Raw genomic sequence first — 53317 nt, 5'->3', positions numbered from 1 at the left:
ATTCTCCGCCTGCCAGGCCGGATCCGAGACCTTTTCGGCATGCTCCTCCAGCCACTTGCGCATGATCGCCTCGGCGATCGGCGCCGCCTGGACCCGCGTCGCGACCGAGGAGAGGTCGCGCAGCCAGGCGAAGCTCTGGAGATGCTCGCCGAACGCCGGCGACCAATTGGCCTTGGCGAAGTCGATCGCGGTGACCGCGCGCTCCTCGCCGCGGAACAGCACCACGCCGTCGAGCAGCGCATTGCCACGCTCGACGTCGCCGAGGAAGGGATCGTCGGCGACCGCGATCAGCTTGAGCGGGTGCCGCCCCTTCAGCCGCATCGTGTGGAGCGGCGTGCGCCAGGTCAGGCGGTGGAAGCGCTCGGACAGGCGCTCGGCGAGGCTCAGGCCACGGTCACCGCCGATGCGGATGAGCCGCTTGCCTTCCTCGACCCCGTCGGCGGCGGAGCCGGGGACTTCCGCGTTCAACCGCCTCTCAGCGCTGCGATGTTGTCGGCGTAGCGCTCGGGCCCGCCCTCGAAGGTCGCGGTGCCGGCGACGAGCACGTTGGCGCCCGCCGCGATCGCGCGCGGGGCGGTGGTCCGGTCGATCCCGCCGTCGACCTCGAGGTCGATCTCGCGCCCGCTCGCGTCGATGAGCCCGCGCAGGGCGGCGATCTTGGCGAGCTGCGACTCGATGAACTTCTGCCCGCCGAAGCCCGGGTTCACGCTCATCACCAGGATGAGGTCGAGCAGGTCCATGACATGCGCGACCGTGTCGACCGGCGTCGCCGGGTTGAGCACCACGCCGGCGCGCTTGCCCAGGCCCTTGATCGTCTGGAGCGTGCGGTGGAGGTGCGGCCCCGCTTCCGGGTGCACCGAGATGATGTCCGCGCCTGCGTCGGCGAAGCCCTGGAGGAAGGGATCGACCGGCGCGATCATGAGGTGGACGTCGAAGGGCTTGGTCGTATGCTTGCGCAGCGCCTTCACCACGCCGTGGCCGATCGTGATGTTGGGCACAAAATGCCCGTCCATCACGTCGACATGGATCCAGTCCGCCCCCGCGGCGTCGATCGCGCGTACTTCCTCGCCGAGCCGGGCGAAGTCGGCGGAAAGGATCGAGGGGGCGATGCGGACGGACGACATGGTGAATCCTTAGGGATAGCGCGAATCGCGCGCAACCGCCGGTGCGCCCCATCCACACCAATCGTCGCACATTGATCGTCACCCCGGCGAAAGCGGGGGCCCAGGGCAGCGGCGACGTCGCTCGTGGTCCTGGGTCCCGGCTTTCGCCGGGATGACGGCTATGGGGCGGAACGGCGCAATCGCGCGATGAAGAAGCCGTCGAGCCCGCCCTGCGCCTCGATCATGCCGGGGAGCGTGCGCAGCGTGCCGCCCGCGCGTGGCTCGACGCCGGGGGGGAGCTCCTCGGGCCGGATCGGGTCGACCGTATAGTCGGTACGCGCGTCGAGGAAGGCGGTGAGCTGCTCCTCGCCCTCGGCTGGCTCGAGCGAGCAGGTCGAATAGACCAGCGTGCCGCCGGGCTTCACCCAGTCCGCCGCGCGGGCGAGCAGCCGGGCCTGGAGCTCGGCCATCTCGGCGATGAGCCTGGGGCGGACGCGATGGAGCACGTCGGGGTGGCGTCGGAAGATGCCGGTGGCGCTGCACGGCGCGTCGAGCAGCACGGCGCCGGCAGGTTGGGCCGGCGCCCAATCGAGCAGGTCGGCGGCGGCGATGTCCGCGACCAACCGGGTGCGCTCGAGGTTCTCGCGGACGCGTGCGAGGCGACTTTCCGAAATGTCGACCGCAGTCACGTTCCAGCCGAAAGCCGCCAATTGCAGCGTCTTGCCTCCCGGCGCCGCGCAAAGGTCGAGCGCGGAGCCGCTGCCCAGCCCGATCAGCCGAGCGGGAAGCGAGGCGGCGAGATCCTGCACCCACCAATCGCCTTCGGCGTAGCCGGGCAGCTCGGGCACCGAGGTGCCGGCGGGCAGGCGGGCGTGGTGGGGGAGCAGGCTCACGGCGCCGTCGAACTCGGCCGGCGCCTGGAGCGTGAGGTCGAGCGGCGGCGGCGCGGCGATCGCCCTCGACGCGGCCTCAACCATGTTGTCGCCCCAGGCCGCCTGCCAGCGCATCGCGACGGCGTCGGGAAGGGCGGGGGTGTCGGGAAGCGCGGCATTCCTGCGCATCACTGTGCCGAACACGCCGTGGACGAGCTTGCGCGGGCCGCCGTCGACCAGCGGCAGCACGGTCGAGATCGCGGCATGCGGCGGCGTGCCCAGTGCGAGCGCCTGGACCAGCGCGATCCGGAGCGCGAAGCGTGCCTTGGCGTCGTCGGGCAGGCGCTGGCGGGTGGACGAGTCGATCAGCGCGTCGAGGTCGGGCAGGCGGCGCAGCGTCTCGGCGGCGATGGCGTGCGCGAGCCCGCGGTCGTTGGGCGCGAGGCCCTGCGCGGCGGCGTCGAGCGCCGCCTCGAGCGCGAGTCCGCGGCGCAGCACTGCATCGAGCAGCCGCAGCGCCGCGCGCCGGGCGGGGACGCCCGGGGCATCGGGGTTGTTCTTGACCGGAGGCCGGCTACGCACGATCTGGGACTCGCTCCATTCGAAAGAGAGTCCCCATGGGCCAACGCCCGAGCCATGTGAAGCCGCCGGCCTATCTCACGCCGAGCACGCCGGTGCCCGAGCCCCGGCCCGCGGTGCCGAGCGACGACGATCCGCTCGGCAAGGATCCCACGCGCTATGGCGATTGGGAACGCAAGGGAATCGCCGTCGACTTCTGAGCTAGTCGCCGGCCGCGACCAGCCCCAGAAGTTCGGCGTTTCGCTGTTCGCGCTGGAAACGGTGCAACCTCAGCCGCACGCGATGCCATTTGCCGAGTTCCTCCCACCGTGCTTCGGCTTCGGCGCGCTCGATTTCCTCGTCCAGCCTTGCGGTGCCGCCTGGCAGTTCGAGGAACCCGCGCGATAGGCCCGCAATCTCGTCGGACACGGAATACGCCCTCTCGCTACGCCCGCTGACATTTCAGCAGGCGAGGACAACGCGCCGATCCGACATTTGCTCCGCAAAAAACGCAGCGGGCCGAACTTTTCTCCGCAATTCGCCGCGCGCGTCGCACCAACAAGCGCTTTGCATGGGCACGGCACTTCCTCTAATCCCCGCGCTCTCATGAGCGACGCACCAGACTATAGAGACACGGTCTTCCTGCCGAAGACCGATTTCCCGATGAAGGCCGGCCTTGCGCAGAAGGAACCGGCGATCCTCGCGCGCTGGGCGCAGATCGGGCTCTACGAAAAGCTGCGCAAGGCCCGCGCCGGGCGCACGCGCTTCCTCCTCCATGATGGCCCGCCCTACGCCAACGGCGATATCCACATGGGCCATGCGATGAACAAGATCCTCAAGGACATCATCGTCCGCTCGCAGACGCTGATGGGCAAGGACGCGCCCTATATCCCCGGCTGGGACTGCCATGGCCTGCCGATCGAATGGAAGATCGAGGAAGCGTACCGCGCCAAGAAGCAATCGAAGGACGAGGTCCCCGCCGCCGAGTTCCGCGCCGAATGCCGCGCCTATGCCGCGCATTGGGTGGGCGTGCAGCGCGAGCAGTTCGAGCGGCTGGGGGTGATGGGCGACTGGGACCACCCCTATCTCACGATGGATTTCGACGCCGAGGCGACGATCGCCGGCGAGCTGCTGAAGTTCGCCGAGGAAGGCCAGCTGTACCGCGGCGCCAAGCCGGTGATGTGGTCGCCGGTCGAGAAGACCGCGCTCGCCGAGGCCGAGGTCGAGTATGAGGACATCGTCTCGACGCAGATCGACGTGGCGTTCGAGATCGTCGAGGCGCCGAACGCGCCCGAGCTGGTCGGCGCGCATGCCGTGATCTGGACGACCACGCCGTGGACGATCCCGGTGAACCAGGCTTTGGCCTATGGGCCGGAGGTTGAGTATGTTGTCGTTAGCGTAACAGACTACGGCAACGAACGTCGATTTGTGGTCGCGAAGGAACTCGCGCTCGCTTTTATGAAGCGCGCTGACTTGATGTCGATGATCGAAAAGACGGCGGAAGGCGCGCGACATCAATCGATCGTTGATCTTCCGAAGGGAGCCCTAGCCGGCGCCATCGCCCGCCACCCGATGCATGTGCTCGGCGGCTTCTTCGCCAAGCCGCGCCCGCTGCTGCCCGGCGACTTCGTCACCACCGACGCGGGCACCGGCCTCGTCCACATGTCGCCCGACCATGGCGAGGACGACTTCCTGCTCTGCAAGGCGCACGGCATCGACCCCGTCTTCGCGGTGATGGACGACGGCCGCTATCGCGACGACTGGGCATGGCTGGGCGGCAACCCGCTGTCGGTCATCAACAAGAAGCTCAACGCCGCCGAGGGTCCGATCTGCAGTGACCTGCGCGAGACCGGCGCGCTGCTCGCCGCGTCGGACGACTTCCAGCACAGCTATCCGCACAGCTGGCGCTCCAAGGCCAAGATCATCTTCCGCTGCACGCCGCAGTGGTTCATCCCGATGGACAAGCCCTCGGGCCAGGTCGCGGTCGACGTGCCGAGCCCGTTCGGTGGCGAGATCCCGATGCACACCGGCAATGGCCCGACGCTGCGCGAGCTCGCGCTCGACGCGATCCAGGTCACGCGCTGGGTGCCCGAGAAGAGCCGCAACCGCATCCATGCGATGGTGGAGGGCCGCCCCGACTGGGTGATCAGCCGCCAGCGCGCCTGGGGCGTGCCGATCCCGCTCTACGTCAACCGCAAGACCGGCGAGTATCTCAAGGACAAATGGGTCAACGCCCGCATCCTCGAGGCCTTCCGCCAGGGCGGCGCCGACGCCTGGTTCCAGGCCGACCACCAGGCGCTGCTCGGCGACAAATATGGCATCGATGAGTTCGAAGTGGTCAACGACATCCTCGACGTCTGGTTCGATTCGGGCTCGACCCATGTCTTCACCATCGAGAAGCGCTTCGGCGAGGAGGTCCGCGCCGACCTCTATCTCGAAGGGTCGGACCAGCATCGCGGCTGGTTCCAGTCGTCGCTGCTCGAATCGTGCGGCACGCGGGGCCACGCGCCGTACAAGGCCGTGCTCACCCATGGCTTCGCGCTCGACGGCACGGGGCGCAAGATGTCGAAGAGCCTCGGCAACGTCGTCGATCCGCTGAAGGTGCTCGGCGAGTCGGGCGCCGACATCCTGCGGCTGTGGGTCGCGCAGACCGATTATTTCGAGGATGTGCGGATCGGCAAGGAAGTGCTCGCAGGTACGTCGGACGCCTATCGCAAGCTCAGGAATACCTTCCGCTACCTGCTCGGCGCGCTCGACGGGTTCGAGGAGACCGAGACGCTGCCGGTCGCCGAGATGCCCGAGCTCGAGCGCTATATCGTCGGCAAGCTGGTCGCGCTCGACGCCGAGCTGCGTGCCGCCTCCGAAGCGTATGAGTTCAACCGCTACACGCGCGCGCTCACCGATTTCGCCAACGACGATCTCTCGGCCTTCTTCTTCGATATCCGCAAGGACTGCCTCTATTGCGAGGCGCCTACCGCAGCGAAGCGGCGCGCCTATCGCACCGTGCTCGACCTCCTGTTCCACGCGCTGGTCCGCTACGCCGCGCCGCTGATCCCGTTCACCGCGGAGGAAGTGTGGCAGGCGCGCTACCCGAGCGAGGACGAGTCGGTGCACCTGCTCGAATGGCCCGAGCTGCCCCCTGCCCCCGGCGTCACCGGCGACTGGGCCGCGGTCCGCGCGCTGCGCGAGAAGGTCACCGAAGCGATCGAGCCCTATCGCCGCGACAAGGCGATTCGCTCGAGCCTCGAAGCCGAAGTCACCGTGCCCGAGCTGCCGCTTTCCGCCGAGGAGCTCACCGAGCTCTTCATCGTCTCCAAGCTGTCCCAAGGCGGTGCGGAGGTCACGGTCGCGCCCACTCAGCGCCATAAATGCGGCCGGTGTTGGCGCCATCTTCCGGAAGTTGCGCACGACGGCACTCTGTGCGACCGCTGCGCCGGGGTGGTGAACGAATGAACGTGACTCGCGCGATCGGACTGCTCTCGGCAGTGCTGGTCTTCCTGATCGATCAGGGCCTGAAATATTATGTCACGGGACCGCTGGGGCTGAACTACCCTTATGCGGCGCTCACCGTGCTGCCGATCTTCGACCTGCGCTTCGTGCAGAACATCGGCGTGTCGCTCGGCATGTTCGCCGCGAACAGCGAGGCGATGCGCTGGATGCTCGTCGTGCTCACCGGCGCGATCGCCGCGGGCGTGCTCTGGTGGATGCTGCGCGAGCGCAAGCTGCCCGACGTCTGTGCGCTCGGCATGGTGCTGGGCGGCGCGGCGGGGAACATCCTCGATCGCATCCGCTTCGGCTATGTCGTCGACTTCGCTGACCTGCACTTCGGCGAGTGGCGCCCGTTTTTGGTCTTCAATGTTGCCGATGCCGCGATTACCATCGGAGTGCTGATCCTGTTGATCCGTGCCCTCCTCGTGCGTGACAAGTCCCGGAAAGCGCCGGATCCTGTGGAGAACAACGTCAATGCGTAAGTTGATCATGATCGCGGGCGGCCTCGCCCTTGCGGCGTCCCTCTCGGCGTGCGGGCACAAGGGCTATGACCGCGCCCGTCCCGACGAATTCGCCGTCGCGCGCCAGGCGCCGCTGGTGATCCCGCCCGATTTCGCGCTCGCTCCGCCCCAGCCCGGCGCGCCGCGCCCGCAGGACACGACGGCGGCTGCGCAGGGCCTCGACGCGCTGTTCGGCGGCTCGGCCGCGCGCAGCCCGGGCGAGAATGCCGTGCTCGATTCGGCCGGCCGCACCAGCGCCGACGGCGGCGCGCGCAGCTCGGCGGGCAGCCCCGACACCAATGTCGTCGACAAGGGCACCACCACCCGCGACATCATCGCCGCGCCGCAAGGCAACGGCCAGGACGCGCAGACCAGCACGCCGCAATAAGCGGCGGGCGGTCTCGGGCCGCCTTGCCCCGACTCGAAAGGCCGGCCGCCTCCGGGGCGAGCCGGCCTTTTCGTGTCCGCCCCTCCCGTGCTCGCGCCCCTCGCTTGCAGGACGGGGAGGAAGATCGAACCCCGGGCACAAAAAAAGGGGCGGCCGCGCGGGCCGCCCCCCTCTCCTTGTCCCGTGGCTCAGAAGCTGAGCGTGACGTAGCCGAGGATGCCCGGGTCGGCACCGACCGCGTCGTCCCAGCCCGCGCCGAAGCCCTTGATCGACGTGTCGACATATTGGACGCCGACCTTGGCGAACTTGTACGACGCCTCGGCGCCGAGCGACCAATCCCAATATTTGTCCGAGGTCAGCGCGAGCACGCCAAGCGCGCCGTCGGTGTGGCCGACGTGACCCAGGATGCTCACCGGCGTGCCCGGGATGGCCACCGTCACGTCGCCGCGCAGATAGAGGCTGTCGGTGTCGAAGATCGCCTTCTGGCTCCACGCGTAGTTGGCGCCGACCTTCGCGGTCACCGGCCCGATCGTGTAGCTGACCGAGGCATAGGGCTCGAAGAAGTCGGTCGCCAGGCCCTTGGCCTTGTCGATCGGGTAGAGATAGTAGAGCAGGCCGACATCGATGCCGACGCCGCCGGGGAGAGTCTTGGTGAAGCCAGCATAGAGATCGACCTCGGCCTTGCCGAAGCCGGCCACTGCCGGCGCATCGTCACCATCGATCATCGACGCCCAGAAGCCGGCGTAGAAGCCCGACTTGTCGTTGATGTTGATCGTACCCTGCAGCGCCGGGTCCTTGCCCGTCTGCGAGATGCCGCGGAAGCGATAGTCCGAGGTCAGCGACGCGCTGCCGGTGACCGTGATCTCGGGCGTGTCGGCGGGAGCGGCGTCGTCCTGCGCCATCGCGGGCGTGGCGGCGGCGAGCATCAGGCCGCCGAGAGTGATCATCGAGAAGCGCATCGTATCCCCTTCGTATTGAATATCGATCGTTCCCGCCTGCTGCCGGCGATGCCGCATCTCTGGGCGCGAGCCAAGGCTCGAGCCGGGGCGGCTAGCGTCGGCCCAGTAACAGTGCCGGATTGCGCTGCGGCGCACAACAACTTTGCCCGCCTGCGGCGAGGAATGCGAAACACTGTTGCGCACAGGCAACAGAGTTGAGCAACAATCGGACGCGACTCGCGCCTTGCCATGGCGGCAATCGGGGGAAGATCAGTCCGCGCCGCCGATCGCGATGATCGCGTCGATCTCGACCACCGCGCCGAGCGGCAGCGACGGAACGCCCACCGCGCTGCGCGCATGCTTGCCCGCTTCGCCGAATACCGATTCCATCAGGTTCGAGGCGCCGTTGGCAACCTTGGGCTGGTCGGTGAAGCTCGTCGCCGAGTTCACGAATACGCCGAGCTTCACGATCCGCTCCACCCGGTCGAGGGTGCCGAGCGCGCGCTTGACCTGCGCGAGGATCATCAGCGCACACCGCCGCGCCGCTTCCTCGCCATAGGCAAGGTCGCGATCCTCGCCGAGTCGCCCGGTCATCAGCGCGCCGTCCTGGAACGGCAGCTGGCCCGAGAGATGGAGCAGGCCGTTGGCCTCCACCGCGGGGATATAGGCCGCCACCGGGGCGGCGGCTTCGGGCAGTTCGAGCCCGAGCTGGGCGAGGCGCGCTTCGATCATGGCCGCTCCTCAATCACCGGCCGGCGCGGCGGTCAAGCCGGATGCGAAGCGTGCCGTGATCCAGCTGCGCGCCTCCAGCCAGTCGTCGATCCGCGCATGGGCGTGCGGCGCGGCCGGAATGAAGCTCGCGATGCCCGGCTCGGAGACCATGTGCAGCCGGTGGACGCCCGGCGCGTGTTTCGCCACCGATTCGTGATGCTTGGGCAGGTCGTCGACGAACACGGTCACCGGATTGCCGTGCGCCTCGACCAGTTCGGCCACTGGCCGGCCCTTGCCGCCCTGGTTGCACATCACGCGATGGACGATGCCGTGGCTTTCGAGCTGGAGGATGCGCGCGTCGTGCAGGTCGTCGAGCAGGTTGGTGAGGATCACCACGTCCGCGATCTCGGACAATGCCTCGAGCGATTCGCGGGCGTGCGGCACCAGCGTCTGGCGCCCCATCTCGGCAGGGAAGAAGCCGCCGAGATAGTCCCACATGTCGTCGGTCGAGACCTGGCTGCCGTCGGCGCGGCGCGTCATCGCATTGGCGAACTCGCCGCGCCGCATGTCGAGGTCGATGTCGTGCGCTTCGTCGAGCCACTGACCGAAGTGGCGGACCATGTGGAGCAGCACTTCGTCGCAATCGCAGATCAGCAGGGATTTCATCGGGTCTCCAGCGCCGCGCGCGCGGCGGTCAGGTCGGACGGCGGGATGCCGAGCGCGTCGGCGCAGGCGAGCAGATCGGGTTCATGCGCCTCGAGGAAGCCGAGCGCCGCGGCGAGCAGCGCGGGCTCGCCGGCGCGGGCGCGCAGCTCGGCGACGTCGAGCCCGCTCAGGTCGAGCAGCCGCTGCGCGCGCGCCGGGTCGCCCAGAGTCCAGGCCAGGGCGTTGAGCGCAACTGCCTCGGCATTTGTCTGTTGGGCCGGCATCGCCTAGGGATTCCTCATGGAAAGCTTCATCGAGCGCGTGGCAAAAAGGGTGCTGGTTGTCGAGGACAACGAGCTCAACCTGAAGCTGTTCTGCGACCTGCTGCGCGCGCACGGCTTCGAGACCGAGCCGGTGAGCGACGGGCGCGAGGCAGTCGACCGCGCGCGTGCCTTCACCCCCGACCTGGTGGTGACCGACATCCAGCTGCCGCACGTCAGCGGCGACGCGCTGATCCGCCAGATGAAGGCCGATCCGGGGCTGCAGGAAATCCCGATCATGGCAGTGACGGCCTATGCCGGCCGCGACGACGAGGAGCGCATCCGCGCCGCGGGCGCCAACGCCTATGTCTCCAAGCCGATCTCGCTCGCGCGCTTCATGGAAGAAGTGCGCGCACTGATTCCGGCCGAGTAACGGAAACTTATGCCCGGGTCCGCGTTGAGTCGCGGGTCTCTGGGAGACGGCTGGCATGTCGGACCAATCCGAGCGCCTGCGCTGCATGGCGGAATATGGCTATCACGCGGAGCGAGCGCGCCGCGAATGCGAGATGGCGGAAGCGGCGCCCGACCGCGTCAACCGGCGCATCCATGCCGAGTTGGCGGCGCTCCATGCGCGGGCAGCCGACGCGCTTGCCGCGGCGTGGAGCCCGCGCGCGACCGGCTTCGAGGACGACGGCCACCGCGAGCGCGAATCGTTCAGCCGGATCGAATCGATCCTGGGGTCGATCTGACCCCTGCCCGGTCCGACAGCGCCGTCCCGAGTCGCACCCGATTACTTGATCTTCGCTTCCTTGAACTCGACGTGCTTGCGCGCGACGGGATCGTACTTGCGGAAGGAGAGCTTCTCGGTCTTGGTGCGCGGATTCTTCTTGGTGACATAGAAGAAGCCCGTGTCCGCCGTGCTGACGAGCTTGATCTTGACGGTGGTCGGCTTGGCCATGACCTCGATACCTTCTGACAAACGGAAAACAGCGGCGCGCCGGGCACGCCGCTGACAGGCGGGCGCGGATGCGCCACTGGCGTGTAAAAGTCAAGGCGGATGGGCGTTGCCGGCAGGGTAGACGGCGCTTTAACGGCGATCCGCTACGCCGGGACGATGGAAGCCCTGGTTCCTGCCTTCATTGCCGCGCTGCTGGCGACTCTCGGTGATCGGCCGCCGCGGCTCGCGGCGATGCTGGCCGAACGGCACGGCGTGGCAATCGTCATGCTCGCGGCGGTGCTCGCGCTGGCGGCGGGTAATGCCGTGGCGGGGTTCGTCGCGATGGAGATCGCGCCGCGGCTCACGCCCAATGGGCAGGGGCTGCTGGTCGCGGTGGCGCTGCTCTTCGCGGCGGGCTCGGGGCTGTTCCCGGCGGGCAAGCTGCCGGATGGCTGCCCGCGGCTCGGCGGCTTCCTCGGCAGCCTGGTCGTGATCCTCTCGGCGAGCGGCGGCGACCGCAGCCAGTTCATCGCCTTCGCGCTCGGCAGCGCCGATGGCGACGCATGGTTCGCTGCGGCGGGCTCGGCGGCGGGCGCCGGGGCGGTGGTGTTCGTTGCGGCGGTGCTGGGTGACTCGGCGTGGTCGCGGCTTCCTCTCCGAGTGATTCGCATCGCCACGGCGTTCCTCTTCCTCGTCGCTGGCGCCGTGACTGGCCTGTCCGCGCTGCGGCTTGCCTGATCGGATCGGTCTATCACACTCATACCGTAATATACGGTGCGGAGCCCCGAGCCCCGACCTATATCCACCGGGCAATCTCGATTCGCCGGAGGAACAACATGACCGACACTGCGCTCCGCACCCCCACCGATCTCAAGGGCAACGCCGTCAAGAGCGTCGCAGAGGCGCTCAACGCGATCCTCGCCGACACCTTCGCGCTCTACATCAAGACGAAGAACTTCCACTGGCACGTGTCGGGGCCGCACTTCCGCGACTACCACCTGATGCTCGACGAGCAGGGCGCCGAGATCTTCGCGATCACCGACGACGTTGCCGAGCGCGTGCGCAAGATCGGCAAGACCACGCTGCGCTCGATCGGCGACATCGCGCGCCACCAGACGCTCAAGGACAATGACGCCGATTTCGTTGCCCCCGCCGACATGCTCGCCGAACTGCGCGACGACAATCTCAAGCTGGTCGAGAGCCTGCGCGAAGCCAAGGGCATCGCCGACGACGCCAAGGACAACGCCACCAGCGCGATGATCGACGAGTGGACCGACCAGGCCGAGCGCCGCGCCTGGTTCCTGTTCGAAGCCAGCCGGAACGTCTGAGCGAGCTGCCGAGGCGCCGCCGCCAACAAAAAGGGGCCGGGGAAGCTGCTTCCCCGGCCCCTTCTCATTTCGCTCGATCGCAGCGCTTACTTGATCGCGGCGAGATCCGCCTCGACCTTGGCGAGCAGCGCGTCGGTCAGCTTGTCCGGCGCGAAGGGCTGGACCTGGTGGAGGCTCATGCCCTTGAACTGCTCATAGGCCGGGTTCTGGGTGAGATCGGTCTGGAAATCGGCGTCGAGCACCGCCTTGGCCTTCGCGTCGGCCATCATCGTCTCGATCGGCGTGTCGAGGTTGAACTTGGCCGCAGCGGCCGGCGTCGCGTCCGGGGCCGGCGTGGCGGCCGGCGCAGGCGCGGTCTGTGCATAGGCAGCCGGCGCGATCAGCATCAGCGCAGCGGCAGACGAAAGCAGATACTTCATTCTGAGGGTCCCTCCTCCGGTTGGCGGCGCGCACCTAGCGCCCGATTTGTGGCGGCTGCAAGGCGCGGTTTCGGAACTCGGGCGCCCTCTCGCGCGATTGGTCCCACATCCTGAGAGGAGATCACGTCATGTTGCGTTGGGCATTGATTTTTCTGGTCGTCGGCCTGGTCGCCGCAGCGCTTGGCTTCGGCGGAATCGCGGGTGCCTCGATCGGCATCGCCAAGTTCCTGTTCTTCGTCGCGATCGCGCTGTTCCTCGTCTTCCTGGTGCTCGGCGTAACCGCCGGACGCGCGGTGAGGAACGCAGTCGACTAGGCGCCCTTGAGCGTCACGACCCAGAGGTCGGGCGGCGCATTGAAGCGGAGCGGCGGGCCGCTGGTGCCGATGCCGCCCGTGACGATGACGGTTCGCCCGGCCTCTCTTATGATCCCGCAGCGATAACGGTCGCCGAAATGCGTGACCGGCTGCACCGATCCCCAGCCGGGGACATAGGCCTGGCCGCAATGCGTGTGGCCCGCGAGCAGCAGCGGAAAATCGGCCGGCAGCTCGGGCGCGATGTCGGGCGAGTGGCTGAGCACCAGATGCGCGCCCCTCAGCTTGCGGGCCGCCGCCAGTGTCTCCCCCAGCCGCGCGTGGCGGGTATAGTCGTCGTCGATCCCCGCCAGCGCGAGCGGGCCCACCATCGCCGCCTGGTTCGAAAGCACGCGAATCCCGGCGTCCTCGAGCGCGATGCGCATCGCGTCGATCCCGACCCAGTGATCGTGGTTGCCCGGCACGGCGATCACCCCGAGCCGCGCGCGCAGCCCCGCCAGCGGCGTGAGCATTTCGATCACTCGCGGCGCCGCGATCGGTGCGTGCCCCGGGAGCAGGTCGCCGGCGATCAGCACGAGGTCGGGCTCCAGCGCGTTCACTTGCGTCACCACGCGCGCCAGCCGTTCGGGCGAGCCGGTGGCATTGCCGGCATGGATGTCGGCGATCAGCACGACGCGGAGCGGCGGCGTTCCGCTGGGCCAGCCGGGCAGCGCCATCACCGTCTCGCGCACGCGCGGGTCCGAGCGCGCCTCGATCGAGCCCCAGGCATAAAGCGTCAGCACCAGCAGGATCGCGCCCGCCAGCCCCCGAAGCACGAATCGTCCCACCCGGCGCATCGCCCGCGAGACTAGCCGGAGCCTTTGCCCTGCGCCATGGTTGAGCCGCCATGCGCGCCTTCGCCGATCTGCTCGACGGACTGGTCTACACCCGCTCCCGCAATGCCAAGCTGCGGCGGATCGGCGCCTATCTGCGTACCGCGCCCGACCCCGATCGCGGCTGGGCGATGGCGGCGCTGACGGGCGGGCTCGACCTGCCCGCGATCAAGCCCGCGCTGATCCGCGCGCTCATCGAGGAACGCGTCGACCCGGTGCTGTTCGCCTTGAGTCGCGACTTCGTGGGCGACACCGCCGAGACCGTCGCGCTGCTCTGGCCCGCGCCCGCGGACGGCGAGGGCGAGCCGCTCCGTCTCTCCGCGGTGGTCGAGACGCTCGCCGGCCTGTCGCGCTCGGATGCCCCCGCGGCGCTCGCGGCGATGCTCGACCGGCTCGACGCCGACGAGCGATTCGCGCTGCTCAAGCTCGCAACGGGGGCGCTCCGCGTCGGCATCTCCGCCCGGCTCGCCAAGACCGCCTTCGCTGAAGCGTTCGGGCTCGACGTCGAAGCGGTCGAGGAGGTGTGGCACGGGCTCCTGCCGCCCTATGCGCCGCTGTTCGCCTGGGGCCAGGGGCATGGCGTGCAGCCGACCGCGGAGAATGTCCCCGTCTTCCGCCCCTTCATGCTCGCGCATCCGCTCGAGGCCGAGAGCCTGAGCCTCGGCGACTATGCCGCCGAGTGGAAATGGGACGGGATCCGCGTCCAGCTCGTCCATGTCGCGGGCGAGACGCGCCTCTACAGCCGCGCGGGCGACGACATCACCCACAGCTTCCCCGAAGTCGCCGCCGCCTTCGTCGTGCCCGGCGTGCTCGACGGCGAGCTGCTGGTGAAGGGCGAGGCGCAGGGTGGTGCCGCGGGGAGCTTCAACGCGCTCCAGCAGCGGCTCGGCCGCAAGGTGGTCAGCGCGCGCACGCTTGCCGATTTCCCTGCCTTCGTCCGCCTCTACGACATCCTGTTCGACGGCGCGGAAGACCTGCGCCAGCTCGCCTGGTCCGAACGGCGCGCGCGGCTCGAGCGTTTCGCCGCCCGGCTCGACGCCGAGCGCTTCGACGTGTCGGCGCTGATCGAAGCGCCCGACTTTGCCGCGCTCGAGGAGATCCGCGCCGGCGCGCGCGACGCGGCGATCGAAGGCGTGATGCTCAAGCGCCGCGATTCGCCTTATGTCGCGGGCCGCCGCACCGGGCTCTGGTACAAATGGAAGCGCGATCCGCTCACCGCCGATTGCGTGCTGATGTATGCCCAGCGCGGCAGCGGCAAGCGGAGCTCCTTCTATTCGGACTATACCTTCGGCGCCTGGGCTCCGGGCGGCGAGCTGCTCCCCGTAGGCAAGGCCTATTTCGGCTTCACCGACGAGGAGCTGAAGTGGCTCGACCGGTTCGTGCGCGCGAACACGGTCAATCGCTTCGGTCCGGTGCGCGAGGTCGAGAAGAGCCTCGTCCTCGAAGTCGCCTTCGATTCGATCCACGAGTCGAAGCGCCACAAGTCGGGCCTCGCGATGCGCTTCCCCCGGATCAGCCGCATCCGCACCGACAAGCCGGCGAGCGAGGCCGATACGATCGAGGGGCTGCGTCGGCTGGCGACCTAGCCGTCCTTCGCCTGAACGCGTGGCGGGCCGTCGGCGTTGAGGAGCTCGAAGCCGGTCACTGCCCCGCCGGTCAGCGTGAAGCGGATCTGCGTGCCCGAATCGGCCTCCATCACGAAGCGGTCGGGGCCGAGCGGGAGCAGCGCCGTCGTCACCCCGCCGTCGCGGCGATAGACGAGCTTGCCGTCCTCGACGCTGATCGTGCGCGGCCCATAGCGCCCGGCATAGGCGGCGAGCGGGCGCGCGAGCGGTGCCGGCGCCACCCGCGCGCGCTGGGCGTCGGCCAGCCAGCCGAGCTCGGCCCGGCGCGGCCCCTGGGCCTTGGCGGCGAGCGTGTCGAGCGCCGCGATCTGCGCGCGGGCCAGCGCGTCAGGCGCGGAGGCAGCGATGTCGGGGGCCACGCCCTTGGCTTCCCAGTCGCTGCCGTCGGGCAGCTCGGGCCGGCCGATCGAGACGCTCAGCACGAAGCCCTGGGGAATGCCGATCAGCTCGTTGCGATAGCCCGCGCCCGCGCTCGTCTCGCCCACCAGCGTGCCGAATTTCTGGAGCTTCGCATGCGAGAGGAACTCCTCCGCCGCCGAGGCCGAGCGACCTGAGGCGAGGACATAGACCGGCACCCCGGCGATCCGCCCGCCGGGCACGTCCTTGTCGGTCGTCGACACGGTCGGCGGGTCGCTGCGCAAGTGGAAGGTTACCAGCTTGACACCCGCGGGGACGAAATAGCTCGCGATCCGGCGCACCGCATCGGGGCTGCCGCCGCCGTTGGTGCGCAGGTCGATGATGATCGCGTCGCCGCCGCGCAGGAACGCCATCGCCGAATCGATCGCCGCCTCGCTCTGCGCGCCGGTCCACAGGAAGCCGTCGTAGCGGAGATAGCGGACATTGCCGTCGAGCACCTTGAGTTCGGACACGCCGTGGTTGTGGGTGCGCGCGAATTCGTCGAACACGGGATTGTTCTCGGCATCGTCGCGGCCGCTGGCGCCGGCGAGCGCTGCGGACTGGCGCGGATCGAAGTTGAGCCCGAGATGCTTGTCGTGCGCCACCGCGAACAGGTCGTCGGTGATTCGCCGCGCCAGCTCGCCGGGGTCGGTCACGGCATAGCGGCCGTCGGCGAGCCCCTTGGCGAGCGCTGCGTCGAGCGCGGGGCGGCGCGCGGGGAGGACGTAGTTCGCGGCGATCGCCTTGCGCACCGCTTCGACCACGGGGCGGGCGTCGAGCGCCGCCGCCTGCGGCACCGGCCGGGCGAGCAGCGGCACCGCAGGGCTCGCCGCAACCAGCGCCAGCACGGCAAAAATCGTCTTGGTGCGGTTCATCCTTGCTCTCCCGTGAGTTGCTCGACTAATACAGTATTTGCTAGGAGCGGCGTGCACATTGGAGGCAAAGAATCGCGCGGCGACGCGTGATTCGCGCAAGAGGCGAGGGCAAGACGACAGAAGATGCGCATGTCTCCCGAAAAGCTCGATCGGCTCGACGTCCGGATCCTCGCGCGGCTGCAGCGCAACGCCCTGCTCACCGCCGACGAGCTCGCAGCCGAGCTGCCGCTTTCGCCCTCGGCGATCGCGCGGCGCGTGCGGCGGCTGCGCGAGACCGAGGTGATCGCGGCCGACGTCGCGGTGCTTTCGGACGAGATCGGGCCGCTGCTCTCGGCCTTCGTCCACATCCAGCTCGATCGTCACGCGCTGGCAGCGGTCGAGGCGCTGCGCCGGCGGCTGACCGCGAGCGAGCATGTCCAGCTGTTCATGGAGATCTCGGGCGCGTTCGACGTGGTGCTGCTCGTCGCGGTGCGCGACATGGACGCGTTCAACGACTTCGCCGACGCGATGCTCGCGGGCGATCCGGTGGTGCGCCGCTACGAGACGAGTTTCGTCAAGCGCCGGCGCAAGTTCAGCCTGGCCTTGCCGCTAGAGGCCGAGGCCGACTAGGGCCTGCGCATGACGGCTCCAACGACCGCGGCGTGGCTGGCGCCGGCGATGATGATCGCCTCGGGATCGATCCATGCGGTGGTCAACGCGATCCTCAAGGGCGGCAAGGACAAGCTCGCCGGGCGCGCGATCATCGACGGCTCGAGCGCGCTCTTCGTACTGCCGCTCTGCTTCTTCGTGCCGCTGCCGCACGGCGCGTGGGGCTGGCTGGCGGCGAGCGCGGTGCTGCATTGCTTCTACCTCTTCGCGCTGGTCCGCGCTTTCCAGGGAGCCGACCTGTCGGCCGCCTATCCGGTGCTGCGCGGCTCGGCGCCCTTGCTCACCGCGGCCCTGGCGATCGGGGTGTTCGGTGAGGCGGCGAGCGTGCGCGAGCTCGCCGGCATCGCGCTGATCGGCGGCGCCGTGCTGGTGATGGTGGCGGGGCGGCACATCGGGCTGGGCGCGGTCGGCTGGTCGCTGGCGACGGCGGTGACGATCTCGGCCTATACCGTGGTCGACGCGCAGGGGGTGCGCGCCGCGCCCGAGCCGCTGAGCTACATCGCCTGGGTGTTCCTGCTGATGGGGATCTGCGTGGTGGCGATGTTCGGCACCCTGTCGAAGGGCGCGATCTTCGCTGCGGCGCGCAGCCAGTGGCGCGCGGGCGCGGTGGCGGGGGCGCTGTCGATCGCCACGTACGGCCTCGCGCTCGAGGCGCTGGCGATCGGGCCGACCGCACCGCTCGCAGCACTTCGCGAGACGGGGATGGTGACCGCGCTGCTGATCTCGGCGGTCTTCCTGCGCGAGCAGGTCACCTGGCAGCGCGCGGCGAGCGTGCTGGGAATCTTCGGCGGTGCGGTGCTGATCCTAACGCGGTGATCTTCGATCCTCCGCCTCGCTTTCAGGAGAGGAACCGTTCGGAGCGGCTGAAGGCGGGACGCCCCGGAGATGGAGACCTGGGCCGCCAGGTGCTCAGGTGTGGTATTCGGGCAATACAGTTTACACGGTTGACACCGATAATGTGAAAAAACGCCGTTCGGCATGAACGAGCGAATGGCCCGCGGAAACGGGGGAATCGGCGTGAGTCGACGATGCGAAAGAGCAGCGCCGATGGTCGCGCGGGAAATCCTATTCCGCAAGGCCGGGGACGCGGATCGGACCCGCAATCTCCGAACCTCATCCCGGCTTTCGCCGGGATGGCGGAGACGCAACGTTCAGAACGGCACGTCGTCGTCGAGGTCGTCGGGGAAGCCGCCGCCGAAGTCGTTGCCGCCGCTGCCCGCACCGCCGGAACGGCCCGCGCCGCCGTTGTAGTTGCCGCCGCCACCGCCGCCGCGGCCCGACGACTGGCCGGCGAAGTCGCTGCCGCCGCCCCAATCGTCGCCGCCGCGGCTTCCGCCGGCTCCCGCGCCCGCGCCGCCGCCGGGGCCGTCGAGCAGCACCATCTGGGCGTTGAAGCCCTGGAGCACGATCTCGGTCGAATAGCGGTCGGCGCCCGACTGGTCCTGCCATTTGCGCGTGGTGAGCTGGCCCTCGAGATAGACCTTGCTGCCCTTGCGCAGATAGCGTTCGGCGACATTGGCGAGGCCTTCGGAGAAGATCTTGACCGTGTGCCACTCGGTCTTCTCGCGGCGCTCGCCGGTCGCGCGGTCCTTCCAATTCTCCGAAGTCGCGATGCGGAGCTCGACGACCTTGCCGCCGTTCTGGAAGGACCGGCTTTCGGGATCGCGCCCGAGATTGCCGACCAGGATCACCTTGTTGACGCTGCCCGCCATGGAAACTCCGCCTTGGATTCGATAGGATTGGAAGCGCACCGGCGCGCAGGCCGCGCACGATGCATGTTGGGTGAAGGGCTACTATTCTTGGCGGACGTCATCAACCTGAACCATGCCCGAAAGGCCCGCGCCCGCGCCGACAAGGCTGCGAAAGCCGTGGAAAACCGCGTGAAGCACGGCCGAACCAAGGCCGGGAAGGCGGCGGACCGGGCCCAGGCGGCGCGGGTCGATCGCGATCTCGACGGGGCGAAGCGCGAATAGGTCCGCTCGGAGCCGGGTTGGCGGTGCGGGCAGGCGACCTCCGAGGCGGTGCCGCCCTCCGCCGTGAGGCGCATTTCCAAACGGCCTTTCAGCAATCGACCTGCGGCAATTCGACCTCGTCGGGATCGACGGAGAGCTGCAGGGCCGGCCGCTTTCCGCGCCGCGCGATCGCTTCGATATAGATCGCCGCGCGCGTGGCCGTGACGAGCACCGAACCATCGCCTCGCCGCTCGAAACGGAGACCCTGCCGGAGAAGGACCTGGAAGCCTCGCTTGCCATATTCGACGGCGATCGGAATGGTGCGGACGCGCACCCCTCCCGATTCCACGATCAGATTCGGCGGCGCGATACGCAGCCGTGGCCCGTTTTCGATCTGATAGCAGCCGTTCATCGCCGAAAGCGGCGGTGCAGGGGGGAAGACGAGGTAGATCAAGCCAAAGACAAAGATCGCGCCCGGAACCAGCACGAGCGCGAGATGCTTTGCCAGCGCCGCCTGGAGCGCCTCGTCGGCCAGCTTGCGATCCGGAGTCACGGCGGGACCCCTAGCACGCCGGGCGAGCCGCGCTAAAGCCCGAACGCCACCGCGGTCCAATAGGTGATCCCCGCCGCGACATAGGCGAGGGTGAACAGATAGCCGATCATGAACGCCGGCCATCTCCACCCGTTGGTCTCGCGCCGGGTGACTGCGATCGTCGAGATGCACTGGGGCGCGAAGACGAACCACATCAGGAAGGCGAGCGCCGTCGCCAGGCTCCAGTTCCTGTGGATCTGCGCGCGGATCGCTGCGGTGCCCGCGTCGCCGTCGGGGTTGTCGATCGCATAGACGGTGCCGATCGCCGCAACCGCCACTTCGCGCGCCGACATCGCCGGCAGCAGCGCCAGCGAGATGTCGCGGTTGAAGCCGATCGGCTTGACCACGACTTCGATCGCGCTGCCGATCCGCCCGGCGATCGACCAGGTCACCTGGCTCTGCCCGTCGGGCGCCTTGGGGAAGCTCAGGAGCGCCCAGAGCACGATGTTGGTGAGCAGGATGATCGTGCCCGCTCGCTTGAGGAAGATCAGCGCGCGCTGCCACAGTCCCAGGCCGAGGTCGCCGAGGCGCGGCAGCTGATATTTCGGCATCTCCATCATGAAGCCGCTGGTCGAGCCCTTGGTCACGGTGCGGCGGAGCAGCAGTGCCGCGACGAAGGCGCCGACGATGCCCATGACGTAGAGGCCGAAGAGCACGAGGCCCTGCAAACCGATGCCCGGGAGCACGTTCCTGTCGGGAAACATCGCGGCGATGATGATCGTGTAGACCGGCAGCCGCGCCGAGCAGGTCGTCAGCGGCGCGATCAGGATCGTGGTCAGCCGCTCCTTGTCGTCGGCGATCGTGCGCGTCGCCATGATGCCGGGCACCGCGCAGGCGAAGCTCGACAAGAGCGGGATGAAGGCACGGCCCGACAGCCCGACGCTCGCCATCAGCCGGTCCATCAGGAAGGCGGCGCGGACCATATAGCCCGACGCCTCGAGCACGAGGATGAAGAGGAACAGGATCAGGATCTGCGGCAGGAACACCACCACCGACCCCACGCCCGCGATCGCACCGTCGACGATCGCCGAGCGAAGCACCCCCGCGGGCAGCTCGGACGAGGCGAAGTCGCCGAACGCCTTCATCCCGTCCTCGATCCAGCCCACCGGCACTTCGGACCAGGCGAACACCGCCTGGAACATCACGAACAGCAGCGCGAGCAGCACGACCGGCCCCGCCACCGGATGGAGCGCGACCGCGTCGAGCCGGTGCGTCCAGCGCCGCCCCGCGGTCTCGGAGAGCGTCGCCGCCACGGCGATCTGGCGGGCGCGGCGCTGGAGCACGACGAGATCGTGCTGGACGCCGTCGCCCGGGCGCACCCGCGCCGCGCCGCCGCCGCGCACCACCTCGCCGAGCCGTTCCTTGAGCGTGTCGAGCCCGCGCTTGCGCACCGCGACCGTGGGGATCACCGGCACGCCGAGCTCGCGCTCGAGACGCTCGGGGTCGAGCTTGAGCCCGTCGCGCTCGGCGAGGTCGATCATGTTGAGCGCCACCACGATCGGCAGCCCCAGCGCGATCAGCTGGAGCGTGAAGCGCAGGTGATTGTCGAGGTTGGCCGCATCGACCACGCAGAGGATCGCATCGGGCAGCCGCTCGCCGGCCTGCTTGCCGAACAGCACGTCGCGCGTGACTTCCTCGTCGGGGCTCAGCGGGTCGAGGCTGTAGGCGCCGGGCAAGTCGATGAGCTCGACCGGGCGGCCGTCGGGCAGCGCCATGCGGCCGGCGTGGCGCTCGACGGTGACGCCGGGATAGTTGCCGACCTTCTGGCGTGCGCCGGTCAGGGCATTGAACAGCGCGCTCTTGCCGGCATTGGGATTGCCGACCAGCGCGATCAGCGGAGCAGGGTTCATCGGCTCAATCGATCGGCAAGACGTGGATCGCCCGCGCGACGTGACGCCTGAGCGCCACCGTCATCCGTCCGATCCGGCACGCGACCGGCCCCCCCAGGATTCCCGAACGATGCAGCAGTTCGACTTCGACGCCCTCGTCGAGCCCCAGCTCGCGCAGCCGCCGCGCCTCCGGCGGTGCGAGATCGGCCCAGTCGACCGCCGCCACCGTGCCAGGCTGGTGCCGGTGGAGCTGGGCGAGTCGAATGGCCGCGGGAATCGACGTGGCGAGGTTCATCTGCGAGTGATTATCAATAACGGAAGCGGGGCGCTAGTCTCGGATTCACCGCATCACCTTCCCTCGCCCTCCCGGCGTTCGCCGGGACGACGGCCAAAAGGGACGGCGCACTTCGCTGCCGAACCGCCCGCGCGCGTCATGGCGCCCGCCTTCCGCCGCTTGCGCCCGAATTCAGGGATGCGTCGCGACCACGGCCTTCGCCACCGCCTGCATCAGCAGCTGGCGGTTCTGGATCGGCCCCGCATAGTCGCCGATCATGATGGCGAGCGCATAGGTCTTGCCGTCCGGCGCGGTGAGGATGCCGACATCGTTGAACCCCGCGGTGCGGCCGCCGAGATCCTGGCCGGTGCCGGTCTTGTGGGCATAGTCCCAGCCCGGCGGCACCGCGGCGTGGACGCGTGCGCGGCCGGTCCTGGCGCCCGCCATCGTGTCGATCAGCCACTTGGTCGATTCGGGCGAGAGCAGCTCGCCCTTCTTGAGCCGCGACAGCGCCATCGCGATCGCTTCGGGCGCGGCCCCGTCGGGCGGATCGCCGACATAGGCGTCGAACGCGGCGAGGCGCACCGCGGCGGGCAGCTTCGAGCGCGCGACCGCGAACGAATTGCCCATCGAATATTCGGGCTTCCAGCTGAGCCCCGCGGTCGCGGCCTGGAGCAGCTTCTCGCCGGGTCCGAAGCGGATCGCGCCGAGGCCCTTCCTGGCGATGAACGCGCGCACCGCCTGCGGCCCGCCGACGAGGCGCAGCAGCTTGTCGTTGCAGGTGTTGTCGCTCATCTGCATCGCGCGGCGGACGATCTCGCCGACGCTGGCGGTATAGCCGCTGTCGTCCTTGACCAGCGAGGCGACCGGCTGGTGGAACAGCGTGAAATCGGCCTTGGTGATGGTGATCGGATCGGTGAGGCGGATCTTGCCCTGGTCGACCTGGTCGAGCACCGTCATCGTCACCCAGAGCTTCGAGACGCTCTGCTGCGGCAGCTTGAGGCTGCCGTTGTGGCCGGCGATCCAATTGTCGTCGAGGCTGGTGACCGCGATGCCGACGGTGCCGCCGAAGCGCGCGGTGAGCGCGTCGAGCTCGGCAACGAGCGAGGCCGGCGGCGGGGCGCTGGGCAGCGGCGGCACGGGCGCGGCCACTTCCTCGGCGGCCTGGGCGCTGCCGGGGAGCGGGAAGGCGACATGGCTCGGGTCGTGCACAGCGGCGCCGACGAGCAGCGCGGGCGCGATGCCGGCGAGCGTGAGCGCGCGCTCGAGCTTGGTGAAGGGTTGCACGATCAGCGGACGCAGCTCGGGCCATGGCTGGCTGGCCAGCTGAGCGCGCAATTCGGCGAAACGCTTCGATACCGTCACAAAAACAGCCCCTTGCCTCAGGCGAATGTGAATCCGTCGACCCAATTCCAGCAAGCCCGGTTCATGCTGCATTGCGACGAATCCCGTCTTTGTAGCGATGAAGCGTGAACCTAATCCAAATGCAGCCTGCGAAAAGCCCCGATCGGCGCGCGAACCGTGCGGTTTTTGCGCCGGAGCGAGACAGGGTGGGGTTCATGAGGAGCGGGGCGTGGCTTCGCAACGTTCAATCCTCCCCTGGAAGGGGAGGTGGCAGCCCGAAGGGCTGACGGAGGGGAGCTCTCCACGAGCGGTGTCGCTTGCTGAACCTACCCCTCCACCACGCTTCGCGTGGTCCCCCTCCCCTTCCAGGGGAGGATTCAGGTAAGCGCCGGCTCAGGGCACCAGGATGGTGTCGATCGCCTCCGGCAGCGTCTCGGGATAGTCGAGCGTATAGTGCAGGCCCCGGCTTTCCTTGCGGTGCAGCGCCGAGCGGACGATCAGGTCGGCGCTCTCGAGCAGGTTGCGCAGCTCGATCAGGTCGGGGGTGACGCGGAAATGGCCGTAATAGTCGGCGACCTCGTCGCGCAGCACCTTGATCCGGTGCGCCGCGCGCTCGAGCCGCTTGGTGGTGCGCACGATGCCGACATAGTTCCACATGAAGCGGCGGATCTCGGTCCAGTTCTGCTTGATGACGACTTCCTCGTCCGAGTCGGTCACGCGGCTCTCGTCCCAGGGCTTGATCGCGGGCGGCGGCGCGAGGTCGCCCCAATGCGCCTTGATGTGGCTCGCCGCCGCTTCGCCGAACACGAAGCATTCGAGCAGCGAATTGGACGCGAGGCGATTGGCGCCGTGGAGCCCCGACTGGGTGCATTCGCCCGCGGCGTAGAGGTTGGGCAGGTCGGTCCGCCCGTCGCGGTCGATGACGATGCCGCCGCAGGTGTAATGCTGCGCGGGGACGACCGGGATCGGTTCCTTCGTCATGTCGATATCGAGGTCGAGCAGCCGCGAGTAGATCGTCGGGAAGTGGTGCTTCACGAACTCGGGGCCCATGTGGCTGATGTCGAGATGGACATAGTCGAGGCCGAGGCGCTTGATCTCATGGTCGATCGCGCGCGCGACGATGTCGCGGGGCGCAAGCTCCATCCGCGGGTCGAAGTCGGGCATGAAGCGATAGCCGGTGCCCGGGATCTTGAGCTGCCCGCCCTCGCCGCGCACCGCCTCGGTGATCAGGAAGTTCTTGACCTCGAGATTGTAGAGGCAGGTCGGGTGGAACTGCATGAACTCCATGTTCGAGACGCGCGCGCCGGCGCGCCACGCCATGGCGATGCCGTCCCCGGTCGCGCCGCGCGGTGCGGTGGAGAAGAGATAGGTCCGCCCCGCCCCGCCGGTGGCGAGGATCGTCGCGCGCGCGGTGAACAGCTCGACGCGGTTGGTGGTGCGGCTGAAGGCGTAGACGCCCCAGACGTTGCCTGCGCCCGAATAGCGCGTCTCGTGGCGGCTGGTGGCGAGGTCGATCACGACATGATCGGGCACCAGCCGGATGTTGGGATGCGCGCGCGCGGCGCGGAGAAGGGCCTGCTGCACCGCCCAGCCGGTGGCATCGTCGACATGGACGATGCGGCGGTGGCTGTGCCCGCCTTCGCGGGTGAGGTGGAGCGCATTGCCTTCGGTGTTGAAGGGGACGCCGAGCTGCTCGAGCCGCTCGATCGCGGCAGGGGCGTTCTCGACGACCATCTCGACGGTGGTGCGGTCGTTGAGCCCCGCGCCCGCGATCATCGTGTCCTCGATGTGGCTCTCGAAGCTGTCGCCGGGCTCGAGCACCGCGGCGATCCCGCCCTGCGCCCAGGCGGTCGACCCTTCGTCGAGCGCGCCCTTGGCGAGCACGGTGACCTGGAAGCGATCGGCGAGGTTGAGCGCGGCGGTGAGCCCCGCAGCGCCCGAGCCGATGATGAGGATGTCGGAGGTGTGGTTCATCTACTTTAGCCCCTCCCCTTCAGGCGCATCGGGTAAACAGCGCCCCGCGCTGTTTAGGCCATGCCGGGGGCATGGCCGACCCGATGCGCCTGAAGGGGAGGGGCTTATGGATCGTCTCAGCCATTCGCCGCCCGCGTGAGGTTCAGGAACACGTCCTCGAGGTCCGCCTCGCGCGTCGAGACGTCGACGATGCCGTAGCCGTCCTGCTGGACCGCGGCGAGGACTTCGCCGGCGTTCGCCTGGTCCTTGCGATAGGTGATCACCAGCGTGCGCTCGCCCTTGGCCTCGACCTTCTGGAAGCAATGATTGTCGGGCGTCGCGGCGATGTCGCGGTCGACCGTCACTTCGACCACCTTCTCCTGCGCCATGCCGACGAGTTCGCGCGTCGGCTGGTTGGCGATCACCTTGCCGTGGTTGATGATCGCGATCCGGTCGCAGAGCTGCTCGGCTTCCTCGAGATAATGCGTCGTCAGCACCACCGTGACCCCGCGCTGGTTGAGCTCGCGGACATAGGCCCAGAGCTGCTGGCGGAGCTCGACGTCGACGCCAGCGGTCGGCTCGTCGAGCACCAGCACCGGCGGCGAATGGACCATCGCCTTCGCCACCATCAGCCGCCGCTTCATCCCGCCCGAGAGCGTGCGCGAATAGGCGTCGGCCTTGTCCTCGAGGTGCACTGCCTTGAGCAGCGCCATCGCGTCGAACCTGTCCTTGGGCACGCCGTAGAGCCCGGCCTGGATCTCCAGCGTCTCCCTGGGGGTGAAGAAGGGATCGAAGATGATCTCCTGGTTGACGATGCCGATGCTCGCCTTGGCGTTGCGCGGATGCGCGTCGATGTCGAAGCCCCAGATCGTCGCGCGGCCGCTGGTCTTGTTGACCAGCCCCGCGAGGATGTTGATCAGCGTCGACTTGCCCGCGCCGTTGGGGCCGAGCAGCCCGAAGATCTGGCCGCGGGGCACGTCGAAGCTGACGCCGTCGAGCGCGCGCTTGCCGCCCTCATAGGTCTTGCAGAGCGTGTCGATCGCGATGGCGGCCTGAGTGTTGGCGCTTGTCATCGCGCTCGCATAGGACTGCGCGCGGGCGATTGCGAGCCGGTTTTGGCTTTGCTAACGCGGCACCATGATCCCGCCGCCCGAAGTCACTCGCGTCACCACCGCCCGCGTCGCCTGCGACGGCGCGCAGGCCGGCATCCCCGCCGCGCTCGGCCATCCGCGCGTGTTCCTCGAGATCGACGAGCACGGCTATGTCGACTGCGGCTATTGCGACCGGCGCTTCGTGCTGATCGGCGGACCGGCGGACGGGCCGGGCCTGAACGATAAGCCGGACATTCCTTCGGGCGCTTCGCCGCAATAACCCCTTCGATTGGCGCGCCCATGCGCCTATATCGGCGGGATGACGCTCCCCACCGATCCGCGCGGCTTCCTGTACCGCGATGCGCTGGACCCCGACATGGCGGCCCGGCTGACCGCAGAAGCGCTCGCGCGTGCCGAGGACGGCGAGCTCTATCTCCAGTACCGCAAGACCGAGGCCTTCGGCTTCGACGACGGGCGGCTGAAGACCGCGAGCTTCGACACGCAATCGGGCTTTGGCCTGCGCGCCGTCTCGGGCGAGACCACGGCGTTCGCGCATGCCAATGAGATCAGCGCCGAGGCGATCCGCCGCGCCGCCGAGACGATGACGCTGATCGATCCGGCGACGGGCGCCAAGGCCGCGCCGCCGCGCAGGAACAACCGGCATCTCTACACCGACGCCGATCCGCTCGACCTCGTCCCCTTCGCCGACAAGGTGAATCTCTGCCAGGCGATCGACGCCGCCGCGCGGGCGCGCGATCCGCGCGTCGCCCAGGTGTCGGTGAGCCTCACCGGCCAGTGGAGCGTGGTCGAGATCGTCCGCCCCGACGGCTTCGTCGCGACCGACGTCCGGCCGCTGGTGCGCCTCAACGTCTCGATCGTCGTCGAGGCGAACGGCCGGCGCGAGACGGGCAATTTCGGGCTCGGTGGGCGGCGGCTCTACGACACGCTGTTCGAGCCCGCGACCTGGAACCGCGCGATCGACGAGGCGCTCGCCCAGGCGTTGGTCAACCTCGACGCGATCGACGCGCCGGCGGGCGAGATGACCGTGCTCTGTGGCCCCGGCTGGCCGGGCGTGCTGCTCCACGAAGCGGTCGGCCACGGGCTCGAGGGCGACTTCAACCGCAAGGGCACCAGCGCCTTCTCCGGCCGGATCGGCGAGCGCGTCGCGGCGCCGGGCGTGACGGTGGTCGACGACGGCACGATCGGCGAGCGGCGCGGCTCGCTGTCGATCGACGACGAAGGCACGCCGACGCAGGAGAACATCCTGATCGAGGACGGCATCCTCAAGGGCTATATCCAGGACCGGCTCAACGCCCGGCTGATGGGCGTCGAGCCCACCGGCAACGGGCGCCGTGAATCCTTCCAGCACGCGCCGATGCCGCGGATGACCAACACCTTCATGAAGGGGGGATCCGACGATCCCGCCGAGCTGCTGTCGCGCGTGAAGAAGGGCATCTTCGCCAAGAGCTTCGGCGGCGGGCAGGTCGACATCGTCTCGGGCAAGTTCGTCTTCTCGTGCACCGAGGCCTATCTCGTCGAGAACGGCAAGCTGGGGGCGCCGGTGAAGGGCGCGACGCTGATCGGCGACGGGCCGACCGTGCTCACCAAGGTGCGCGGCATCGGCAACGACTTCGCGCTCGACGAAGGCGTGGGCATGTGCGGCAAGGGCGGCCAGAGCGTTCCCGCCGGCGTCGGCCAGCCCACGCTGCTGATCGAAGGACTGACGGTGGGCGGCACGGCGGCGTGACCGCTCAATAGCCGCTGATCAGCATGTCCAGTGCATTGGAGACCGTGAACTCCTGCCCCGCCGCGGATCCCGTCCGTCTGCCCAAGGCGTTGACGGGAATGCTCGACGCGAAATGGGTGAGCATCAGCATCTCCTGTCCGCCGATATCGAGCAGCGGGGTCAGGCGGCGGTCGACCATCACGGCATCGTCGGGATAGGCGAGCGGCACGACGAAGCGCGTGTTGAGATGGGCGAGGATATCGCTCTGGCAGTCGAGCAGCGTGGTGCCGTCCCCGGTCGCGTAGACGTCGAACCTGGCCATCAGAACATGCGGTACTTCGCGAGCGGCAGACCGTGCTTCTCGACCCAGGCGTTGTTCGCTTCGATCGCCTCGCGATTCTCTTCCTGCCACGCGCGCTCGCGTTCCTTGCGGCTCGCTTCGCGCAGCGCCGCCTCGCAGACCTGCGACAGATTGAGCCCCGCCGCTCGCGCCGCCTCGACCACGCCGGTGTCGAGCGAGAGATTGACTGGCTTGCGCTTGCCCGAACCAATAGAGTCGTGTCGCATGCGCAGAGATTATGCGCATGTTCCATGCACGTCAACGGAGGCGGCGGTGGCCGAGTTCTTCGAAACGATCAGCGACCCGCACCGCGCGTTCATCGCGCGCCAGCCGGTGTTCTTCGTCGCGACCGCGGCTGGGAACGCGCGGATCAACCTCAGCCCCAAGGGGATGGACTGCTTCCGCGTGCTCGGCGAGCGGCGCGTCGCGTATCTGGACGTCGCAGGCTCCGGCAACGAGACCAACGCGCACCTGCTCGCCGACGGGCGCATCACCATCATGTTCTGTGCCTTCGAGAGCCCCGCGCTGATCCTGCGCCTCTACGGCCGCGGCAGGCCGGTGCTGCCGCAGGACGCGGGCTGGGGCGAACTCGCCGGCAACTTCGCGCTGCTCCCCGGCACGCGCCAGATCTTCGATGTCGCGGTCGAGAGCGTGCAGAGCTCGTGCGGCTGGGGCGTGCCCCACATGCGCTACGACCGCGAGCGCGAGACGCTGAGCAAATACCACCTCAAGCACGGCGAGGCGGTGCGCTTCGCCAAATATCAGTCCCGCACCCACAGCATCGACGGGCTGCCGGTGCGCAACCCCAGCCAGGCGCCCGCCTGATGGCATTGGTCGAGCTGGGCCGCTTCAGCGCGCCGGAAGCGCATATCGTTGTTTCCAGGCTCGAAAGCGAAGGCATCCCCGCGATCGCCTTCGATGCCGGGGCGAGCATCGCCGACGGCAGTTTCCTGCTCATCCCCGTGCGGGTGATGGTCGACGAGGACGATCTTGCCGCAGCGCGGCGAATCCTGCCTGAAATTTAGGCACGCTTTCGCAACTGCACAAAATTTAACGTTCCGGTAACATTTGATTGCGTCCGGAATCGCGGATTCGTGGGAATCCTGCCTCTGGCACGCCCCTTGCTGATCCTCCTCGCGGGATAAAACCAGCAGAGGGGGCGAAATGAAGCTGATCATCGCCATCATCAAGCCGTTCAAGCTCGACGACGTTCGGGAAGCGCTGACGCAGGTCGGCGTGACCGGCATGACCGTGACCGAGGTCAAGGGCTTCGGCCGGCAGAAGGGCCAGACCGAAATCTATCGCGGCGCCGAGTACAGCACCAACATGGTGCCCAAGATCAAGATCGAGGTCGCGGTCGGCGCCGACCTGGTCGATCGCGCGGTGGAGGCCATCCAGGCCGCCGCGAGCACGGGCGCGATCGGCGACGGCAAGATCTTCGTCCTCGACCTGGGCCAGGCGGTGCGCATCCGTACCGGCGAGACCAACGAGACCGCGCTGTGAGCAAGGGGGTTGCAATGAAGCTAGGAGTTAAGACGGCCGGGCTCGCGCTCGGCGCCGCTGCGGTATTCGCGGCGATGCCTGCCTGGGCGGCGGACCTGATCAAGGCCCCGACCGTCGAGCAGCAGGCGCTGATGGTCAACAAGGGCGACACCACCTGGATGCTGATCTCGTCGGCACTGGTGCTGTTGATGTCGGTGCCCGCGCTGGCGCTGTTCTACGGCGGCCTCGTCCGCACCAAGAACATGCTGTCGGTGCTGATGCAGGTGTTCATGATCGTCTCGGTCGCCGCGCTGGTGTGGTGCTGCTGGGGCTATTCGATGGCCTTCACCTCGGGCGGCACCGGCCCGCTCGCGCCGTTCGTCGGCGGCTTCTCCAAGGTGCTCCTCAACGGCGTGACCGCCGGAACCTATGGCGCCACCTTCTCGAACAACGTGTACATCCCCGAATATGCCTTCGTCGTCTTCCAGATGACCTTCGCCTGCATCACGCCGGCGCTGATCGTGGGCGCCTTCGCGGAGCGCGTGAAGTTCACGCCGCTGATCCTCTTCGTGGTCGCGTGGCTGACGATCGTCTATTTCCCGATGGCGCACATGGTCTGGTACTGGGCCGGCCCGGACTTCCTGTCCGACACGCCGACCGACACCGGCTTCCTCTACGGCAAGGGCGCGCTGGACTTTGCCGGCGGCACCGTGGTGCACATCAACGCGGGCATCGCCGGCCTGATGGGCTGCCTCGTGATCGGTCCGCGCAAGGGCTACAAGTCCGAGCCGATGCCGCCGCACTCGCTGACCATGACCATGATCGGCGCCTCGCTGCTGTGGGTGGGCTGGTTCGGCTTCAACGCCGGCTCGAACCTCGAAGCCAACGGCCTCGCCGCGCTCGCCTTCATCAACACCTTCGTGGCGACTGCCGCGGCGGCGGTGAGCTGGGCAGTGATCGAGCAGATCGTGCACAAGAAGCCGTCGCTCCTCGGCGCCTGCTCGGGTGCGGTCGCCGGCCTCGTCGCGATCACCCCGGCGGCGGGCTTCGGCGCGCCGATGACCTCGATCGTGCTCGGCCTGGTCGTCTCGCCGGTGTGCTTCTTCTTCGTCACCACGGTGAAGAACCTGCTGAAGTATGACGACTCGCTCGACGTGTTCGGCGTCCACTGCATCGGCGGCATCGTCGGCGCGATCGGCACCGGCATCGTCGCCAACCCGGCGCTCGGTGGCCAGGGCTGGGTGGACTACACCAAGTTCCCCGCCGTGCCGGGCACCTTCGACCAGGTCGGCCAGATCATCAGCCAGCTGTGGGGCGTGGGCGTCACGCTCGCCCTCTCGGGCGGCGTCTCGCTGGTCCTGTTCCTGCTGCTGAAGTTCACCGTGGGCCTCCGCCCGAGCGAAGATGTCGAACTCGAGGGTCTCGACATCAACGCTCACGGCGAGCGCGCCTACAACTACTGACGAGCTCGGACGCCGCGCCAATCCTCTCCTCAACGGCGCGGCGTCCACCCCAGGTTCCTCCTGCGGAATGAACTGGGCCGGTGGTTTCGACCACCGGCCCGTTTTTTGTTTCGGCCGGCAATGGTCCGAAGCGGAAAATATTGATCGCGACATTCCTGCCCGAATGGATAGGTAGCTCGAGTCCCGACGGGGATGCGTTTGCGTGCCACGATGTCCTTGGGGGGATTGGGCATGGTCAGGAAAGTATCGACGCTGAAGTTCTGGACTGCCGTGGGCGCGGTCGGAACGGGGATCGGCGGGATTTCCGCGTTGGTGGAAACCGTCGGGAAGCTCATCAACAAATTTTGGATCTGGTTTCCGAACACCAACATCGGGATCTGGAACATCGTTGCCGCGGCCGGCATCGGCATCGGCGTGATCTCCGGCCTGATCGCGGTGCTCCTCGCCGCGAGACAGTCATCGCCTGAGCTTCATGAGCGCTATCCCGGCGAGCATGCCACGGGCGAGACCGGCGTATCGAAGCCGAACCGCCGCGCCCTTTATGCCGCGCTTACCGTGCTTCTGCTCGCAACGACGGTGGGCGCCGTCTTTCTGTATCTGGGCGGCTATGGCGAAGCCGCCGAAAAGATCGACGACCTGGCACGGAACGAGCCGAAGTCCAGGCCCAAGCCCAAGCTGCGCCAGGACGCGTCGCTCGACGAGGTCTGCTCGACAGCGCTCAGGAAATTCCACAAGCGCAGCCTCCGCCCCCAGCTGCCCGGCGCGGCCGGCCTGTGGACGGGATGGACAAGCTGGACGTCCGACGAAGAGCAATGGACGCTGCAGCGTGACGGCACGTTGCAGCTTACCCACGGCCAGCAGGGCGGCTGGCGCGAGGACCTGGGCAACAGGCCTGCCGAACTCACCATCGGCTTCCCGAAGGGGACTTGGTATCGGGCGAGGCTCTACGGCCAGCTGATCTGCGGCGTCCGCTTCACGCGGCGTCGCGACACCGTCCCCAGCGGCAACTTCCAGTTCGTGCTGCTCCAGCAATTCGAGCACGACGGGGCACCCTCGAACGATACCGTGGCCGGCAACTTCACCTAGAAGTCGCCCTAGCCGAGCGCCTCGCGCACGAAGGCGGCGGCGCGTTCGCCGATCATGATCGACGGCGCGTTGGTGTTGCCGCCGACGAGGCGCGGCATCACCGAGGCGTCGGCGATGTAGAGACCGTCCACCCCGCGCACCTTGAGCCGCGGATCGCATACCGACTCGGCGTCGCCGCCCATCCGGCACGTGCCGACCGGGTGGTAGACGGTGTCGGCGCGGTTGCGGATCAGCGCCTCGAGCGCCTCGTCGTCGGTGAGGTCGACCGGATAGCGGTCGCGGCCGTCGAAGCCGGTCATCGGCGGGGTCTCGAGGATGCGGTACATCGCGCGCACGCCGCGCTTCAGCGTCTCGACATCGCGTGGGTCGCTCAGGAACGCGGGGTCGATCGCCGGCGGCGCCGCGGCGTCGGGCGAATCGAGCCGCACCGTGCCGCGGCTCTCGGGGCGGAGCACGCAGGCGTGGCAGCTGTAGCCGTGGCCCTGCACCTTCACCCGGCCATGATCCTCGACGATCGCGATGAGGAAATGGAGCTGGACGTCGGGCACCGGCGAGGCGGGATCGGTGGTGAGGAAGCCGCCCGCCTCGGCATAGGGCGTGGTCATCCGGCCCTTGCGCGTCGCCAGCCAGCGCAGCATCGAGCCCATCCCCTTCACGCTGCCCGCGAGGCTGTGGCCGAGGAAGAAGCTGCCCCCGGTCTCGAAGGCGGCGGTATAGTCGATATGGTCCTGGAGGCCGGCGCCGACCGCGGCGCAGTCGCGCACCACCGGGATGCCGAAGCGCTGGAGATGCTCGCCCGGGCCCAGCCCCGAGAGCATCATCAGCTGCGGCGTCTGGAAGGCGCCCGCGGCCATGATGACGCGCTTCGCCCGCACGGTGCGCGCCTCGCCGCCGACGCGATAGGCGACGCCGGCCGCGCGGCCCTCCTCGAAGATCACCCGGTCGACCATCGCTTCGGTGACCACCGAGAGGTTGGTCCGGCGCGCGGCATCGCCCAGATAGGCGCGCGCCGCCGACCAGCGCTCGCCGCGCTTCTGCGTGACCTGGTAGAGGCCGACGCCTTCCTGGCGCATGCCGTTGAAGTCGGGGTTGAGCGGGATCTGGAGCGAGGCGGCGGCCTCGAGGAAGGCGGCGCTGCCGGGATGGGCATGGTCCTGGTCGCTCACCCACAGCGGCCCGTCGGCGCCGTGGAAGGCGTCGGCGCCGCGGACATTGTGCTCGCAGCGCTTGAACCAGGGCAGCACCTCGTCCCAGCCCCAGCCGGTGCAGCCGAGCGCGGCCCATTGGTCATAGTCCCAGGGATGGCCGCGGATGTAGAGCATCGCGTTGATCGCGCTCGACCCGCCGAGCCCGCGCCCGCGCGGCTGGTAGCCGCGGCGGCCGTTGAGACCGGGCTGGGGGACCGTCTCGAAGCGCCAGTTGGTGCCTTCGTTCTGGAAGGGCATCATGCCGGGCATGATCGTCTTGAGCCCGGCGTTGCGGCCGCCGGCCTCGAGCAGGAGGACCCTGGTCCCGCCGTCCTCGCTCAGGCGGCCCGCGGCGGCGCTGCCTCCGGATCCGGCGCCGATGACGACGATGTCGGCCTGTTCCACGCATCCTCCCGCTGCTGCCGCGCCGCTTCCCAGCGCGCCTTGATGACTTCCGAGGTGTCGCGGCTGCCGTCGTGGCTCCAGCCGGGGGGCGCCGCCATGTAGAGCCACTTCGCCCGGAGCGTCGGCGCGCGCCACACGTCCTTCGCGATCCCCACCCATTCGTGGAACGCCGCCCAGGCGAGGTTGAAGCTGCCGAGGTCCTTGACGATGCCGTAGCGCGGCCGGTCGTCGTCGCGCTCGGGCTCGAAGCTGCCGAACATCCGGTCCCAGACGATGAACACGCCGGCATAGTTCCTGTCGAGGTAGCGCGGGTTGGTCGCGTGGTGGACGCGGTGGTGCGACGGCGTGTTCATCACCGCTTCGAACCAGCGCGGCATCCGGCCGATGACTTCGGTGTGGATCCAGAACTGGTAGATCAGGTTCACCCCCGCGACGAAGAACACCATCGCCGGCGGGAAGCCGATCAGGAACAGCGGCAGGCGGAAGAGGAAGGTGAGGCTGAGGAAGCCCGTCCAGGTCTGCCGCAGCGCGGTCGACAGGTTATAATGCTGGCTCGAATGGTGGATGACGTGGCTGGCCCAGAACCAGCGCACGCGATGCGCCGAGCGGTGGAAGACATAATAGGCCAGGTCGTCGAGCACGAAGGCGACGACGAACCAATACCATTGCCAGCCGATGTCGAAGAGGCGGAACTTCCACACCCAGCTCGCCATCACGAACACCAGCCCGCCGGTGAGCAGCCCGGCGACCTGGCTGCCGAGGCCGAGCATCAGCGAGGTGAAGGTGTCGCGCGGCTCGTAGCGCCGCTTGTCGCGCGCGCGGGCGATGAACATCTCCGCGATGATCAGCACCACGAAGGCGGGAATCGCATAGGCGACGGGATCGGCGAGCTTCATCTCGGGTCGGAACCTACATCAACTGACAATGATGTAAATATCCGCCCCCGGGCGGGGGGTTGACGTGCGGGCTTGACGGGGGCCGCTTGAACGATCGATCAAGCGGCCATGGCAAAGGGCATGAGCACGCGCGAGAAGATCGTCCTGGCGGCGATGGAGCTGTTCTGGCTCAAGGGCTATAATTCGACGTCGGTCGCCGACATATTGAGCCGCACCCAGCTCAATTCGGGGAGCCTCTACCACGCCTTCCCCGGCAAGCAGGACATCCTCGTCGCGGTGCTCGAGGCGTATCGCGACGGCATCTATCCGATGCTGGTCGAGCCGGCGTGGCAAGGCGTCGACGATCCGATCGAGCGGATCTTCGCGCTGCTCGCGCGCTACCGGGCCGCGATCGCCGACACCGATTGCGCCTATGGCTGCCCGATCGGCAGCCTCGCCCTGGAGCTGCACGAAGCCGATCCCGCGGTGCGCGGGCTGCTCGCGGCGAACTTCACCAACTGGGTGGGCGTGATCGAGCGCTGCCTCGCGGAGGCCGCGGACCGGCTGCCCGCCGACCTCGACCGCCAGGCGCTCGGCGAGTTCGTGCTGACGACGATGGAAGGCGGGGTGATGCAGGCGCGCACGCACCGCGACGTCGCCTATTTCGACCGCGGGATCGCAGCGCTGCGGCGCCACTTCGACATGCTGGCGCGGTCGGTGGAGCGAACTGCGGCCTGAACCCTTCGTCGTCATCCCGGCGAAAGCCGGGACCCAGGACCACGAGCGACGTCCTCTCCTGCCCTGGGCCCCGGCTTTCGCCGGGGTGACGGTTTGGGATGGGCGCGCGTCAGCCCGACGCCGGCAGTCCCTCCACCCCGCGCAGCGTCACCGCGCCGAACCGCGCCTCGCCGCTCGCGACACGCAGGCCTTCGGGCGTCGGCTGCGTCGCGAAGGGCGGATAGAGGCGACGGACCGCGATCCGCGCCCCGTGGAGCTTGAGCAGCGCCAAGCTGCCGTCGGCGCCGGTGACCACTGCCGCGCGCCCGTCGCTGCCGAGCTGCGCGCGCCGACCCTCGAAGCCCGAAAGCAGCGCGTCCGCGGTCTCGATCGCTTCGGCCTCGCTCGCGATCCCGCCGCCGCCGCCGAGCCGCAGCGCCCAGGCGGCACCCGCCATCACCAGCACCGCGGCGAACGACGCGCCGAGCTGGATCCACATCAGCCGCGCCCCGAAAGCGCGTCGAGCAATGGACGGATGCCGGTGATGTCATAGCCCGCGCCCGCGGCCTTGGCCGTGACTTCGTCGGGGTCGCCGCCCCGACTCGCCGCGGCGAGCGCCCAGAGGTTGCACGAGCGCGTGCCCGATCGGCAATAGGCGAGCACCGGGCCCTCGGCCGCGGCGAGCGCCGCCGCCATCGCCTCGACCTGGTTGGCCGAGAAGCCGGCATGGGTGATCGGGATTTCGGTGTAGGCCAGCCCGGCGGCTTCGGCGGCGGCAGCGATCGCCGCGCCCTCGGGCTGATCGGGCGCCTCCCCTTCGGGCCGGTTGTTGACGATCGCGACGAACCCCGCCGCAGCGATCCCGGGCACATCCTCGGGCGCGATCTGCGGGGCCACCGAGATGCGGTCGTCGATCGTTCTTATCATGCGTCCATGCCTCTTCCGTTCACGCCATGGCCTCCGCGTCGCGGATCACCTGGAGGAAGGCATCGCCATAGGCTTCGAGCTTGCGCGCGCCAATGCCGGCGATGCCGCCGAGCTGCGACAGGTTGGTCGGCCGGCTCGCGGCCATGTCGCGCAGCACCGAATCGTGGAAAATGACATAGGGCGGCACCTGGGCTTCCTGCGCGAGCTCGCGGCGTTTTGCGCGCAACGCCTCGAACAGCGGATTGCCGACCGGGTTGGCCTCGGCGCCGGCACCGCCGCGGCCCTTGCGCTGGCGGCGCTCGCGCTTGGGCGGCGGCGCGACGATCTCGACCCTGGCCTCGCCCTTGAGGATCGCGCGCGCGTCGCCGGCGAGGCAGAGCCCGCCATGCTCGGTCGCCGACAAGGAGCCCCGCGCCGTCAGCGCGCGCACCAGCGGGCGGAGCAGCCGCGCTTCCTCGGCGTCGACGATGCCGAACACCGAGAGCTGGTCGTGCCCGCGCTGGAGGATGCGATCGTCGCTGGCGCCGGTCAGCACCTTCTCGACATGGCCGATGCCGAAGGCCTGGCCGGTGCGGTAGATCGCCGAAAGCAGCTTGCGCGCGGTCTCGGTCGCGTCGGTGATCTCGGGGGCTTCGAGGCAATGGTCGCAATTGCCGCAGAACTCGGGCGGGTCCTCGCCGAAGTGGCGGAGCAGCACCGCGCGGCGGCACCCCGGCGTCTCGACCAGCCGCGCGAGCGCATCGAGCCGCGCGCGCTCGCCGGGCTGGCGGCCGGGCTCGACCTCCGAGATGCGCTGGCGGGCGCGGGCGAAATCCTCGGCCGCCCAGAAGAGATGCGCGAACGACGGGTCGCCGTCGCGGCCGGCGCGGCCGGTTTCCTGGTAATAGCTTTCGATCGACTTCGGCAGCGCGGCATGCGCGACGAAGCGTACGTCGGGCTTGTCGATCCCCATGCCGAAGGCGACGGTGGCGACGATCACCATCTCCTCCGACGCGACGAACGCCGCCTGGTTGCGCTTGCGCACCGCGGGGTCGAGCCCGGCGTGATAGGGCAGCACCGGCCGGCCGCCGCTGCCGAGCTTGGCGGCAAGGTTCTCGACCGAGGTGCGCGTGGGCGCATAGACGATGCCCGGGCCGGGATGCTCCTCGAGGAATTCGGCGAGCTGCTTGGGGCCGTGCGTGCGCGGGCTGATCGCGTAGCGGATGTTGGGCCGGTCGAAGCCGGCGACGATCAGCCCTTCCTCGGCGATGCCGAGCTGCTGGAGGATGTCGGCGCGCGTGTGCGCGTCCGCCGTGGCGGTGAGCGCGAGCCGGGGAATGTCCGGAAAGGCGTCGAGCATCGGCCGGAGCAGGCGATAGTCGGGGCGGAAGTCATGCCCCCATTCGGAGACGCAATGCGCCTCGTCGATCGCGAACAGCGACAGCTTCGAGCGCGCGAGCAGGTTGCGGAAGCCTTCGCCCGAAGCGCGTTCGGGCGCGACATAGAGCAGGTCGAGCGCGCCGGCGCGGAAACGCTCGATCGTCTCCTCGCGATTGTCGTCGGCGCTGGTGAGCGTCGCCGCGCGGATGCCCACCGCCTCCGCCGCGCGCAACTGGTCATGCATCAGCGCGATCAGCGGCGAGACGACGAGGCACGTCCCCTCGAGCGCGAGCGACGGCAACTGGTAGCAGAGCGACTTGCCCGCGCCCGTCGGCATCACCGCGAGCGTGTGGCGGCCGGCGAGCACGCGATCGACCACCTGGCGCTGGACCCCGCGGAACTCGGGATAGCCGAAGGTGGTGCGGAGGATCTGGAGCGGGTCGGCGGCCATGGCGTTCCCCGAGTAGCGGCGGCGAGGCCCCGCTGTCGAGCGGCCCGCCCACAGCTTTTCGACGAACCGCCCTTGCCCCTGCCCGCCCGCTTCGGCCAAAGCCGAAGGCGATGACCGTACGCGTGGACATGGGGCTGGATACCGCCGGCAGCCCCGTCGAGATGGACCTGGAGGAGCTGCTCGCGACCCGTTTGCTCGTGCAGGGCAATTCGGGGTCGGGCAAGTCGCACCTGCTGCGCCGGCTGCTCGAGAAGAGCGCTGGCCATGTCCAGCAGGTGGTGATCGATCCCGAGGGCGATTTCGTCACGCTCGCCGACCGCTATGGCCATGTCGCGATCGAAGCGAGCGAGCACAGCGAGCGCGACGTCGCGCGCTTCGCCGCGCGGATCCGCGAGCATCGCGCCTCGGTGGTGCTGAGCCTCGAGGGGCTCGAGGCCGAGGGCCAGATGAAGTGCGCCGCGGCGTTCCTGAACGGCATGTTCGATGCGCCGCGCGACCATTGGTATCCGGCGCTGGTGGTGGTCGACGAAGCGCAGCTGTTCGCCCCCGCGGGCGGCGGCGAAGTCGCGGAGGAGGTACGGCGCGCCTCGCTCTCGGCGATGACCAACCTCATGTGCCGCGGGCGCAAGCGCGGGCTCGCCGGGGTGATCGCCACGCAGCGGCTGGCCAAGCTCGCCAAGAATGTCGCGGCCGAAGCGTCGAACTTCCTGATGGGGCGCACCTTCCTCGACATCGACATGGCGCGCGCCGCCGACCTGCTGGGCATGGAGCGGCGCCAGGCCGAGACGATCCGCGACCTGGCGAGGGGCCATTTCCTCGCGCTCGGCCCGGCGGTGTCGCGGCGGCCGATCTCGGTCAGGATCGGCGCGGTCGAGACCAGCGCGCGCAGCGGCAGCCCCAAGCTCACGCCGCTGCCCGAGGCGCCGAGCGAGGACATCAAGGAGCTGCTGCTCGCCCCCGCCGAGCCGAGCTGGACGCCGCCCTCGCCCGCCCCGGCGCCGGTGCAGATGCCGTCCGAGACGCTGCTCGAGGCGCTCGCGCGCTCGGTGCCCGCGCCCGCCGCGCCCGAGCCCGAGCGCGACCCCGAGGAAGTCGCCGGGCTGATCGCCGACGTGCTGCGCGCGATCGTCGAGGACGGCGACAGCGCGCTGCGCTCGCCGGCGGTGCTCTACCAGGACTTCCTCGTGCGCTGCCGGATGGTCGGGCTGTCACGCCCGCGGCTCGATCTCTCCGGCTTCGTGCGGCGGCTGTCGGCGGCGCGCGCCGGCATCCATGGCGACCCCGACGAGGACTGGGCCCAGGCGCTTGACGCCGCGCGCGCGCTGCCCGACGACATGCTCGGCCCCTTCCTGCTGGTGGCGCGGGCTGCGCGCGAGGGCCTGCCCTGCCCGAGCGACGCCGAGATCGCCGCGAGCTACGGCACCAGCTCGCTGGGGCGGGTGCGGCGGCTGCTGTCGTATATCGAGGGGCGCGAGCTGTTCGTGACGCGCGTCGACCTGTCGGGGCGGCGCTCGATCACCATCCCCCAGCTCGGCTGGACGACGCAGGCAGCGGAATAGGGCGCCGCGCTCCGGCCACGATCGCCGATCAGGATCAGGCGGACCAGAGGAGGATCGATGCGACGCCTGCTTGTTCTCACGCCGCTCGTGCTCGCTGCGGCGGACGTACCCGACCCGCTGGCGTTCGGCCCCGATCCGGTGACGGCCAGGGTCCAGGGTGCCGAGATGCGGCTGCACGTGCTGCCCGGCGCGCCGTCGATGCCGGTGATCAACCCCGATGCCGCCGAGCGCGCGGGGCTGAAGGCCGGTCCCTTCGCGACGCGCGCGCTGATCGGGCCGGTGCGCGTGGCCGGACGGTCGGCGGTGGTGCGCATCGACCTGGGCCAGGGCGAGTTCAAGCGACGCGCGACCTGGTTCGAGGGACGGATGACCAGCGACGCCGACGGCACGATCGGACCGGGCGGCATCCCCGCGCCGGTGGTCCGCTTCGCGCTGCGCCCCGCCGCGCCCGGCGAGCGCAGCCTCAGCTTCGCGCTCGCCGACTGGGGCTATCTGGGGATGGGCGTCGAAGTGCCGGCGGGCGAAGACACGATCCGCCTGCGCTTCTCGACCACGCGCGCGCAGAGCCTGGCCACCGCCTCGGCCGCGGCGGCGATCGCGGCGGTTGCCGACGGCAGGTTCGACGGCGAGCCGCGAAGGATGCCGGTCAACCTCGGCGTCGAGCGGCCGGTGCGGCATCTGGCGCTCGGCAGGGCGTTCGCCGCGGGTCCGGTGTCGCTGACGGGCATGATGGTGCGCACATCGGACTTCGGCAGCACCGCAAGCATCGGCGTGCAGGGCGAGGAGCCCGATCCCGACGAGATCGTGGTGACCGGCGAGAAGCAGAAGGGCAAGCGGCGGATGGTGGTCGAGGTCGGCGCCGACGCGCTCGCCGGCTGCTCGTCGATCACCTTCGACAAGCCGGCCAAGCGCGTGGTGTTCAGCTGCCGCTGAGCACGCCGCGCAGCCAGGCCTCGGTCTCGTCGGCGTGGCAGATCTGGAGCATGTGCCCGCCTTCGATCAGCGTGAGCCGGCCGTGGGGAATCGCGTCCGCCGTCTTGCGGCCGTGGAGCTCGGGGTCGAGCAGCGCATCCTCGCGGCCGTAGAGGATCGCGACCGGGAGCGTCAGCGACGCGTAGCGCGGTGCCTGCGCGGCCATGTCGAGGCTCGCGACATGGATCTCGAACACGCCCGACAGGAAGCTCTTGGGCCGCATCGCGAGCATGCCGCCGCCGCGCGCGGCGAAATCGGCGGGGGCTGCGTCGGGCGCAAAGACCTGCGCGGCGCGCTCGCGGCCCTTGCGGATGCCCACCGGCATCGCGAGCGTCCAGGCGATCAGCGGGGCGAGCCAGGTCGGCACCATCAGTTCCCGGAAGGGCGCGGGCGGCCGGTCGACCGGCTGGGTATAGGGCGCGATCAGCGCGAGCGCGCCGAAGCGGCCGGGCGCGTGCAGCGCGGCGGCGAGCGAGACCGCGCCGCCCATCGAATGGCCGACGAGCACCGGTGCCTCGAGCCCCAGCGCGTCGGCGAAGGCGGCGATCATCGCGCCCTGCCGGGGGATGCGCGGGCGCGGGCCGGCAAGCCCGGACCAGCCCCAGCCGGGGCGGTCGACGACGATCACGCGACGGTCGCGCGCGAGCCGCTCGGCGCAGTCGTAGGTGAAGTTGCGGATCTGGCCGAGGATGCCGTGGATCATCACCAGCGGCGCGCCCGGGTTGTCGGCGCCGAGCTCGACATAATGGAGCTTCGCGCCGGGCACCTCGATCCATTGCCCCTGCGCGGGAAGTGCGCGCTCGATCGCGGCGTTGACGCGCCAGCTCCACGCCGCCGCAGCCAGCACCAGCATGCCGACCAGGATCAAGATCGCCCAAAGCAACGCCATCAGCCCCTCTCCTCTCGCGCCCGATTGCCGGGTCGCCCACCGACCCGCTTGGCGTCTCCGTCGTCGCCCGTAAAGCCCTTCGCGGGCCGCCTCACTGCGGGACGAGGCCGGGCGTCGAGAAGCTGCCGTCGACGCCGTTGCCGCCGACCAGATTGCTGCCATAGCTGGCCAGCACCGACGTGCCCGCATGGAGGACGCCGGTGCCGTTGGCGGTGATCGCGGTGTCGGCGACGCGCCCGGTCAGCGCGCCCGCGGTTCCGGCATTGGTGACGACCCCATAGGTCGAATTGAGCGTGACGTTCGAATCGCGCAGCAGGAAATTGATCGCGCCGGTGTCGCGGGGCGCTTTCGCCATCAGGCCAGAGACGTTGTTGACAATGTCCGTGCGCGCGACCGTCGCGGTGATCGTCGCCCGCGCGGCGCCGGTGGTCTCGAGCCTGATGCCGACGTTGGCGTTGTTGGTGACTCGGCTGTCGAGCACGGTAAGCTGCGCGGTGGCGTCGGTGCCGGGCAGGACGGCGATGCCGCCGCTGGCCGGATAGGCGGCGGCGCCGTTCTCGGCGACCGCGACATGGTCGAGGATGAGGTTCGACGTCCCCGCCGCCGGCGCGAAGCGGATGCCATAGCCCTTGGTGAAGCCGCGGACCTTGCTGTTGCGCACCGTCACCATCGCGGCGTTGACGATGGTGATGCCGTTGACGCTCGCCGAGCCGGCATTGCGCAGCCCCTCGAGGTCGAAGCCGGCAAGCTCGACGATGATGCCCGAACCGTTGATCGTGATGCCGTCGTTGTTGCCGGGAATGCCGTCGACGCTCGAGACGAGCACGCCTGCCTCGAGATAGTCGCAGAGGATGGTGATCGACTTGGTGATGACGAGCTGGCCGAAGCCCGAGGGATCGAGGCAATTGATCTCGCCGCCCGCGACGGTCTTGTCATAGGCGCCGGCGAAGGTCTTGCAGGGCCCGGTGGGGGTGCAGGGATTGGTGTCGTCGCCATAGGCCGAGACCCAGGTGCGCGCATTGCCGCCGTTTCCACCGCTCTGCGCCGCGGCGGGCGCCGCGCAGGACATCGCCAGCCCGATCGCGGCGGCCCAGGCTGCCTTGCTTCCGAACTCGCTCATCGCTTCCCCCGGGAATTGCTGCCGGGAAGAGCCTAGCACGACGCGCTATTCGGCCGCCATCTCGCCGCCGGCCTCGCGCTCCTGCGCCTGCCGCGCCCACATCTCGGCATAGAGCCCGCCCTTGCGGAGCAGCTGGGCATGCGTGCCTTCCTCGGCGACGCGCCCGCTCTCGAGCACGACGATTCGGTCGGCGTTGACCACGGTCGAGAGCCGGTGCGCGATGACGATCGTCGTGCGGCTCCGGCCGATCGCATCGAGCGTCGCCTGGATGTCGGCTTCGGTGCGGCTGTCGAGCGCGCTGGTCGCTTCGTCGAGGATGAGGAGCGGCGGATCCTTGACCAGGGTCCGCGCGATCGCGACGCGCTGCTTCTCGCCGCCCGAGAGCTTGAGCCCGCGCTCGCCCACCCGCGTCTCCAGCCCGTCGGGGAGCGCCTGGATGAACCCCGCGATCGCCGCCCCGCGCGCGGCGTTGGCGACGTCCTCGGGGGTCGCGTCGTCGCGGCCATAGGCGATGTTGTAGCCGATCGTGTCGTTGAACAGCACCGTGTCCTGCGGCACGATGCCGATCGCGGCGCGCAGCGAGGCCTGGGTGACCTGGGCGATGTCCTGCCCGTCGATCGTGATGCGGCCGCCCGTCAGGTCGTAGAAGCGGTACATCAGCCGCGCGAGCGTCGACTTGCCCGCACCCGACGGGCCGACGATCGCGACGGTGCTGCCCGCGGGGATGTCGAGGTCGATACCCTTCAGGATCTCGCGCTCGGGATCATAGGCGAAATGGACGTCCTCGAAGCGGACATGGCCTGCGCTCACCGCGAGCGGCTGCGCGTCCGGCGCGTCGACCACCTCGGCCGCGGTGTCGAGCAGGTCGAACATGTTGTCCATGTCGATCACGCCCTGGCGGATCGTGCGATAGACGAAGCCGAGCATGTCGAGCGGACGGAACAGCTGGCTGAGCAGCGTCGACACGACGGCGACGTCGCCGGTCTTGAACTGGCCGGTCGACCAGCCGAACACCACCAGCGCCATGCCGGCGAACAGCATCGCGTTGGTGATCACCGCCTGGCCGATGTTGAGCCAGGCGAGCGAATTCTCGCTGGTCGTCGCCGCCTTGGCATAAGCGGCGACGGCGCGGTGATAGCGCTCGGCCTCGCGCGCCTCGGCGTTGAAGTACTTCACCGTCTCGAAGTTGAGCAGCGAATCGACCGCGTGCGCGACCGCGCCGGTATCGAGGTCGTTCATCGCCTGGCGGAGCTTGGCGCGCCAATCGGTCACCCAGCGGGTGAAGCCGATGTAGACGACGACCATCACCAGCGTGCCGACGACGAGCCACAGCCCCCATTTGACCCAGAAGATCCCCACGACCAGCGCGAGCTCGAGGATCGTCGGGGCGATGTTGAAGAGAAGGAAATAGAGCATCGTGTCGATGCTCTTGGTGCCGCGCTCGGCGATCTTGGTGACCGCGCCGGTGCGCCGCTCGAGGTGGAAGCGGAGGCTCAGCTGGTGCAAGTGGCGGAAGACGTCGGCGGCGAGCCGACGCGTCGCGTCCTGGCCGACGCGCTCGAACACGACGTTGCGGAGGTTGTCGAACAGCGTCGAGGCGAAGCGCCCGCCGACATAGCCGCCGACCATCGCGACCGCGAGCCACACCAGGCTGTGGTCGCCGGTGCCCATCGTGTCGAACATCGCGCCATAGGCGAAGGGCCCGACCATCTGGACGAGCTTCGAGAGCACGACGAGGACGAGCGCGATCACGATGCGCACGCGCAGCCCCGGCGCGTCGGCCGGCCAGAGATAGGGGAGGAAGCGCCGCATCGTCGCGAGCATCGGCCGCTCGGGCGTGGAGGCAGTGGGAGTGGAGGCCATCGCCGCCTGATCTGGGGCGTTCGCCGCTCCGATGCAACGGCCGGGCGCCCGATGCGTTCTGATCGCGGAGGTTAGGCCGATGTTCTCAGCGCTGTTCGTGATCGCGATCATGGGGTGCGGCGAGGATTCGACGCCGTGCCGGGACCAGCGGGTCGAGACGCAGCGCTACGAGTCGGCTGCCTCGTGCCGCGCGGCGATCCCGGCGGCGCTCCGGCGCAGCACCGATGTCGACTATCCGGTGATCACCGCCGAATGCCGGCCGCTGACGAGCGCGACGCGGTTCGAGCCTCGGCCGAGCGAGCGGCCGGTCAACGGCTGATCAGTCCTCGGTGCCCTCGCGCTGGATGGGGAGCGCCCAGCGGATCTGATTGCGCAGGAGAAGCTCGAGGTCATCGGCCCCGGCGTTGTGCGCGGCGGCGCGCTTGCGGAGCAGCGTGACCAGCAGGTCGGCGCGGCTCGCGGGCGGCGGCGGCTCGGCGCGGCCCCTGGCCAAGGCACGCGAAAGGCGAAGCGAAAGCATTGTCACTGGCACGACCCCTCGTAGACCCTGCCTCGCCTAGTTGATCCCGATTAGGATCGACTTTCGCAGCTTGGTTAACGCGGGCGCGTCCAGAGCCCGTCGCGCGGGGTCGGCGGGAAGTGGTGCTTACGAGTCGCTGCGGCGGCGAAGGCGCGGAGGATCCAGCCCAGCTTCTCGACCCGCGAGGTCGCGACGCGCCGCTCCCAGCCATGCTCGCCCGCCGCGGCGACCTTGACCGCGATACCGCCGTAGATGTCGGCGGCGGCGAGCACCGCCCAGGCCGAGCGGAAGCCCAGCGCGGGGACGCCGGCCCGGCCGCTCGCCGCATAGGTGGCGGCGCGATCGGCCAACCGCCGGGCAAGGCCGGCAAGCGCGGTGGGATCGGCGAGGACGGCGCCGGGGGCGATGCCCGTCTCGGCGAGCCAGGCGGCGGGAAGATAGCAGCGGCCGGCGCGGTCGTCCTCGGCCAGGTCGCGCGCGATGTTGGCGAGCTGGAAGGCGATGCCGAGGTCGGTGGCACGGTCGAGCGCGTCTTCTTGCTCTGGCTTCACGCCCATCGCCAGCGCCATCAGCCGGCCCACCGCGCCGGCGACATGGTAGCAATAGCGATCGAGGTCGGCTTCGGCCGCCGGCCGCCAGCCCGCGGCGTCGAGCGCGAAGCCCCCGACCACGTCCCAGACCAGCGCGTGCGGCACCTGCGTCTCCGCGACGAAGAAGCGCAGCGCGTCGAAGCGCGCATCGCCGACCCACTCGCCCGCGAGCGCTGCCCCGGTGCCCAGTCGGATCGCTTCGAGGCGCGCCTCGGGATCGTCGACCGCGATGGCGCCCATGCCATGGTCCTGCCCATCGGCGAGGTCGTCGCACGCGCGGCACCAGGCATAGAGCAGCCATGCGCGCTCGCGCACCGGCCGGGCGAACAGCCGGCTGGCGGTGGCGAAGCTCCGCGAGCCGCGCGCGATCGTCTCCCCTGCGGTGGCGACGATCGCGTCGCGCGATGGCGTCACAATTGCTCGCGCGTCATCTGGATGATCGGCACCGTCGGCTGCGCCGCCGCCATCCTGTCGAGCAGCACGTCGAGCGTTTCCGCCACGATCAGCATGTCCCGATGCTGCGACCGGACGAAGCCGACGCTGCCCATGTGACGCCAGAAATCGATCAACTTGTCGTAATAGCCGGCCACGTTGAGCAGCCCGATCGGATCGGTGTGATAGCCGAGCTGCGCCCAGCTCAGCGCTTCCCACAGCTCGTCCATCGTGCCGGTGCCGCCGGGCAGGTTGACGAAGCCGTCCGCCAGCTCGGTGAAGCGCGCCTTGCGCTCGTGCATCGTCTCGACGACTTCGAGGGCCGTGAGCCCCCGGTGCGCCACCTCGGCATTGACCAGGGCGGTCGGGATCACCCCGATCACTTCGCCGCCCGCCTCGAGCGCGCTGTCGGCCACCGCGCCCATCAGCCCGAGCTTGCCGCCGCCGTAGACGACGCCGATCCCGCGCTCGGCAAGCCCGCGACCGACGGCGCGCGCGGCTTCGATATAGACCGGATCGGCCGGGGTGGCGGACCCGCAATAGACGGCAAGACGCTTCACTGACTGTCTCCGAGCATCAGCCCCGCGGTCGCCTTGGCGCTGGCGAGCACCCCGGGGATTCCAGCGCCGGGATGCGTGCCGGCGCCGGTGAAATAGAGGTTCGCGATCGCATCGTCGCGGTTGTGCGCGCGGAACCAGGCGCTCTGGGTGAGGATCGGCTCGAGGCTGAAGCCCGACCCCAGATGCGCGTTCAGGTCCCTCGCGAAGTCCGGCGGGGCATAGCTGAACTTCGTCACGATGCGATCGGAAAGATCGGGGATCAGCCGGCGCTGGACCTCGGCGAGGATGCGCTGCTCGACGAGTGCGCCGATCTCGTTCCAGTCCGCCGGGAACTTGCCGAGGTGCGGCACGGGCGCGAGCGCGTAGAAGGTCGAATGGCCTTCGGGCGCCATCGCCGGATCGGTCGCGCTGGGATGGTGGAGGTAGATCGCGAGGTCCTCGGGCAGCACCCCGTGGTCGTAGATGTCGGCGAGCAGCCCCTGGTAGCGCGGGCCGAACAGCACCTGGTGGTGCGGGATTTCGGGGAAGGTGCCGCGCACGCCGAAATGGACGAGGAACAGCGAGGGGGAGTAGCGCTTGCCCAGCAGCTTCTGCGCGGTGCGCTGGGCGCTGCGCGACCCCTTGAGCAGATCGCGATAGCTGTGGACGATGTCGGCGTTGCTCGCCACTGCGTCGGCAGGGAAGTCGCCGCCGCTCTTGGTCTTCACGCCGGTCACCCGGTCGCCGAGCGTGTCGATCGACGTCACCGGATCGCCGAGCACGAGGCGGCCGCCCAGCCGCTCGAACAGTGCGACCATGCCGCTCACCAGCTTGTTGGTCCCGCCCTCGGCCCACCACACCCCGCCGTCGCGCTCGAGCTTGTGGATCAGCGCGTAGATGCCGCTCGACTTGGTCGGGTCGCCCCCGATCAGCAGCGTGTGGAAGCTGAGCGCCTGGCGCAGCCGCTCGTCGCGGACATAGCCCGAGACGATCGAATAGACCGAGCGCCACGCCTGGTGCCGGATCAGCGCGGGCGCGGCCTTCACCATCGTCCGGAAATCGAGGAAGGGCACCGCGCCCAGCTTCACATAGCCGTCCCGATAGACCCCCGCCGAATAGCCGAGGAAGCGGCGATAGCCGTTGACGTCCTCGGGGTTCAGCCGGGCGATCTCGGCGCGGAGCTGCTTGTCGTCGTTCGAATAGTCGAAGCGCGTGCCGTCGGGCCAGGAAAGGCGGTAGAAGGGGGTGACGGGGACGAGCTTCACATCCTCGCCGATGTCGCGGCCGGTGAGGCGCCAGAGCTCGCGGATCGCGTCGGGCGCCGTGATCACGGTGGGGCCGGCGTCGAAGGTAAAGCCGTCCTTCTCCCAGGCGTACGCGCGCCCGCCGGGCTTGTCGCGCGCTTCGATCACGGTCGTGTCGACTCCCGCCGACTGCAGTCGGATCGCCAGCGCGAGACCGCCGAAGCCGGCGCCGATCACCACCGCGCGGCTCATCGGCGGCCTCCCATCGCCTGGATCGCGCGACCGACCGGCACCGGCGGGCGCCCGCTCAGGATCCGCGCGCGGTCGAGCATCGTCGTCTGCCCGGCATAGAAGCGCGCGACCAGCCGCGGGTCGAGCCGGTAGAAGCGTTCGAGCACGCGGTAGCGCTCGTCGGGGTCGGCGGCCTTGAACAACATGGCGGCCAACATGCGATAGAAAGCGCGCGCCTTCCATGTCCTGCGCGCGAAACCGAGCAGAAGATCGTGGATCGCGGCGGCCGAATGGTCGCTCGCCTTCGCGACCACCATCGCGGTGCGCACCGCGTCGGGCAGCGAATAGCCGGTCATCGGGTGGAACAGCCCGGCGCGCATCCCGGCCTTGGCGACCTTGTTGCCGCCCGATTGCCAATAGGCTTCGAAATCGCCGCCGAGCGCGACCGGCAGCGCGCCGCCCTCGGTCCGCTCGACGCGCTCGATCTCCCAGCCGCGCGACTCGGCATAGGCCTGCACTCGCCCGGCGAGCAGCGGCACGTCGAGATCGGGCGTGTCGCTGTAATAGGTGTCCTCGACGAACATGCGCGTCGCGGCGAAGGGCAGGCAATAGACGAAGCGATAGCCGTCGTGCTGCGCGACCGTCGCGTCCATCAGCAGCGGCGCGGGCAGGTCGTGCGCTTCGCCCAGGCGGAACTCGCAGCCGTAGAATTTCTGCCAGCCGAGCTCGAGCAGCCCCAGGTCGCCCGGGCCACGGCAATCGATCACGCCCCTGGCCTCGATCCGGTCGCCGTCCGCCAGTACCACCGCCTTGGAGCTGGCGGCGAGCGCCTTGCGGCGGAGCATCACCGATCGCTCGGGGAGCGTCGCGCGGATCACACGGTCGAAGCGTTCGCTCTCGATCGAATAATAATTCGCGTGGAGCGTGCGGCGGTGCGCGGGGAAGGCGACATCGTAGCGCGTCCAGCCATAGCTCACGAGCGGCGCGACCAGCCAGCGGTCGGCCGCGGCGACGTCGGTGGCGAAGAAGGACCAGAGGTGGTTGCCGCCCAGCCGCGCGCCGCTCTCGACCAGCCGGATCTCGCAATCGGGGCGGTGGCGGGCCAGCGCCAGCGCGATCAACCCGCCCGCGAGCCCGCCGCCGACGATCGCGACATCGCAATTGTGAACGGCTGGCATGGACGGGGCGTAGCCGAAGGATTCGGCGCCAACAAGAACCCGTCCCGCTCAGCGGGGGGGGGGCGACCGATTGCCTTCCTGGTCATCCCGGCGAAAGCGGGAAACCAGGGCAGCTGCGGGTCCGGCTTTCGCCGCGATGACGGTTGAGGAAAAAATACCCCCTCCGACCGAGCGATCGGAGGGGGCAGGATGGTGGGAGCGCGAGTCGCTCCACACTCGGAGAAGGGTCAGGCGGCGCGGAGCAGCGGATATTCCTCGGCCATCGCGCGCGCGACCGACGGGCGGGCGCGGAGGCGATGGCGCCACGCCCGCAGCACCGGCCAGGGCTCGAGCGACAGACCGGCATGCTCGCACCAGTTGAGCACGGTCAGCAGATAGGCGTCGGCGACGCTGAAGCCGCCTTCGAGATGGTCCGCCGCCTCGAGATGCCTCGACAGCAGCGCGAAGGGCCGCGCCGCACGCCAGCGGGCGGTGGCGCGCTCGGCCTCGGCGGCGGTCTTGCGCATCAGCGGGTCGAACACGCCCTTGTGCAGCTCCGACGAGATCAGCGCGAGCCAGGCGAGCATCCGGTAATGCGCGTCGGAGAAGGGCACGGGCGCGAGCACGCCCTCGGGCGCGAGCTCGGCGATGTAGCTCAGCACGGCGGGCGTCTCGCTCAGCCGGAAGCCGGCGGGCGTCTCGAGCGCAGGGACATAGCCGAGCGGGCTCACGTCGCGCAGGTCGCGGCCGTCGGGCAGCGCCATCCCCTGCTCGACCAGCACGAACTCGGCATCCAGCTCGCCTTCGAGGCACGCAATGCGCGCGGCGAGCGAGCCTGCGAACGGTCGGAAATAAATCCGCATCTCACGCCTCCCTCGAATCACCCGTTGATTTTTGTACTGCTTCGCAGGAAAATGCGTCAAGAGATTTATGCGAAACAGTACAAAAATAAGCGGGGACGCGACGCCCCGGCGGAGAGGACGGCCGCTCAGCTTCGACCGCGAGGCGGTGCTCCGTGCAGCGGCGCAGCGCTTCCGCACGCACGGCTTCGCGGGCACCTCGCTTGACGAGCTGGCCGAGGCGACCGGGCTCAACCGGCCGAGCCTCTACGCCGCCTTCGGCGACAAGCGCGCGCTGTACCTCGCAGCGCTGGCGCGCACGCACGACTGGCTGGTCGAGACCTTCAGGGGCCTCCGCGAGGCGCGGCTGCCGCTGCGCAAGGTCGTGCGCGCGGTGCTGCGCGGCGGGATCGACACCTATCTGGGCGGCGAGAAGGGCCCCTCGGGCTGCATCGCGATCAACACTGCGGTGGTGGAAGCGGTGACCGACCCCGAGATTCGCGCCGCGCTGGCGCGCATCCTCGAGCTGGAGGACGAGGCGATCGAAGCGGCGCTCGCCGAGGCGGGCAGCCCCTGCCCCCGCGCGCACGCCAATGTCGTGACGGGCGTGCTCCACTCGCTGAGCGTCCGCGCTCGCGCGGGGGCGACGCGCGAGGAGCTCGAGGCGATCCTCGCGGACTGCGTCGACGTGGTGGCAGGACCGGCCCAAAGCTGAACGCCACGCGCCGTGAAGCGCGTTTCCAAACCATCAACTCCCGGTGGAGCCGCGGCGATTCCTTGCTAGACTGACGACTCCGGGGTGGAGTCGGCAATGCGATCGTGGTTCGGACGGCTGTTCAACTGGGGCGGTAGATCGCCCGAAGCGGAGACGCTCGCCGAGCCCGCGCCGCTGGCCGATCCCGTGGGCGAGCTGCGCGCGGTGATCCGGCGCGACGTCCAGGGCGGCTTCCGCGACGAGGACGCGATCCTCACGGGCCTCGAGGATTATCTCGGCGACGAGATCGACCCCGCGCTGATCCGCCGCGAAGCGCCGCGGCTGCTCCGCGAGGCGCTGGCCGAGCATCGCGCCGCGGCGGCGAGCTGGCCCGGCGAGACCGACTGCGACCGGCTCGACGCCGCCTTCGCCGCGCTCGAGGCCGATGGCGTGATCGCGCGGCAGAACTTCTCCTGCTGCGGCACCTGCGGCACCTCCGAGATCTGGGAGGAAGTCGACGAGGCGCAGCAGGCCGGGCTGCCGGCGCACGGCTATGCCTTCTTCCACATGCAGGACACCGAGCACGCCGTGGAAGGCCATGGCCTCCACCTCAATTACGGCGCCTGCGAGGACGGCGAGGCGGCGGCGCTGGCGGTGGGCCGCGAGATCGTCGCCGCGCTCGAGGCCGAGGGGCTCGAGACCGATTGGGACGGCAGCTGGTCGACGCGCATCGCGGTGGCGATCGACTGGAAGAAGCGCCGCGGCGTCGCCTGAGTGCCGGCTATTGCTTGCCCTTCTTGAGGACGTCGATCATCCGCTTGTGGATCGTCGAGCGCGCCGTGCTCGCCGGCACGAACGGACCGCCGGCGTATAGTGCGCGGAGATAGGTCAGGTCCCAGTCGGTGACGGAATCGGGGACGACCGTCCCGTCGGGCGCGGCGATCACGCTGAGGATCGTCGGTGCGCTGAGACGCTGGAGCTTCGCGGGCTCGACATCGGCATAGGCGCGCATCGAGGCATAATCGGCGATCTGGTTGACCGAAAGGCCCACCAGCGCGTCCAGCTCGACGACGATGACCGCGCCGATGAAGACCTTGCGCACCGCCGCATGAGTGTGCGAGCCGGCGATCGAGCTCTCGAGCTCATAGTAGCGCGCTTCGCTATTATAGGGCACGATCACGCCGCGGCGGTCGATCACCCGCTCGACATGCCAGGCCGTGACCGGGCCCGGCTGGACGGGCGGATCGACGGCTTCGCCGCGGCCGTCCACGAAGTAGATCGGATAGTCGTGCTTGAGCGCCTCGACCATCGCCTTCTTGTCCTTGGCGGCGATGAGCAGCACGTTCGGGGCGCAGCCGGGCGCGCCGACCTTGATCCCCGCGGCCGACGCGATGCGGCGCATCCGCTTGGTGATCGCAGCGTTGCGCTCGACGCTGAGCCCGGTCGCTTCGGGGCAGGCGGGCGGGCCGTCGAGCCGCGAGATCGGATCGGTCGCGCCATTGGGGCCCGAGACGGCGCCGACGAAATCGCCGATCCGCTTCTCCCATTTGGGGCTGCCGACGACGACGATGTCCTCGTCGCTCTGGACCTCTTGCGGCGGCTGGGCGGCGGCGGGAAGCGCGGCGAGCAACGCCGCCGCGAACACGATGAGACGCATGCTGGACCTCGGGCTGTGGACGCCGTCGATCTATGCCGGAGGCGGGATGCCGACAAGCGACGGCGCACGACAAGATCCTGACATGCGGCGGATTTCAATAGCTGTGTTGCAGTTATAACACTGCATGTCACCCAATGCTTCCCGCCGGCGTCGCCGTTCACTCCGCTGCCGGCAGGTAAAGCTCCCCGCCCCGTTCCCGGAACTTCTCGCTCATCTCCGCCATCCCGGCTTCCGCCTCGCCCGCCGCCAGGAATCCGTTCGCCGGCTGGTTCTGCTTCGCGGCGAAGTCGCGCACCTCCTGGGTGATCTTCATCGAGCAGAATTTCGGGCCGCACATCGAGCAGAAGTGCGCCGTCCTGGCGCTCTCCGCCTGCCGGGTTTGGCGTGTTATTGCTCTGCCGTATCGGGATCGAGGCTGAGGTTGAATTGATCCCACAAAAAAAGGCCGCCGAGTTACCCCGGCGGCCTCTCATTTTACCCGAAGGCTCCCCGCTTAAGCGGCGTATGCAATCTTCGTGGCGCGGCGGCGCATCGCGGCGCCGAGCAGGCCGAAGCCCGCGATCATCATGCCCCAGGTGGCCGGCTCCGGCACCGCGGCGGCGGTGCCGTAGCGCACGTTGTCCAGCACCGTGGAGGCGAAGGCATCGACCGAGACGCCGGTGATGGTGAACGAGGTGAAGGCCGTATCCGAGGTGAGGCCGAAGAACTTCATCGTCTGCGTGCTGTTCAGATCGACGGTGAAATTGCCCTGGCTGGTGCCGATGATGACATCCTTGCCATAGAAGGTGGAGGCGGCGCAGCAGGGCGTCGCCGGATTGTTGTCGTCGTAGAAGCTGCCGAGATCGAGCGCGAAGGCCGTCACCGGGACGGCGAAGCTGACCGTCAGGACGCCGTTATAGGGCGTGTTGATCACGTCGCCCGTGCCCCAGTTGTAATAATAGGGCGTGTAGGTCGGGTCGGACAGGAAGGCGTTGTTGGTGGTCTGCGTGATCGTGACGCCCGACTGGTTGTAGGAGCCACTGGAGAGGATCCAGGTGCTGGTGGTGGCCCCCTCGAAATTGACGGTGGTGACGCCGCTGCTGG

General features: G+C 69.2%; 63 protein-coding genes and 1 pseudogene (1 of these 64 cut by a window edge). 26 read left to right on the top strand and 38 right to left on the bottom strand.

What is annotated here, in order from left to right:
* From J7495_RS14590 to J7495_RS14580, 3 genes are all read right to left on the bottom strand, one after another.
* Positions 1–468: the 5' portion of a heparinase II/III family protein gene (locus J7495_RS14590; RefSeq protein WP_294057394.1), read on the bottom strand. 1266 nt of this gene lie to the left of the window's left edge; only the first 468 of its 1734 coding nucleotides appear in the window; the start codon lies at positions 466–468; the stop codon falls past the left edge of the window.
* On the bottom strand, positions 465–1124 hold the full coding sequence (gene rpe, locus J7495_RS14585) for a ribulose-phosphate 3-epimerase (protein WP_294057392.1): 660 nt from the start codon (positions 1122–1124) through the stop codon (positions 465–467). Before rpe ends, J7495_RS14590 begins: the two co-directional genes overlap by 4 nt.
* Before the next feature lie 158 nt (positions 1125–1282).
* Positions 1283–2557: an RsmB/NOP family class I SAM-dependent RNA methyltransferase gene (locus tag J7495_RS14580; RefSeq protein ID WP_294057391.1), complete on the bottom strand. Its 1275-nt coding sequence runs from the start codon at positions 2555–2557 to the stop codon at positions 1283–1285.
* Between the two features lie 35 nt (positions 2558–2592).
* On the opposite strand from J7495_RS14580, the gene J7495_RS14575 reads away from it, so the two are divergent.
* Positions 2593–2754 (top strand): DUF1674 domain-containing protein, encoded by a 162-nt coding sequence (locus tag J7495_RS14575; RefSeq protein WP_294057390.1) that lies wholly within the window; start codon positions 2593–2595, stop codon positions 2752–2754.
* Position 2755: 1 nt separating this feature from the next.
* On the opposite strand, the gene J7495_RS14570 is transcribed toward J7495_RS14575, so the two are convergent.
* A complete protein-coding gene (locus J7495_RS14570; RefSeq protein ID WP_294057389.1) occupies positions 2756–2962 on the bottom strand; it encodes a hypothetical protein in 207 nt (68 codons plus the stop codon).
* Between the two features lie 177 nt (positions 2963–3139).
* Between J7495_RS14570 and ileS the strand changes: the two genes are divergently transcribed.
* From ileS to J7495_RS14555, 3 genes are read left to right on the top strand one after another with little or no spacing between them, the layout of a single operon-like run.
* Entirely contained in the window at positions 3140–5986 is a 2847-nt protein-coding gene (gene ileS / locus J7495_RS14565) for an isoleucine--tRNA ligase (protein WP_294057388.1), read from the top strand.
* Positions 5983–6504, top strand: a complete 522-nt coding sequence (lspA, locus tag J7495_RS14560; RefSeq protein ID WP_294057387.1) for a signal peptidase II — start codon at positions 5983–5985, stop codon at positions 6502–6504. Before ileS ends, lspA begins: the two co-directional genes overlap by 4 nt.
* Positions 6497–6910: a DUF3035 domain-containing protein gene (locus J7495_RS14555; protein WP_294057385.1), complete on the top strand. Its 414-nt coding sequence runs from the start codon at positions 6497–6499 to the stop codon at positions 6908–6910. Before lspA ends, J7495_RS14555 begins: the two co-directional genes overlap by 8 nt.
* A gap of 188 nt (positions 6911–7098) precedes the next feature.
* Here J7495_RS14555 and J7495_RS14550 read toward each other — a convergent pair whose 3' ends face one another.
* The 4 genes from J7495_RS14550 to J7495_RS14535 all read right to left on the bottom strand — a co-directional run bounded on the left by J7495_RS14550 (position 7099) and on the right by J7495_RS14535 (position 9488).
* Complete coding sequence (locus J7495_RS14550) at positions 7099–7869, bottom strand: TorF family putative porin (RefSeq protein ID WP_294057383.1); 771 nt, start codon at positions 7867–7869, stop codon at positions 7099–7101.
* A gap of 249 nt (positions 7870–8118) precedes the next feature.
* Positions 8119–8580, bottom strand: coding sequence for a RidA family protein (locus J7495_RS14545; RefSeq protein ID WP_294057382.1), 462 nt, complete (start codon positions 8578–8580; stop codon positions 8119–8121).
* A 9-nt stretch (positions 8581–8589) separates the two neighbouring features.
* Complete coding sequence (locus J7495_RS14540) at positions 8590–9225, bottom strand: HAD family hydrolase (protein ID WP_294057380.1); 636 nt, start codon at positions 9223–9225, stop codon at positions 8590–8592.
* Positions 9222–9488, bottom strand: a complete 267-nt coding sequence (locus J7495_RS14535; protein ID WP_294057378.1) for a DUF3572 family protein — start codon at positions 9486–9488, stop codon at positions 9222–9224. The genes J7495_RS14540 and J7495_RS14535 overlap by 4 nt, the downstream gene beginning before the upstream one ends.
* Before the next feature lie 37 nt (positions 9489–9525).
* On the opposite strand from J7495_RS14535, the gene J7495_RS14530 reads away from it, so the two are divergent.
* Complete coding sequence (locus J7495_RS14530; protein WP_294057444.1) at positions 9526–9897, top strand: response regulator; 372 nt, start codon at positions 9526–9528, stop codon at positions 9895–9897.
* A gap of 55 nt (positions 9898–9952) precedes the next feature.
* Positions 9953–10213, top strand: coding sequence for a hypothetical protein (locus tag J7495_RS14525; RefSeq protein ID WP_294057377.1), 261 nt, complete (start codon positions 9953–9955; stop codon positions 10211–10213).
* 41 nt (positions 10214–10254) lie between these two features.
* On the opposite strand, the gene rpmG is transcribed toward J7495_RS14525, so the two are convergent.
* Positions 10255–10422, bottom strand: coding sequence for a 50S ribosomal protein L33 (gene rpmG, locus J7495_RS14520; RefSeq protein ID WP_294057376.1), 168 nt, complete (start codon positions 10420–10422; stop codon positions 10255–10257).
* 156 nt (positions 10423–10578) lie between these two features.
* On the opposite strand from rpmG, the gene J7495_RS14515 reads away from it, so the two are divergent.
* On the top strand, positions 10579–11139 hold the full coding sequence (locus J7495_RS14515; RefSeq protein WP_294057375.1) for a TMEM165/GDT1 family protein: 561 nt from the start codon (positions 10579–10581) through the stop codon (positions 11137–11139).
* Positions 11140–11237: 98 nt separating this feature from the next.
* The gene (locus tag J7495_RS14510; protein WP_294057374.1) at positions 11238–11729 is read left to right on the top strand and encodes a DNA starvation/stationary phase protection protein; all 492 of its coding nucleotides are present in this window, start codon (positions 11238–11240) and stop codon (positions 11727–11729) included.
* Between the two features lie 86 nt (positions 11730–11815).
* Here the strand turns inward: J7495_RS14510 and J7495_RS14505 are convergent, their stop codons facing one another.
* Positions 11816–12148 (bottom strand): hypothetical protein, encoded by a 333-nt coding sequence (locus tag J7495_RS14505; RefSeq protein ID WP_294057372.1) that lies wholly within the window; start codon positions 12146–12148, stop codon positions 11816–11818.
* 128 nt (positions 12149–12276) lie between these two features.
* Here J7495_RS14505 and J7495_RS14500 point away from each other — a divergent pair, with 128 nt between their 5' ends.
* Positions 12277–12462 carry a DUF1328 domain-containing protein gene (locus J7495_RS14500; protein ID WP_294057371.1) on the top strand — a complete coding sequence of 62 codons (186 nt, stop codon included), beginning with the start codon at positions 12277–12279 and terminating at the stop codon, positions 12460–12462.
* Here J7495_RS14500 and J7495_RS14495 read toward each other — a convergent pair.
* Entirely contained in the window at positions 12459–13274 is an 816-nt protein-coding gene (locus tag J7495_RS14495; RefSeq protein ID WP_294057369.1) for a metallophosphoesterase, read from the bottom strand. The genes J7495_RS14500 and J7495_RS14495 overlap by 4 nt on opposite strands.
* 71 nt (positions 13275–13345) lie before the next feature.
* On the opposite strand from J7495_RS14495, the gene J7495_RS14490 reads away from it, so the two are divergent.
* A complete protein-coding gene (locus J7495_RS14490; protein ID WP_294057368.1) occupies positions 13346–14917 on the top strand; it encodes a cisplatin damage response ATP-dependent DNA ligase in 1572 nt (523 codons plus the stop codon).
* Here the strand turns inward: J7495_RS14490 and J7495_RS14485 are convergent.
* Positions 14914–16227: a S41 family peptidase gene (locus J7495_RS14485; RefSeq protein WP_294057366.1), complete on the bottom strand. Its 1314-nt coding sequence runs from the start codon at positions 16225–16227 to the stop codon at positions 14914–14916. The two genes, J7495_RS14490 and J7495_RS14485, sit on opposite strands and share 4 nt — an antisense overlap.
* Before the next feature lie 129 nt (positions 16228–16356).
* Here J7495_RS14485 and J7495_RS14480 point away from each other — a divergent pair, with 129 nt between their 5' ends.
* Together J7495_RS14480 and J7495_RS14475 are read left to right on the top strand one after the other, a co-directional pair.
* The gene (locus J7495_RS14480) at positions 16357–16836 is read left to right on the top strand and encodes an Lrp/AsnC family transcriptional regulator (protein WP_294057365.1); all 480 of its coding nucleotides are present in this window, start codon (positions 16357–16359) and stop codon (positions 16834–16836) included.
* A 9-nt stretch (positions 16837–16845) separates the two neighbouring features.
* Positions 16846–17691: a DMT family transporter gene (locus J7495_RS14475; protein WP_294057364.1), complete on the top strand. Its 846-nt coding sequence runs from the start codon at positions 16846–16848 to the stop codon at positions 17689–17691.
* Positions 17692–18026: 335 nt separating this feature from the next.
* Here the strand turns inward: J7495_RS14475 and ssb are convergent, their stop codons facing one another.
* Positions 18027–18587, bottom strand: a complete 561-nt coding sequence (ssb, locus tag J7495_RS14470) for a single-stranded DNA-binding protein (RefSeq protein WP_294057362.1) — start codon at positions 18585–18587, stop codon at positions 18027–18029.
* An 87-nt stretch (positions 18588–18674) separates the two neighbouring features.
* Between ssb and J7495_RS14465 the strand changes: the two genes are divergently transcribed.
* Complete coding sequence (locus J7495_RS14465) at positions 18675–18848, top strand: DUF4169 family protein (RefSeq protein WP_294057360.1); 174 nt, start codon at positions 18675–18677, stop codon at positions 18846–18848.
* Between the two features lie 88 nt (positions 18849–18936).
* Here J7495_RS14465 and J7495_RS14460 read toward each other — a convergent pair whose 3' ends face one another.
* From J7495_RS14460 to J7495_RS14435, 6 genes are all read right to left on the bottom strand, one after another.
* Positions 18937–19380 (bottom strand): hypothetical protein, encoded by a 444-nt coding sequence (locus J7495_RS14460; RefSeq protein WP_294057359.1) that lies wholly within the window; start codon positions 19378–19380, stop codon positions 18937–18939.
* A 32-nt stretch (positions 19381–19412) separates the two neighbouring features.
* Complete coding sequence (locus J7495_RS14455; RefSeq protein WP_294057358.1) at positions 19413–21269, bottom strand: ferrous iron transporter B; 1857 nt, start codon at positions 21267–21269, stop codon at positions 19413–19415.
* A gap of 4 nt (positions 21270–21273) precedes the next feature.
* Entirely contained in the window at positions 21274–21543 is a 270-nt protein-coding gene (locus J7495_RS14450; RefSeq protein WP_294057356.1) for a FeoA family protein, read from the bottom strand.
* A gap of 171 nt (positions 21544–21714) precedes the next feature.
* Positions 21715–22887: a serine hydrolase gene (locus J7495_RS14445; RefSeq protein ID WP_294057355.1), complete on the bottom strand. Its 1173-nt coding sequence runs from the start codon at positions 22885–22887 to the stop codon at positions 21715–21717.
* Positions 22888–23259: 372 nt separating this feature from the next.
* Entirely contained in the window at positions 23260–24840 is a 1581-nt protein-coding gene (gene nadB, locus J7495_RS14440; protein WP_294057354.1) for an L-aspartate oxidase, read from the bottom strand.
* A 116-nt stretch (positions 24841–24956) separates the two neighbouring features.
* Positions 24957–25892, bottom strand: a complete 936-nt coding sequence (locus J7495_RS14435; RefSeq protein ID WP_294057353.1) for an ABC transporter ATP-binding protein — start codon at positions 25890–25892, stop codon at positions 24957–24959.
* Positions 25893–25956: 64 nt separating this feature from the next.
* Between J7495_RS14435 and J7495_RS14430 the strand changes: the two genes are divergently transcribed.
* Entirely contained in the window at positions 25957–26190 is a 234-nt protein-coding gene (locus J7495_RS14430; protein ID WP_294057352.1) for a zinc-finger domain-containing protein, read from the top strand.
* 39 nt (positions 26191–26229) lie between these two features.
* Positions 26230–27657 (top strand): metalloprotease TldD, encoded by a 1428-nt coding sequence (gene tldD, locus J7495_RS14425; protein ID WP_294057443.1) that lies wholly within the window; start codon positions 26230–26232, stop codon positions 27655–27657.
* A 4-nt stretch (positions 27658–27661) separates the two neighbouring features.
* Here tldD and J7495_RS14420 read toward each other — a convergent pair whose 3' ends face one another.
* Together J7495_RS14420 and J7495_RS14415 are read right to left on the bottom strand one after the other, a co-directional pair.
* Positions 27662–27958: a CcdB family protein gene (locus J7495_RS14420; RefSeq protein ID WP_294057351.1), complete on the bottom strand. Its 297-nt coding sequence runs from the start codon at positions 27956–27958 to the stop codon at positions 27662–27664.
* The gene (locus J7495_RS14415; protein WP_294057349.1) at positions 27958–28203 is read right to left on the bottom strand and encodes a type II toxin-antitoxin system CcdA family antitoxin; all 246 of its coding nucleotides are present in this window, start codon (positions 28201–28203) and stop codon (positions 27958–27960) included. Before J7495_RS14415 ends, J7495_RS14420 begins: the two co-directional genes overlap by 1 nt.
* Positions 28204–28249: 46 nt before the next feature.
* On the opposite strand from J7495_RS14415, the gene J7495_RS14410 reads away from it, so the two are divergent.
* From J7495_RS14410 to J7495_RS14390, 5 genes are all read left to right on the top strand, one after another.
* Positions 28250–28801: a pyridoxamine 5'-phosphate oxidase family protein gene (locus J7495_RS14410; RefSeq protein ID WP_294057348.1), complete on the top strand. Its 552-nt coding sequence runs from the start codon at positions 28250–28252 to the stop codon at positions 28799–28801.
* Entirely contained in the window at positions 28801–29001 is a 201-nt protein-coding gene (locus J7495_RS14405; RefSeq protein ID WP_294057347.1) for a DUF2007 domain-containing protein, read from the top strand. The genes J7495_RS14410 and J7495_RS14405 overlap by 1 nt, the downstream gene beginning before the upstream one ends.
* 139 nt (positions 29002–29140) lie before the next feature.
* Positions 29141–29479: a P-II family nitrogen regulator gene (locus tag J7495_RS14400; RefSeq protein WP_294057345.1), complete on the top strand. Its 339-nt coding sequence runs from the start codon at positions 29141–29143 to the stop codon at positions 29477–29479.
* A 14-nt stretch (positions 29480–29493) separates the two neighbouring features.
* Positions 29494–30921: an ammonium transporter gene (locus J7495_RS14395; protein ID WP_294057343.1), complete on the top strand. Its 1428-nt coding sequence runs from the start codon at positions 29494–29496 to the stop codon at positions 30919–30921.
* 231 nt (positions 30922–31152) lie between these two features.
* Entirely contained in the window at positions 31153–32007 is an 855-nt protein-coding gene (locus tag J7495_RS14390; protein WP_294057342.1) for a hypothetical protein, read from the top strand.
* 8 nt (positions 32008–32015) lie between these two features.
* On the opposite strand, the gene J7495_RS14385 is transcribed toward J7495_RS14390, so the two are convergent.
* Together J7495_RS14385 and J7495_RS14380 are read right to left on the bottom strand one after the other, a co-directional pair.
* Entirely contained in the window at positions 32016–33599 is a 1584-nt protein-coding gene (locus J7495_RS14385) for a GMC family oxidoreductase N-terminal domain-containing protein (RefSeq protein WP_294057341.1), read from the bottom strand.
* Positions 33533–34495: a sterol desaturase family protein gene (locus tag J7495_RS14380; protein WP_294057339.1), complete on the bottom strand. Its 963-nt coding sequence runs from the start codon at positions 34493–34495 to the stop codon at positions 33533–33535. Before J7495_RS14380 ends, J7495_RS14385 begins: the two co-directional genes overlap by 67 nt.
* 108 nt (positions 34496–34603) lie before the next feature.
* On the opposite strand from J7495_RS14380, the gene J7495_RS14375 reads away from it, so the two are divergent.
* Positions 34604–35212, top strand: a complete 609-nt coding sequence (locus J7495_RS14375) for a TetR/AcrR family transcriptional regulator (RefSeq protein WP_294057337.1) — start codon at positions 34604–34606, stop codon at positions 35210–35212.
* A 109-nt stretch (positions 35213–35321) separates the two neighbouring features.
* Here J7495_RS14375 and J7495_RS14370 read toward each other — a convergent pair whose 3' ends face one another.
* From J7495_RS14370 to recQ, 3 genes are read right to left on the bottom strand one after another with little or no spacing between them, the layout of a single operon-like run.
* Positions 35322–35690, bottom strand: coding sequence for a hypothetical protein (locus J7495_RS14370; RefSeq protein ID WP_294057336.1), 369 nt, complete (start codon positions 35688–35690; stop codon positions 35322–35324).
* On the bottom strand, positions 35690–36118 hold the full coding sequence (locus J7495_RS14365; RefSeq protein WP_294057334.1) for a TIGR01244 family sulfur transferase: 429 nt from the start codon (positions 36116–36118) through the stop codon (positions 35690–35692). The genes J7495_RS14370 and J7495_RS14365 overlap by 1 nt, the downstream gene beginning before the upstream one ends.
* Before the next feature lie 19 nt (positions 36119–36137).
* Positions 36138–37928, bottom strand: coding sequence for a DNA helicase RecQ (recQ, locus tag J7495_RS14360; RefSeq protein WP_294057332.1), 1791 nt, complete (start codon positions 37926–37928; stop codon positions 36138–36140).
* A gap of 110 nt (positions 37929–38038) precedes the next feature.
* Between recQ and J7495_RS14355 the strand changes: the two genes are divergently transcribed.
* Together J7495_RS14355 and J7495_RS14350 are read left to right on the top strand one after the other, a co-directional pair.
* Positions 38039–39487, top strand: a complete 1449-nt coding sequence (locus tag J7495_RS14355) for an ATP-binding protein (protein WP_294057331.1) — start codon at positions 38039–38041, stop codon at positions 39485–39487.
* Positions 39488–39544: 57 nt separating this feature from the next.
* A complete protein-coding gene (locus J7495_RS14350) occupies positions 39545–40420 on the top strand; it encodes a hypothetical protein (RefSeq protein ID WP_294057330.1) in 876 nt (291 codons plus the stop codon).
* On the opposite strand, the gene J7495_RS14345 is transcribed toward J7495_RS14350, so the two are convergent.
* The 3 genes from J7495_RS14345 to J7495_RS14335 all read right to left on the bottom strand — a co-directional run bounded on the left by J7495_RS14345 (position 40407) and on the right by J7495_RS14335 (position 44331).
* A complete protein-coding gene (locus J7495_RS14345) occupies positions 40407–41348 on the bottom strand; it encodes an alpha/beta fold hydrolase (protein WP_294057328.1) in 942 nt (313 codons plus the stop codon). The genes J7495_RS14350 and J7495_RS14345 overlap by 14 nt on opposite strands.
* Before the next feature lie 91 nt (positions 41349–41439).
* The gene (locus J7495_RS14340; RefSeq protein ID WP_294057327.1) at positions 41440–42468 is read right to left on the bottom strand and encodes a hypothetical protein; all 1029 of its coding nucleotides are present in this window, start codon (positions 42466–42468) and stop codon (positions 41440–41442) included.
* A 45-nt stretch (positions 42469–42513) separates the two neighbouring features.
* The gene (locus J7495_RS14335) at positions 42514–44331 is read right to left on the bottom strand and encodes an ABC transporter ATP-binding protein/permease (protein ID WP_294057325.1); all 1818 of its coding nucleotides are present in this window, start codon (positions 44329–44331) and stop codon (positions 42514–42516) included.
* Between the two features lie 79 nt (positions 44332–44410).
* On the opposite strand from J7495_RS14335, the gene J7495_RS14330 reads away from it, so the two are divergent.
* Entirely contained in the window at positions 44411–44650 is a 240-nt protein-coding gene (locus J7495_RS14330; protein WP_294057324.1) for a hypothetical protein, read from the top strand.
* Here J7495_RS14330 and J7495_RS14325 read toward each other — a convergent pair whose 3' ends face one another.
* The 6 genes from J7495_RS14325 to J7495_RS14300 all read right to left on the bottom strand — a co-directional run bounded on the left by J7495_RS14325 (position 44651) and on the right by J7495_RS14300 (position 49907).
* Complete coding sequence (locus tag J7495_RS14325) at positions 44651–44824, bottom strand: hypothetical protein (protein WP_294057323.1); 174 nt, start codon at positions 44822–44824, stop codon at positions 44651–44653.
* Positions 44825–44925: 101 nt separating this feature from the next.
* Complete coding sequence (locus J7495_RS14320) at positions 44926–45858, bottom strand: phytoene/squalene synthase family protein (RefSeq protein WP_294057442.1); 933 nt, start codon at positions 45856–45858, stop codon at positions 44926–44928.
* Positions 45852–46433, bottom strand: coding sequence for a TIGR00730 family Rossman fold protein (locus J7495_RS14315; protein ID WP_294057322.1), 582 nt, complete (start codon positions 46431–46433; stop codon positions 45852–45854). The genes J7495_RS14320 and J7495_RS14315 overlap by 7 nt, the downstream gene beginning before the upstream one ends.
* Complete coding sequence (locus J7495_RS14310; protein WP_294057320.1) at positions 46430–47908, bottom strand: phytoene desaturase; 1479 nt, start codon at positions 47906–47908, stop codon at positions 46430–46432. The genes J7495_RS14315 and J7495_RS14310 overlap by 4 nt, the downstream gene beginning before the upstream one ends.
* Positions 47905–49065 (bottom strand): lycopene beta-cyclase CrtY, encoded by a 1161-nt coding sequence (crtY, locus tag J7495_RS14305; RefSeq protein WP_294057319.1) that lies wholly within the window; start codon positions 49063–49065, stop codon positions 47905–47907. The genes J7495_RS14310 and crtY overlap by 4 nt, the downstream gene beginning before the upstream one ends.
* A gap of 227 nt (positions 49066–49292) precedes the next feature.
* Positions 49293–49907: a glutathione S-transferase N-terminal domain-containing protein gene (locus J7495_RS14300; RefSeq protein ID WP_294057318.1), complete on the bottom strand. Its 615-nt coding sequence runs from the start codon at positions 49905–49907 to the stop codon at positions 49293–49295.
* Positions 49908–50052: 145 nt separating this feature from the next.
* On the opposite strand from J7495_RS14300, the gene J7495_RS14295 reads away from it, so the two are divergent.
* Together J7495_RS14295 and J7495_RS14290 are read left to right on the top strand one after the other, a co-directional pair.
* A complete protein-coding gene (locus J7495_RS14295) occupies positions 50053–50598 on the top strand; it encodes a TetR/AcrR family transcriptional regulator (protein WP_294057316.1) in 546 nt (181 codons plus the stop codon).
* Between the two features lie 96 nt (positions 50599–50694).
* Positions 50695–51351 carry a hypothetical protein gene (locus J7495_RS14290; RefSeq protein ID WP_294057315.1) on the top strand — a complete coding sequence of 219 codons (657 nt, stop codon included), beginning with the start codon at positions 50695–50697 and terminating at the stop codon, positions 51349–51351.
* 7 nt (positions 51352–51358) lie between these two features.
* Here the strand turns inward: J7495_RS14290 and J7495_RS14285 are convergent, their stop codons facing one another.
* From J7495_RS14285 to J7495_RS14275, 3 genes and pseudogenes are all read right to left on the bottom strand, one after another.
* On the bottom strand, positions 51359–52234 hold the full coding sequence (locus J7495_RS14285; RefSeq protein ID WP_294057314.1) for a hypothetical protein: 876 nt from the start codon (positions 52232–52234) through the stop codon (positions 51359–51361).
* Between the two features lie 157 nt (positions 52235–52391).
* Positions 52392–52666, bottom strand: a pseudogene (locus J7495_RS14280) (phosphomethylpyrimidine synthase ThiC); the annotation flags it as partial.
* A 61-nt stretch (positions 52667–52727) separates the two neighbouring features.
* The coding region (locus J7495_RS14275) for a PEPxxWA-CTERM sorting domain-containing protein (protein ID WP_294057312.1) at positions 52728–53317 on the bottom strand (590 nt) is incomplete at its 5' end.

Origin of the sequence: Sphingomonas sp., assembly GCF_017745215.1 — a bacterium.
Lineage (GTDB): Bacteria > Pseudomonadota > Alphaproteobacteria > Sphingomonadales > Sphingomonadaceae > Sphingomonas.
The sequence above is the reverse complement of the archived record's forward strand: the minus strand, read 5'-3'. Positions and strand labels throughout refer to the sequence as shown.

Excerpts from the sequence above, each read along its gene's own strand:
- rpe (WP_294057392.1), bottom strand. The coding sequence starts at position 1,124 with ATGTCGTCCGTCCGCATCGCCCCCTCGATCCTTTCCGCCGACTTCGCC.
- J7495_RS14575 (WP_294057390.1), top strand. The coding sequence starts at position 2,593 with ATGGGCCAACGCCCGAGCCATGTGAAGCCGCCGGCCTATCTCACGCCG.
- ileS (WP_294057388.1), top strand. The coding sequence starts at position 3,140 with ATGAGCGACGCACCAGACTATAGAGACACGGTCTTCCTGCCGAAGACC.
- lspA (WP_294057387.1), top strand. The coding sequence starts at position 5,983 with ATGAACGTGACTCGCGCGATCGGACTGCTCTCGGCAGTGCTGGTCTTC.
- J7495_RS14555 (WP_294057385.1), top strand. The coding sequence starts at position 6,497 with ATGCGTAAGTTGATCATGATCGCGGGCGGCCTCGCCCTTGCGGCGTCC.
- J7495_RS14550 (WP_294057383.1), bottom strand. The coding sequence starts at position 7,869 with ATGCGCTTCTCGATGATCACTCTCGGCGGCCTGATGCTCGCCGCCGCC.
- J7495_RS14545 (WP_294057382.1), bottom strand. The coding sequence starts at position 8,580 with ATGATCGAAGCGCGCCTCGCCCAGCTCGGGCTCGAACTGCCCGAAGCC.
- J7495_RS14540 (WP_294057380.1), bottom strand. The coding sequence starts at position 9,225 with ATGAAATCCCTGCTGATCTGCGATTGCGACGAAGTGCTGCTCCACATG.
- J7495_RS14535 (WP_294057378.1), bottom strand. The coding sequence starts at position 9,488 with ATGCCGGCCCAACAGACAAATGCCGAGGCAGTTGCGCTCAACGCCCTG.
- J7495_RS14525 (WP_294057377.1), top strand. The coding sequence starts at position 9,953 with ATGTCGGACCAATCCGAGCGCCTGCGCTGCATGGCGGAATATGGCTAT.
- rpmG (WP_294057376.1), bottom strand. The coding sequence starts at position 10,422 with ATGGCCAAGCCGACCACCGTCAAGATCAAGCTCGTCAGCACGGCGGAC.
- J7495_RS14515 (WP_294057375.1), top strand. The coding sequence starts at position 10,579 with ATGGAAGCCCTGGTTCCTGCCTTCATTGCCGCGCTGCTGGCGACTCTC.
- J7495_RS14510 (WP_294057374.1), top strand. The coding sequence starts at position 11,238 with ATGACCGACACTGCGCTCCGCACCCCCACCGATCTCAAGGGCAACGCC.
- J7495_RS14505 (WP_294057372.1), bottom strand. The coding sequence starts at position 12,148 with ATGAAGTATCTGCTTTCGTCTGCCGCTGCGCTGATGCTGATCGCGCCG.
- J7495_RS14500 (WP_294057371.1), top strand. The coding sequence starts at position 12,277 with ATGTTGCGTTGGGCATTGATTTTTCTGGTCGTCGGCCTGGTCGCCGCA.
- J7495_RS14490 (WP_294057368.1), top strand. The coding sequence starts at position 13,346 with ATGCGCGCCTTCGCCGATCTGCTCGACGGACTGGTCTACACCCGCTCC.
- J7495_RS14485 (WP_294057366.1), bottom strand. The coding sequence starts at position 16,227 with ATGAACCGCACCAAGACGATTTTTGCCGTGCTGGCGCTGGTTGCGGCG.
- J7495_RS14480 (WP_294057365.1), top strand. The coding sequence starts at position 16,357 with ATGTCTCCCGAAAAGCTCGATCGGCTCGACGTCCGGATCCTCGCGCGG.
- J7495_RS14475 (WP_294057364.1), top strand. The coding sequence starts at position 16,846 with ATGACGGCTCCAACGACCGCGGCGTGGCTGGCGCCGGCGATGATGATC.
- ssb (WP_294057362.1), bottom strand. The coding sequence starts at position 18,587 with ATGGCGGGCAGCGTCAACAAGGTGATCCTGGTCGGCAATCTCGGGCGC.
- J7495_RS14455 (WP_294057358.1), bottom strand. The coding sequence starts at position 21,269 with ATGAACCCTGCTCCGCTGATCGCGCTGGTCGGCAATCCCAATGCCGGC.
- J7495_RS14450 (WP_294057356.1), bottom strand. The coding sequence starts at position 21,543 with ATGAACCTCGCCACGTCGATTCCCGCGGCCATTCGACTCGCCCAGCTC.
- nadB (WP_294057354.1), bottom strand. The coding sequence starts at position 24,840 with ATGAACCACACCTCCGACATCCTCATCATCGGCTCGGGCGCTGCGGGG.
- J7495_RS14435 (WP_294057353.1), bottom strand. The coding sequence starts at position 25,892 with ATGACAAGCGCCAACACTCAGGCCGCCATCGCGATCGACACGCTCTGC.
- J7495_RS14430 (WP_294057352.1), top strand. The coding sequence starts at position 25,957 with ATGATCCCGCCGCCCGAAGTCACTCGCGTCACCACCGCCCGCGTCGCC.
- tldD (WP_294057443.1), top strand. The coding sequence starts at position 26,230 with ATGACGCTCCCCACCGATCCGCGCGGCTTCCTGTACCGCGATGCGCTG.
- J7495_RS14420 (WP_294057351.1), bottom strand. The coding sequence starts at position 27,958 with ATGGCCAGGTTCGACGTCTACGCGACCGGGGACGGCACCACGCTGCTC.
- J7495_RS14415 (WP_294057349.1), bottom strand. The coding sequence starts at position 28,203 with ATGCGACACGACTCTATTGGTTCGGGCAAGCGCAAGCCAGTCAATCTC.
- J7495_RS14405 (WP_294057347.1), top strand. The coding sequence starts at position 28,801 with ATGGCATTGGTCGAGCTGGGCCGCTTCAGCGCGCCGGAAGCGCATATC.
- J7495_RS14400 (WP_294057345.1), top strand. The coding sequence starts at position 29,141 with ATGAAGCTGATCATCGCCATCATCAAGCCGTTCAAGCTCGACGACGTT.
- J7495_RS14395 (WP_294057343.1), top strand. The coding sequence starts at position 29,494 with ATGAAGCTAGGAGTTAAGACGGCCGGGCTCGCGCTCGGCGCCGCTGCG.
- J7495_RS14390 (WP_294057342.1), top strand. The coding sequence starts at position 31,153 with ATGGTCAGGAAAGTATCGACGCTGAAGTTCTGGACTGCCGTGGGCGCG.
- J7495_RS14380 (WP_294057339.1), bottom strand. The coding sequence starts at position 34,495 with ATGAAGCTCGCCGATCCCGTCGCCTATGCGATTCCCGCCTTCGTGGTG.
- J7495_RS14375 (WP_294057337.1), top strand. The coding sequence starts at position 34,604 with ATGGCAAAGGGCATGAGCACGCGCGAGAAGATCGTCCTGGCGGCGATG.
- J7495_RS14370 (WP_294057336.1), bottom strand. The coding sequence starts at position 35,690 with ATGTGGATCCAGCTCGGCGCGTCGTTCGCCGCGGTGCTGGTGATGGCG.
- J7495_RS14365 (WP_294057334.1), bottom strand. The coding sequence starts at position 36,118 with ATGATAAGAACGATCGACGACCGCATCTCGGTGGCCCCGCAGATCGCG.
- recQ (WP_294057332.1), bottom strand. The coding sequence starts at position 37,928 with ATGGCCGCCGACCCGCTCCAGATCCTCCGCACCACCTTCGGCTATCCC.
- J7495_RS14355 (WP_294057331.1), top strand. The coding sequence starts at position 38,039 with ATGACCGTACGCGTGGACATGGGGCTGGATACCGCCGGCAGCCCCGTC.
- J7495_RS14350 (WP_294057330.1), top strand. The coding sequence starts at position 39,545 with ATGCGACGCCTGCTTGTTCTCACGCCGCTCGTGCTCGCTGCGGCGGAC.
- J7495_RS14345 (WP_294057328.1), bottom strand. The coding sequence starts at position 41,348 with ATGGCGTTGCTTTGGGCGATCTTGATCCTGGTCGGCATGCTGGTGCTG.
- J7495_RS14340 (WP_294057327.1), bottom strand. The coding sequence starts at position 42,468 with ATGAGCGAGTTCGGAAGCAAGGCAGCCTGGGCCGCCGCGATCGGGCTG.
- J7495_RS14335 (WP_294057325.1), bottom strand. The coding sequence starts at position 44,331 with ATGGCCTCCACTCCCACTGCCTCCACGCCCGAGCGGCCGATGCTCGCG.
- J7495_RS14330 (WP_294057324.1), top strand. The coding sequence starts at position 44,411 with ATGTTCTCAGCGCTGTTCGTGATCGCGATCATGGGGTGCGGCGAGGAT.
- J7495_RS14310 (WP_294057320.1), bottom strand. The coding sequence starts at position 47,908 with ATGAGCCGCGCGGTGGTGATCGGCGCCGGCTTCGGCGGTCTCGCGCTG.
- crtY (WP_294057319.1), bottom strand. The coding sequence starts at position 49,065 with ATGCCAGCCGTTCACAATTGCGATGTCGCGATCGTCGGCGGCGGGCTC.
- J7495_RS14300 (WP_294057318.1), bottom strand. The coding sequence starts at position 49,907 with ATGCGGATTTATTTCCGACCGTTCGCAGGCTCGCTCGCCGCGCGCATT.
- J7495_RS14290 (WP_294057315.1), top strand. The coding sequence starts at position 50,695 with ATGCGATCGTGGTTCGGACGGCTGTTCAACTGGGGCGGTAGATCGCCC.
- J7495_RS14285 (WP_294057314.1), bottom strand. The coding sequence starts at position 52,234 with ATGCGTCTCATCGTGTTCGCGGCGGCGTTGCTCGCCGCGCTTCCCGCC.